This is a genomic window from Streptomyces sp. NPDC007157 (assembly GCF_040634235.1).
Taxonomy (GTDB): domain Bacteria; phylum Actinomycetota; class Actinomycetes; order Streptomycetales; family Streptomycetaceae; genus Streptomyces.
The window spans coordinates 57,672-115,342 of the sequence record NZ_JBEYFE010000003.1; the positions used below are offsets into that span (position 1 = coordinate 57,672).

Here is a 57,671-nt window from a genome sequence, read left to right on the forward strand (position 1 = left end):
GCTCGTTCAGCAGCCGGTAGCGCGGGTCGCCGGACAGGGATTTCTCGCCCACGTCCGGCTCCCCCAGCGTCGGCAGGATCCCGATCATGATCAGGTGGGCGCCCACCGTCGCGGCGCGGTCCTCGGCGTGGTTGAGGGCGTCGCGGATCGTCTGCTCCCAGGCGCCGGGGCCGCCGGAGGTCAGCTCCCGGGGCGGGATGTCGATCTCCAGGTTGAAGCGGCCGAGCTCGCTCGACCAGGCGGGGTCGGCGATCGCCCGCAGCACCTCGGTGTTCCGCATCGCCGGCAGTCCGTCGTCGTCCACCAGGTTGAGCTCGATCTCCATGCCGACCTGGGGGCGCTCGCTCTCGAAGCCCGACCCGCGCAGCATCTGCGCCAGTACGTCGAGGTTGGTGTGCATCTTCTCGCGGTACCGGCGCCGGTCCTCCCGTGTGAACACCCGGGCCGGCACATCACGTCCCATCGGGCCCTCCCGGGTCCCCTCGGCGGATGTCTGCCGTCCCAGCGTCGCACCTCCCGGGCGTACCGGACACTCGCCGAGCCGCCGGCTCACGGGGTGCGCCCGGCGTGGATGCGCAGAGTGACCGGCCGAACCTCGCCGGATTGAACTTCGTGGGTCGGGGTGCCACGGAGTCACGGGTACGGGCGCGGCTGGGGCAGTGGCCGCCGAGGAAGGTCCCCTCGCCGGTGGAGGGGGCGTCCCCGCTCCCACCGGCCGCACCCGGACACCGTCCGCCCGGTCTCGCACCGGCGTCCGTTGCACGGCGCGCCTGCCGTCCGCGCCCCTCCTCGACAGGCTCCGGCCACCCGGCCGTCCGCGTCAGTCGCGGTCCGGGCGGACGGCGAGTTCGGTCTCCACCAGCCGGTTCAGGTGCCGGCGGGCGTCCTGGGTGCTGAGCGGCGGCGTCTGGCGCAGCCGCTGGAGGGCGAGGCCGTCGGCGAGGGCGGCGAAGCGGACGGTGAACCCGTCGAGGTCGTCGGCGGCGAACTCCCCGTCCGCGACGCCCCGTTCGACCAGGGCACGGATCTGCAGGTGCCACGCTTCGTAGCGCTGGGCCTGGCCGCGGGTGAACGTCTCGTCGGTGTCCGGGTCGCCGGCGTTCCAGTAGTCGAACCACATTCGCCAGTGCCGGTCGGTGTCCTCGGTGAAGAGGGCGTCGACGAGGAGCCGTAGCGCCTCGGCACCGCTGTCCGCCTGCTCGGCGGCCTCGCTGAGCGCCGCGTAGTAGCGCTCGATGTGCAGGACCATGGCCTCGGACAGGATCTCCTGGACGCTGCCGAAGTGATAGGTGACCGTCCCGACGGAGACCCCGGCGGCGGCCGCCACGTCCCGGACGCCCACCGAGGCGTAGCCGCGCTCCGCGATCAGCGGGACGGCCGCCTCGACGATCAGCCGGCGGCGGACCTCGGTGGGCTGGCGGGTGCGGTCGGCGGCGGCGACGGCACGGCGCGGGGTCTTCGCGGCGCGCTGCGGCTTGGCGGCGGTCATCCCGACGTCCTCGCGCTGGTGTGGTGCCAGGAGCGCTTGGCCACTGTCTCTCCGTTCGCCCGTGCCTCGATACGGCTGTCCATGACGAAGTCCGCGGCCGTGGCCCGCAGCTCCGTACGCGTCATGATCTCAGCGTCGTAGTCGTCACCGCGCCGCAGCCGGATCCGCCACTGGGACACGGCACTCGCGGAGAGCGGGTCGGCGGCGCGGATACGGTACGTCTCGCGTGCGCTCTCCTCGTAGCGGAGCCCGTCGGGATACGTCCGTGATCCGCCGTAGTTGGGGTCGACCTCCAGGGTCCACTCCCCGGCCGCCACGTCGTGCGTGACGAGCCGTTCGGGCCGCGGCTCGGCGGGCCGGTCGTAGGTGACCGGCAGCGCCGGCGCCTGTTCCGGCTCCTCGAAGACGATCGGCGGTTCCTCGGCGGCCGCCCGCACGGGCAGGTGTACGGCGCTGTCGGCGGGGACGACCCGCAGCTCGCCGCGCTCACCGTGCGGCCACACCCACGGCCAGTACGCGTCGGAGACGGCGACCCGGACCCGGTGGCCGGGCGGGAAGGCGTAGCCGATACCGGTGAGTTCGACCTCGACGTCCTCGTAGGTCCCCGGGGTCCACTCGACCGCCTTGTCGCGGCCGTGCCTGCTCAGCAGGTTGAGCACCCCGCGGGTGACCAGGGTCGAGGAGCCGTCGGGAGCCACGTCGCACAGCCGGACGATGACGTGGGCGCGTGGGGTGGCACTGTCCAGGCGCAGCCCGACGCGCGGCCGGCCGAGGATCTCGACGCGCTCGGCGAGGGGTTCGGAGTCGAAGCACACCGAACGGCCGTCCTCCTCGCGCTGGTCGGGCGGCAGGTCGCTCGCGTTGCCGAAGGGGAAGAACCGGCCGGCGTCCAGGCCGGTGTGGACTGGGGAACGGACCAGGACCGGGGTACGGGAGTCGGGAGCGAGGGCGCGCTCGCTCCATGTCACCTGCGGGGAGGGCCAGTCGGTCTCACCCACCCAGCGGCCCGGCAGCACGTCGTACGAAGTGGCGGGCGGAACCGGGTCGTTGATCCAGGCGCGCAGCAGCGGTTCGCGCAGTACCCCCGTGTCGGTGTCCTTGAGGTGCTGGTCCCACCAGCGCAGGGTCTCCTGGAGGAAACCGATCGCCGGGCCCGGCGGCAGCCCGCGGTCCGGGTACTGGTGGGACCAGGGGCCGATCAGGCCGCGCACCCGGTCGGCCGGGAGGTGCTCGACCAGGCGCAGCACGGTGTCGCGGTAGGGGTCGTGCCAGCCGCCGACCGCGAGGACGGCGGCGTCGATGGCGGTGTAGTCCTCGCAGACGCTGCCGTGCCGCCAGTAGGCGTCACGCTCCTGGTGGTCGAGCCAGGTGTGCAGGAAGGGCTGGAGAGTGTCGAGGCGTTCGCGCCACATGGGCAGCCAGCGGTCGGTGCCGACGCTCGCCGGGTCCGGGGGGCGGGAGGCGAAGGCGAGCATGGTGCCGGCCCAGGCGAGCATGTCGATGCCGAGGACGGCGCCGCCGGTGTAGTGGACGTCGTTGTCGTAGCGGTCGTCGGTGGAGCAGACGGTGACGACCGCCTTGAGCGGCTCGGGGGCGAGAGCCGCTATCTGAAGGGCGTTGAAGCCGCCCCAGGAGATGCCGAACATGCCGACCTTGCCGGTGCACCAGGGCTGCGCAGCAAGCCAGTTGACGACGTCGACGCCGTCCGCGAGTTCCTGGGCGTCGTACTCGTCGCCGGGGGTGCCCTCGCTGTCGCCGTGGCCTCGGATGTCGACCCGTACGGAGGCGTAGCCGTGGCCTGCGTACCAGGGGTGGCGCTGGGCGTCGCGGGGCGCGGTCCAGTCGCTCTTGCGGTACGGGAGGTATTCGAGCAGCGCGGGCACCGGGTCGGACCCGGCGTCCGCGGGCCGCCAGATGCGCGCGTGCAGCCGGGTCGCGCCGTCCCTGGTGGGGATCCAGACGTCCTCGCGGACGACCTGGCGCTCGAACTGGTCGCGGTACTTCACGAAACTCCTTCGGCCACAGGGGCGTTGACGGGCTGCCAGCGGCGGACCCGATGGCCGTCGCCGAGGTCCGTCCAGGTCTCGTCCGGCTCGGCGGCGTCCGCCCAGTCGGGGGCGTCGTCGGTCAGGGGCGGTGCGTCGGGGTCGGGTTCGAGGGCGGCCGCCATCAGCCGGCGGGTGTAGGGGTGGCCGGGCGCGTCGAAGACGGCTTCGGTGGGGCCTTCCTCGACGACGACTCCGTGCCGCAGTACGACGACGCGGTCGGCGATGCCGCGCACCACGGCGAGGTCGTGGCTGATGAACAGGCAGGCCAGGTCGCGTTCGCGGCGCAGGTCGTCGAGGAGGCGCAGCACCTCGGCCTGGACGGAGACGTCCAGGGCGGTGGTGATCTCGTCGGCGATCAGGACGTCCGGTTCTCCGGCCAACGCCCGTGCGATGCCGATGCGCTGGCGCTGTCCGCCGGAGAGCTGGGCGGGCAGCCGGTCGGCCAGGGCCGGGTCGAGGCGTACGTCGGCGATGAGCCGGCAGGCCTGTTCGGCGGTCTCGGTGCGGCCGGTCGCGGTGCCGAAGAGGCGCAGCGGGCGGCGCACGGCGTCGCCGACGGAGCGGCGGGGGTTGAGGGAGGTGTCCGCGTTCTGGAAGACCAGCTGCACCCGGCGTCGCAGCGACAGCGGCCGCTGGGGCGCGGGGCGGGCCAGGTCCCCGGCCTCGTGGGTCATGGTGCCGCCGGAGGGGGTGCGCAGGCCCGCCAGGGTCCAGGCCAGGGTGGACTTGCCGCTGCCCGACTCGCCGACGAGGGCGAGGACTTCGCCGCGGCGGACGTCGAAGGAGACCCCGTGCACGGCGCGGGTGCTGCCGTAGTCGATGGTGACGTCGCTCGCGGCGACCGCGACCGGTGAGCCGTCCGGGACCGCGGACTTGGCGCGGACCGTCCGTTCCCCCGCCTCGTCCACGACCGCGAGACCGGCGTCGTCCAGCCGCGGCACGCTCGCCAGCAGCCGCTTCGTGTACGGGTCCTGGGGCGCGGCGAACAGCCGCCGGGTGGCCGCCGACTCCACCACCCGGCCGGTGTTGAGGACGCACACGTCGTCGGCCAGGTGGGCGACGACGCCGAGGTCGTGGCTCACCAGGACGGCGGCCAGGCCGAGTTCGTCGCGAAGGGCGGCGATCAGCTCCAGGACGCTGCGCTGGGTGATGACGTCCAGGCCGGTGGTCGGCTCGTCGAGGACCAGGACCTTGGGGCGGGCGGCGACGGCCATGGCGATGGCGACGCGCTGCTGCTGGCCGCCGGACAGTTCGTGCGGGTAGCGGCGGGCGAGTTCGGCGGGGCGGGGCAGCCGGACCTGTTCGAGCAGGTCGACGACCGGTATGTGGCCACCGGCCTCCTCGATCTGCCGCCCGATCCGCATGGTCGGGGTCAGCGCCTGCCCGGCGTTCTGGGCGACCATGGCGACGGTCCCGCCGCGCAGCCGCCGCAACCGCGGTGCGGGCAGCGCGAACACGTCCTGTCCGTCGACGTGGACGCTGCCGCCGGTGATCCGGGAGCCGTGCCGCAGATGGCCGAGGAGGGTGGCGGCGACCGTGGACTTGCCGCTGCCGGACTCGCCGACGAGGGCGAGTGTCCGGCCCGGCGCCACCTCGAGGGACACCTCGTGCACGACCGGGACGTCGCGGCCGCCCGAACGGTAGGCGACGGAGAGGGAGTCGACGGAGACGACAGAGGTGGTGGGGTCGGTGGAGACGACAGAGGTCATCAGGAACCCTCCCTGATCCGGTCCACGCCCCACGCCTTGGACAGGCCGTCGGCCGCGAGGTTGAGCCCGACCACGAGGGTGGCCAGGGCGATGATCGGTGCGAGGCTCGCCATCGGGACGACGGTGATGGCGGTGCGGTTCTCGGCGACCATCAACCCCCAGTCGGGGGTCGGCGGGTCGGCGCCGAAGCCGAGGAAGGACAGCGAGGAGATCAGCAGCACCACCCAGGAGGCGCGCATCGCGAACTCCACGCAGACCACGTCGGTGATGTTCGGCAGGACCTCGCGGCGCAGGATCGCCCAGGTGCTCTCGCCGCGGGCGCGGGCGGCGGTGACGTAGTCCATCGGGACGACGGCCAGCGCGGCGCCGCGCACCACGCGGACGACCTGGGGGACGTAGACGACGGCGACGGCGAGGACGATCACGGCGGGCCCGGTGCCGAGCGCGGTGACGACGACGAGCAGGGCGAGGATCGACGGCACGGACAGGATCGCGTCGAGGACCCGGCCGAGCAGGTCGTCGAACCAGCCGCCGCGCAGGGCGGCCGCGCAGCCGATCACCGTGCCGAGGGCGACGGTGATCAGGGTGGCGGCGACGGAGACGCCGAGCGCGTACCGGCCGCCGAACAGCACCCGGGCGAAGACGTCCCGGCCGTACTGGTCGGTGCCCGCCCAGTGCGCCCAGCTGGGGCCGAGCAGGGCGTGCGAGGCGTCGTTGGCGATCGGGTCGTAGGAGGTGAGGAGCGGGGCGAGCAGCGCGACCAGGATGTGCACGGCGACGACGGCCAGGCCCACCAGGGCGGTGCGCGAGGAGCGCAGGCTTCGCCAGGCGCGGGCGGCGGCGTGCGGGGCCGCCGGAGCGGTGGCCGGGGCGGCCGGGGTGGTGTCGAGCGCGGTCATCGGGTCCTCCCTCGGGTGCGGAGCCTGGGGTTGAGGGCCATGGCGCCGAGGTCGGCGGCGAGGTTGCAGACGACGTAGATCACGGCGCTGACGAGGGCGATGGCCTGGATGACGGGCAGGTCGCGGTTCTGCACCGAGGAGAGCATCAGCTTTCCGATGCCGGGGTAGTTGAAGACGTTCTCCACGACCGCGACCCCACCGGCGAGCCAGGCGACGTTGAGGGCGATCACGTGCAGGGTGGGCAGCAGCGCGCTGGGCAGGGCGTGCCGGGTGACGACCCGCCAGGTGGACAGGCCCTTGAGCCGGGCGGTGGTGACGTACTCGCCGGCCAGCACGTCGATGACGGAGGTACGGGCCATCCGCACGATGTAGGCGGCCATGACGACGGCGAGCGCGAGCGCGGGCAGCCACACGGCGGGCAGGAGCCGGCCGACGCTCGCCTCGGGGCCGTAGAGGACGACCGCGGGGAACCAGGGCAGCGCGACGGAGAAGCACAGCACCAGCACGGTGGCGACCACGAACTCGGGGACGCTCATGCCGACCAGGCTGACGGTGGAGATGAGGTGGTCGGGCCAGCGGTCCCGGTACAGGCCGGCCAGGACGCCCAGGACGAGAGAGCCGGTCACCGCGAACAGGATCGTGACGAGGGCGATGAGCGCGGAGTTGCCGAGGTACTGGGCGACTTCGCCGCCGACGCCCTTCCCGGAGACGAGCGAGGTACCGAAGTCGCCGTGCAGGGCACCCCCGACCCAGTCGAGGTAGCGCTCCCAGGCGGGCCGGTCCAGGCCCAGCTGGTCGCGGAGGGCGGCCACGGCGTCCGGGGTGGCGTCCTTGCCGAGGATCTGGGTGGCCACGTCGCCGGGCAGCGCCTGGACGGCGAGGAAGACGAGGACCGAGGAGAGAAACAGCGTACCGACGGCCGAGGCCAGCCGGCGCAGGATGAACGACAGCATGCTCAGGCCCCCTTCACGCCGATGTTGAGGTAGTCGAACTCGAAGCCGTGCTCGGCGTAGCCGCGGACCTTGCGGGAGATGCCGACCAGCCGGTCGGCGAACATCGGGGTCATCGCCCCGCCCCGCTCGATCACCAGCCGCTGCGCCTCGCCGTACAGTTCACGGCGCTCGGTGTCGTCGGTCTCGGCGCGGGCCCGGTCCAGGACGGCGTCGAACTCCTTGTCGGACCAGGCGGTCTCGTTGTAGGAGGAGCCGCTGCGGAAGATCTGGGTGAAGAGCTGGTCGACGGGCCGCCCGGTGAACCAGTAGGTCGCCATCAGCGGCTTCTTCATCCAGATCTGCGTGTAGTAGGAGTCCGCGGCGGCCGTCCTGACCCGGACCCGGATGCCGGCGCGCCTGGCGGAGTCCTGGTAGGCGAGGGCCATCGGCGTGAACAGCGGGTCGTAGGAGGAGGTGTAGAGGTCGACGGTCAGGCCGTCGTGCCCGGCCTGCTCGAGGAGGTGGCGGGCCCGCTCGGGGTCGTGCGCGGGGTGCGCGGGGATGTGGGCGGGGTCGGTGGGCGGCACGGGGTTGTCCCAGCCGGCGCTGCCCGCGCCCTGGAGGGCGACCTTCACGACGTGCTCCGGGTCGTAGGCGAGCTTCATCGCCTGCCGGACCCGTACGTCGGTGAAGGGCTTCTCGGTGGTGAGCATCGGCAGCACGTACCACTGCGCGTCCTTCACCCGGGCGATGGTGGCCCGGTCGGAGGCGGCGACCACCCGGGCGGTGGCGAAGTCGAGGTTGGTCTGGGACAGCAGGTCCACCTGGCCGGCGAGCAGGGCGTTGGAGCGGGCGGACATGTCGGCGACCGAGTAGAAGGAGATCGCGTCGAGGACCGGGCGGCCGGCCCAGTGGTCCTTGTTCGCGGTGACCCGGCCGGGACCCGCGGGGGCGAAGGACTCCAGCTTGAAGGGACCGGTGCCGATGCCGGTGCGGCCGATGCCCTTGGCGCTGCCGTCCGGGACGACATAGCAGTTGTAGTGCGTCAGCAGGCTGGGGAACTCGGCGTTCGGGGTCTTCAGCGGGACGACGAGGGTGTGGGCGTCGGGGGTGCGCAGGGTGCCGGGGTCGACGAGCGGGGCGAGAACGGCGGCCTGGGGTGAGGCGGTCGCCTTGGCGAGGATGTGCCGCAGCGTGTACGCGGCGTCGGCGGAGGTGAAGGCGCGTCCGTCGTGGAAGGTGACGCCCTTGCGCAGCCGGAAGGTCCAGGTACGGGCCTTGGTGTCGGACTCCCATGACTCGGCGAGGTCGGGGGCGAGTTCGCCGTCCGCGCCGACGCGGACCAGCCGGTTGTAGAGGGCGCCGAGGTACTCGTACGCCGACAGGGAACTGGCGGGATCGAGGGTCTCGGCGTCGGAGGCCGGGGGGCGCGCGATGCGCAGGGTGCCGCCGGCGTCGGGGGTGCCCTTCAGGGCGGCAGCCGTCAGGTCGGGGGCGGCGGCTGCCCCCGTACAGCCGGTGAGCAGCCAGGACGCGCCGAGCGAGGCCGCGCCGGCCGCGCCCGCGGCGAGCACCGAGCGGCGCCCCGGCAGGTGGATGTCGGACATGTACCGACCGTCTCTCTCGCTATTCGTTCGGCGGAACGATTGAGTGAAGTGCGTGAACGATAACCAGATGACGACTTCCAGCCAACCCTTCGGACGCGGAAATTAACCTGCGAAACGGATCGGTAACGGGCGCGGGTGAGGCGCGGCGTGCGCGGACGACACGGTCACCGCGTGCCCCTGATCCCGCCCGGGCGACCCGATGCGGACGAGGGGCTTCGCGCGGGCCGTCGCCGAGATGCCGCCGGACGACGGGCTCGCAGGCCGCGGAGCGCCACGGTGCCGTACTCGCCCCGCCGGGCGGCGACTTCGCCCTCCGCCGCCCGGGGCGGTGGGAGTCGTGTTGAATACGGCTCCATGAGCGAGAGCGAGCGTGCGGCGAGCCGGACGGCGGTCCTGGTCTGCCAGGGACGGGCGGTGGCGGACGGGAAGATGGCCGTGGGCCGGTTCGCGGATCCGGTGGCGGTACGGCTGCTGCGCGTCGAGGAGCGCGCGCCCGTGGACGAGGTGCGCGCGGGCACGGTGCCGGAGGGCTGGCAGGCGCGCGTCGCGTACGAGGGTGTGCGGGCCTGTGCCGATGTGGTCGTACCGCGGACGGTCGCGATCGACGAGGCGCTGCGCGCCCGTCCGACCGGTCAGCTCGTGATCCTCGGCGCCGGTCTTGACACCCGCGCGTGGCGGCTGCCCGAGCTGGCCCGGACGGATGTGTGGGAGGTCGACCATCCGGCCTCCCAGCAGGACAAGCGCGCCCGCCTCGCCGACATCCCCGAGTTGCCGGCCGCCGCCCGTTCCGCACGGTTCACGCCGGTCGATCTCGCGGTCGATGATCTCGGCGCGGCCCTGGACGCGGCCGGGCACGACCCGTCGGCGCCGACGACATGGCTGTGGGAGGGCGTCGTGCCCTACCTCACGCGCGACGAGGTCCGGGCGACGGTCGCCGCGCTCGCCGCCCGGTCGGCCCCGGACAGCGTGCTCGTCGTCAACTACCAGGCGCCGTCGGCGCGGGCGTCCATGGGCCGGCTGCTGGCACGCGCGCTCGGCAGTTCCATGACCTCGGGCGAGCCGTGGCGCTCACTGTGGCGGCCGCGGCACCTGGCCGCGCTGCTGGCGGAGTACGGCCTGCGGGTGGTGTCGGACGACGATCTCCTCACGCTCGCACACACCTTGGGCAGCCCGGCGCAGCGGCGGTCGTCCCTGCGGTCCGGTCACGTGGCCGTCGCGGAGTACCACCGCGGGTGAGCCCCCCGGTGGCGGGCCGACGGGCCCTGCCGTCGCGCGGAGGACGTCCGACGGCGTTGCGGTTCCGTGGTCGACGGACTCGAACACCGTCGGCCTGCCGGGGCGTTCGCGGGAACGGACACGAAGGGCCTCTGCGTCGCCGGCCCGCAACGGGACCGGCCGGCGGCGCCCCGTCCCTCGGTCTCCCCCCGTCCCCCGTCCCCTGGGCGACGGAACAGCGGGCCCGCTTCCCCGCTTCCCCACTTCGCCGGAGAGCACGTCACGTGATGTCCGTCCGGCGCGCCCGACGGCGGAACCGGTGCGAGACCTTCGCGGGTCGGCCCGCGTGCGCATCTCCCGTACGAATCCTGTTTCCCCGTTGCATGCTTTCCCCGTGTCAGATGGCGGGCGGCCGTGCACGCGGCGGGTGCGATCCCGTGCGTCCACTGCCTTCTGGCCCCCAGTCCGCACGTTCCGGGTGCCGTCCGGGCTGACAACGTTGTCCCCGACGGGCCCGGTCGTGCCGTGTATCGCGACGTTGGAGAGGTTCCGTGCCTGTCAGACCCGATGCCCCCTTGCCCCGCATGCTGCCTTCGAGAACCGCCCGTCGACATCGCCGGCGACCGCGCGCCACGATCGCGGTCCTCCTCGCCGGGGCGCTCGGTCTCGCCGCGCTGGCGGGCGGCGGTACGGCCGCGGCCACGCCGGTCGTGACCAAGTCCGCGGGGGCCGCGGGGACATCCGGCGGCACTGACTACACGAAGCTCGTCGACCCGTTCGTGTCGACGGCCGCCGACGACGGCAACGACCTGCCGGGCGCCGAGGCACCCCACAGCCTGGCCAAGGTCAACCCGCTGACCACGCCGAACCGCAACCACACCGGGTACGACCACGACGAGGACCACATCGCCGGGTTCACCGCGACGAACCTCGACGGCGTCGGCGGCTCGGGAGGCGGCGGCGACCTGCTCGTCGTGCCGACCTCCGTGCAGTACGACGGGCGTCCTGCCCCGAGCACGTACGCCCACGCCTACCGCCACGACGACGAGACCGCGACGCCCGGCTACTACCAGGTGGGTCTCGGGGCGGTCTCCGGGACCGGGTCGTCGGTGACGCAGGACTCCGGGACCATCGACGCGCAGATGACCGCGACGACGCGCACGGCGCTCGAACGCTACAGCTTCCCGGCCGGGTCGAACCCCGAACTCGTCCTGGACCTCGCGAACAACTTCACCAGCCGCACCCGCGCGACGATGAAGGCGACGACGCTCCCGGACGGCACCACCTCGATCACCGGGCTCATCGCCGGGTCGTTCAACGGCGCCTCGTACAAGCTGTACTACGACGCCACCACCAACGTCCCCGTGACCTCCCTGAAGAGCTGGGGCAACGACGGCAGACTGAGCGACGCGACCACCCAGGACGGGTCCGACACGGGCGCCGTGCTCGGCTTCGACAAATCCGCCGGGAACGACGTCGAACTGCGCATCACGCTGTCACCGATCAGCGCCGACCAGGCCGCGACCGACCAGCGCGACGAGGTGGGCGGTCTGACCTTCGACCAGGCCCGGGCACGGACGACGGCGGACTGGAACAGCACCCTCGGCGCCGTCGCCGTGAAGGCCTCCGCGACGTCCGACCCCGGGTCGACGCTCACCAAGGAGTTCTACACGCACCTGTACCGCATGTACGCGTTGCCGGTGAACGCCACCAGCACCAGCGGGACGTACCGCGGCGTGGACGGAGCGGTGCACCAGGCGAACGGCTTCACCTACTACGACGGCTGGTCCACCTGGGACGACTTCCGCAAGTACTCCGTCGAGGCCTACATCGACCCGGCCACCTACCGGGACCTGGTGCAGTCGCTCGTCGAGCTCTTCGCCGACGCGCACACCTCGGGCAAGAGCCTAGGCAGCCTCACCCACTCGGTGCCGACCGTGCGCTGGGAGCGCTCGGCCGTGGTGGTCGCCGACGCGCTGTCGAAGGGCTACAAGAACTTCGACCGGCTCGACGAGGCGTACCCGGCGCTGCTGTCGTACACCGGTTACTACACGGGCGCGCAGCTGCGGCAGGGGTACGTCTCGGGTGATCCCGGTACGACCGTCCAGCGCGGCTACGACCAGTGGGCGCTGTCCGTCATCGCCGACGCGCTCGGCAAGAAGGCCGACGCGAAGAAGCTGCGCACCCAGTCGACCATGGCGATCGACAACCTCGTGAAGTCCGGTGCCTGGAAGGCGGCCGACGGCACCGAGGTCGGTCTGCTCACCCCGCGGGCCACGGGCGGCGACTGGCAGAGCGCCGACTACGAGAAGTTCGAGGCGGCCGGCCTCTACCAGGGCACGCTCTGGCAGTACCACTGGTACGACGCCTACGACATGGGCGGCCTCATCAAGGCCATGGGCGGCGACAAGGCCGGCAAGGCCGCCGTCGAGCACATGTTCGGCGAGGACTCCGGCGCCGACGACGGCTCGACCATGCTGCACTCCAACGCCAACGAGATCGACCTCCAAGCCCCCTACCTCTTCAACTACGTCGGCGAGCCGAGCCTGACGCAGAAGTGGGTGCGGGCCATCTACACCGGCACGACCTGGAACCGCTACATCGCGACCGGCTCCACGAACGAGGCCCCGAGCTCCGGCGGCCAGTTCACCCCGCCGGTCAGGACCCAGGTCTACAGGCTCTCCCCGAACGGCTTCCTGCCGACCATGGACAACGACGCCGGCACCATGTCGACCATGTTCGTCGGCGCCGCCCTCGGCCTGTTCCCGGTGACCGCCGGCTCCAGCCAGTTCCAGATCGGCAGCCCCTTCTTCGACTCCACGACGATCACCTACGCCAACGGCTCCCGGTTCACGGTGAAGGCCGACGGCGTCTCGCCGAGCAACTACTACGTGCGGAACGCGACCCTCAACGGCAAGCGGTTCAACAACACGTGGCTCGACTACTCCCAGATCGTCTCCGGCGGCACGCTGGACTTCACCATGGGCTCCAAGCCCTCCCAGTGGGGCGCCCACACCGAGCCCGCGTACTCGCTGGACACCGACTCGGGCGACACGGGTGACGGCGGCACGGGCACGGGCAACGGCGGCACCGTCGTCTCCGCCCGCCCGGGCACTGTCGACACGGCCGCGGACGGCACCGTCGACGGCGGCGTCAAGCTCACGCTGTCCGGACCGGCGTCCTTCGCCGCCCGCAAGGGCACCAGCCTGACCAGGACCGGCGCGGCGAGCATGACCGGCCTGCCGGACGGAGTCACGGCGGACCTCCGGGTCAGCGGCTCGCGCACGGCGACCCTGTCGCTCAGCGGCACCACGAAGGTCGACGCACGCTTCGGCATCACCTTCCGCGACGCGGCCTTCGCCCACGGAGTGCCGGCCTCGACCGTGAGCGGCACCGGGATATCCGTGACCGACCCGCTGCTGGTCTCCGCCGCCGCGGTGCACCGCAAGGCCCTCGGCGCGCTCGTCGACCAGGCGTCCCTGGTGCGCAGCGGCAACTACTCCGACGGCTCCTGGAGTCTGTTCCGCTCGGCGCTCGAACGCGCGCGGACCGTCCTCGCGGACACCGCCTCCGCGACCGGCACGATCATGGCCGCGCACGACGCGCTGGGGACCGCCGTCGACGCGCTCACCATCGACGAGGGCGGCTTCGCCGTCCTGCAGGCCGAGGCCCCCGACGAGAAGGAGGGCCCGAGCCTCGTGAGCGAGGCTTACTACTCGGACGGCGACCTCGGCGGTGTCACCGAGGGTGCGTGGGAGCGGTTCGCCAAGCTGGACTTCGGTGGCGTCGCCCCGCGCAGCGTCTCGGTCCGCTACGCCAACTCGCAGGCCACGAACGCGAAGCCGAGCAGCGTCGACATCCACGCCGGCGCCGCCGACGGCCCGGTCGTGGCCACCGTCTCACTCCCCGGAACCGGCGGCTGGCAGTACTACACCACGGTGCAGGCGGCCGTCACCGACCCGGACGCCCTGCTCGGCGCGAAGAGCGCGACGTTCGTCTTCCACGCCCCGTCCGGCCAGCAGTGGGTGTCGAACTTCGACCGCTACCAGTTCTCGCCGAACGAGGTGTCGTCGTCGCCCTCGACCACGCTCGCCACGCTGACCGCGGTGAACAGCACCACGACCGGCGGCGGTTCGCTCCCGCTCAGCCTCGGCAACGGCATCTTTGAGAACGTGACGAACGGCGCGTGGGCCGAGTGGCAGGACACGAACCTCCAGGGCGGCGCCGACACCGTCACCGTCAGCTATGACAAGCCCCAGTCGCGGGCGGCGTCGGACTCGCACATCGAACTGCACCTCGGTGCCAAGGACGGCCCGAAGAAGGTCGACATCCCCCTCGACTACACCGGCTCCGGCTGGGGAACCGTCGCCACCACGACCGTGCGGCTCGACCCGGCGGACTTCACCGGCGTCCAGGACGTGTACGCGGACTTCGTCTCCGGCACGCAGACCTCGGCCCAGCCCTACGTCGGCAATGTCTACTCGCTGACGCTGGCTCAGGACGCCGACGCCCCTGTGGGCTTCGACGCCACCGCGTTCCGCTCCCACAGCGGCGGCGGCCTCAAGAGCGAGCCGGTCGGCTGGACCGGCGCGGGCTCCGCCACCGACCTCGGCGGCACCTACAACGGCGCCTGGCTCGACTACGGGGACATCGACTTCGGCAGCTCCCCGAAGAGCACCGTCACGATCACCTACGTCAACAACTCGGCCCGCTGCGGCACCGGTTCCGCCGTCCATCTCTACCTGGACTCCTTCGACGCGGCAGGCCCCGGCACGCCGTACGCGACCGTGCCGCTGCCGGTGACGGGAGCCGCGTGGTCGTCAGGAGGAACGACGAGCCTGACGCTGCCCAAGGCGATCACCGGCACGCACACCGTCCACCTGCGGCTGACCACGACTGCGGACTCCTCGCACCCGTACGTCGCGAACCTGGGGCGGATCACCTTCGCCCACGTCGACACGCCCGCCGCCACGGACAAGTCAGCCCTGCGGAAGGCGATCGACCGGTACGCGGGGCTCTCCGACGACGCGGAGCGGTACGACACCGTCGACTTCGGGGTGTACCTGCGCGAACTCGCCGCGGCACGCGCCCTGGTGGACGCCGACGACGCGACGCAGCTCGAGGTCGACGGGCAGACCCGCAGCCTCACCCTGGCCGCGGGCCAGCTGATCCCCCTGCCCAGACTGGAACTGGAGGACCTGGTCGCGACCGCGTCGGCCCTCGACGACAACCGCTACACGGACGCGTCGTGGCAGGCGTTCACCGGGGCACTCGCCGCGGCGAGGACCGCCGTCGCGGACGACACGGCCACGGACGAGACCCTCACCGCCCGGTACCAGGCCCTCGACCACGCGCAGTCCGCGCTCACCACGAAGCCCAGAACGGTGCCGTCCGCCCCCGACGCGGTGTCGGCGACAGCGTCCGGCACCAGCGTGACGGTCGCCTGGTCCGCCCCCGAGAACGACGGCGGCTCCCCGGTCACCGGCTACCGAGTCACCCTCGACGACGGCCACCAGGTCCAGGTCGACGATCGGGACAGCCGGAGCACGACGTTCACCTGGCTGCCCTCCGGCAGGTCGTACAAGGCGCGCGTCGCGGCGGTGAACAGGTTCGGCGCCTCGCGCCCGAGCGCCGCCACGGCGCCCGTGGTGACCGACGGCGGCAAGCCGCAGACACCGGCCGTCACGGGCGTGCTCACCGACGGCAAGCAGGTCCGGGTGACCTGGCGGGCGGCCGGCGACGGCGGATTCCCGATCATCGGCTACACCGTGGCCCTCAACGACGGAACCACCGCGCACCTTCCCGCCACGGCGGACACGGCGCTGCTCACCACCACGGGCAAGGCGAAGGCACACACGGCCACCGTCACCGCGGTCACCCTGGCCGGAACCTCGGACGACACCACGGCGGACGCCTCCTCCCCGGCATACGTGTCGTCCCCCTTCCCCGACGACACGCTGAACGCCGCCTACGGGTCGGACAAGTGGCCGACCTCGGACTACTTCAACGACCTGCTCACCGGTATCCACGACCTCGGCTCCGACGTCATCGGCGCCAACACCAAGGTGCCCTACGGGACCGCGCCCACCGCCGAGAACGACCGGATCGCCGTGCGCGTCAACAACGCGGCGACGCAGAAGGAGGTGGACCGGGCCGAGGTCGACGCCACGAACAGCGCCACGGTCACGATGGCCGACGGCCTCGGGTCCCGGCTCGGCCAGATCTACAGCGACGCCCTCGGCAGCGGCCGACTGCCCAAGACCAGCGCCCTGTTCTCCCGTGTCACACAGGGTCTCGACGGAGTCGACGCGGCGAAGAACCACTACGGCTACCCGCGTCCGTACGTGCGGCTCGGGTTCGTCGGCGACGGCGGCGACATCTACGAGTCGCAGGACGGCTCGTACAGCAGCCTCGCCACCAGCGGCTCGTACCCGAGCGGCCACACCTACGGCGGCTACGAGGCGGGCACCGTCCTCGCCACGCTGCTGCCGGAGCTGGCGCCGTCGATCCTCGCCCGCACCTCGGAGTACGGCAACAACCGCATCGTCCTCGGGTTCCACTACCCGCTCGACGTCATGGGCGGCCGCATCACCGGACAGGCCACCGTGGCCCACCGGTGGGCGGACCCCGACTTCGCGAACCTGCTGATGCAGGCCCACACCGAGATCGAGAACGTGCTGCTCGCGCAGTGCGAGACGGAGGGGTACGGCGACACGCTCGCGGCCTGCGCGGGCGCCCCCTACGCCGGTCTGAGCACGACGCAGGACGTCGATCTGTACACCCAGCGCCTGACCTACGGGTTCTCCCAGGTCGGCAAGGGCGGGCGGACGCTCAAGACGCCGGCCGACGCGGCGGCGCTACTGATCACGGCCTTCCCTGACCTCACCGCCGAACAGCGCACCCAGGTCCTGGAGCAGACCGCGACGGACTCCGGATACCCGCTCGACCTCACCGCTGACGGCAACGCGAGCTGGGAGCGGATCAACCTGGCGGCGGCGATGGCGGCACACGTGGTCGTGGGCGCCGACGGATCGGTCACGGTGACGAACTTCTCGGACGCCACCAAGGCCGCCGACGCCGACGCCGACGCGATCACCGTGGGCGGCGTCCGGATCGACGGGTTCGATCCGGCCGTGTCCACCTACGTGGTCGACCGGCCGAGGAGCACGAGGATCCCGGCCGTCTCCGCCGTGCCGGCCCAGTCCGGGGCGCGGGTGAAGGTCACGGACGGCAGTTCGGTCCTCTCGTCGACCGGGTCCCGGCTGACCACCCGCACCATCAAGGTGACCTCGGCCAACGGTTCGGTCACCCGGACCTACACGGTCGGGTTCCAGTCCACGGGCCGCGATCACCGGCCGGCCGCGGCCGGAGGTGACGGCGCCTTCGCGGGCCCCGCCGGGTGGTCCGCTGGGTGGTCCGCTTCCGGCACGTCGGGCGGTGCCGGGCTCTGGTCACGGGGGACGGAGTGGGCGCGGACGCGCGGAATGCCCTGGGACCGGGGCACGAGCTGACCACCGGACCTGCCGTGCCCTTCGGGGGCACGGCAGGTTCCCGCTGTGCCGGGGCCGCTACGAGACGTCGGGGGTGTTCATGGCCCAGCGGATCGTGCGGGTGAGCAGATGGCCGGCCGGGCGCACCGTGACGTCCTCGACGAGCGCGAGACGGGGCAGCCGCAGCAGTGACCGCGCCCAGGAGGGCAGCAGTGTCACGGCGTTGGCGGCGAGTATGCCGTACAGGGGACGGACCGGCAGGGGCAGCGGGGGTTCCAGGAGCAGGAAGCGTGCCGCGGACCGGGCCTCGGGCGTGGCCCTGAGCTCCGGCCGGTAGCCGGCCAGCCGCGCGGCCAGCTGCCGGCGGTCACGCGGCGGATCGATCACGCCGAGTGCCTCGGCGACCCGCGCGGTGTCGGCGACGTAGGCGTCGTAGCCGGCCCGGTCCAGCGGACGGGAGCCGTAGCGTTCGTGAGCGCGCAGGAAGCACTCCGTCTCGGCCGCGTGCACCCACCCGAGCAGGTGCGGATCGGCTGCGTGGTACGGCTCGCCGTCCGGTGTCGTCCCGCGCACCTTCTCGTGGATGCCCCGCACCGCGGCAACGGCCGCCTGGGCGTCGTCCGCCACGCCGTAGGTCGTCACCGCCAGGAAGGCGCTGGTGCGCTGGAGCCGTCCCCACGGGTCGCCGCGGTATCCGGAGTGCGCGGCGACGGCGGCCATGGCGAGGGGATGCAGGGACTGCAGGAGAAGGGCGCCCAGTCCGCCGACGAACATGGAGGCGTCCCCGTGGACGACGCGGATCGGACGGCCGGGGGTGAACCAGCGGGGGCCGGGTGTGCCGTGGATACGGGCGCGGGTGGCCGGTCCGTCGGGGCCCGCCACCCGGCGGAAGAGCATCGCGCCCAGCGACGCACGGACGTCCGGCACCATGGCTGCCCCCTTTCTGGCCTCTCGCATCGTGTCACCGGCCGGCCGGTCCCGTCACCCCCGATGGTTGCGTGGTCCGACTCGGCTCGCCCGGCCGTTCAGCGGGGCTCGAACGCCCTGACCTGCACGCGCATCAGCACGATGCTCGCGCGTACTTGCACGATCCTCGCGGCGATGGGAGTGGGGTGCCAGAGGGGTGGTGCAATGGGCGTATGCCTCTCGAAGAGTTCCGCAGCCTGCTGGACCGGCACGCCCGGCCGGACTGGACCACCGCCGTCGAGGGCGTCCTCATCTCGAAGATCGACCGGCCGGATCCGCCGGTGCCCGCCATGTCCGGTACCGTGCTCGCGGTCATCGCCCAGGGCGCCAAACGCCTCGCCCTGGGCGACCGGGTCTACGAGTACGGCGCCGGTCAGTACCTGGTCGCCTCCGTCGACCTGCCCGTCACGGGGCAGTTCATCCAGACCGGTCCCGAGCACCCGGCCCTCGGGTTCGGTCTCACCCTGGAGCCGTCCGCCGTCGCCGAACTGCTGTTGCAGGCCGGCCCCGGCGATCTCCCCCGGGCCGGCGGAGGCGTGCCGTCCGGGATCGCCGTCAGCGACGCTCCGGCCGCGCTGCTCGACGCGGTGGTCCGGCTGCTGCGGCTGCTGGACGAGCCGCGCGACCGGGCCGTGCTCGCGCCGCTGGTCAAACGCGAGATCCTGTGGCGCCTGATCACCGGCGAGCAGGGGGCGACGGTACGCGAACTCGGCCTGGCCGACAGCGGTCTCAGCCATGTCTCCCGGGCCGTGCGCTGGATCCGCGAGCACTACGCGCAGTCCTTCCGCGTCGAGGACGTGGCCCGCATGTCCGGCATGAGCGTCTCCGCCTTCTACCGCAACTTCCAGGCGGTGACGGCGATGAGCCCCATCCAGTTCCAGAAGCAGATCCGGCTCCAGGAGGCCCGGCTGCTGCTGGCCACCCACCCCGGCGACGTGACCGGGGTCGGCCAGCGGGTCGGCTACGACAACGCCTCCCAGTTCAGCCGCGAGTACCGCCGCCAGTTCGGCGCACCCCCGAGCCGGGACGCCGCCCGGCTGCGCGGCACCACCCGGGCACCCGCGAGCATCCTTCCCTGAGCAGACCGGAAGGCCGTAGAGGATCGTGTATGCGGCGTCACCGCGACGGTGTGGCGAGCCGTCGACGGCCTAGCCGCACGTCAGCGTCGGTGTCCCCCAGTCTCCGTGGTCGTTGCCGTTGCCGTCGCCCGCGTCACCGACCTTGAGGTCGATCACCTGGGCGCCGCTGACGTCGACGTCGATCGGCACCGCCGCCTGTCTGCCGCGGACGGTCGGCGTGGTCACCAGGGTCTTGCCGTCGGCGATCACGGAGAACGTCACCGTGCCCCCGCCGCCCGTCTCGTCGTCGACACCGACGTCCGCCGTGAAGCGCGTGCACTGTCCGGCGAGGTAGAGCTGGACGTCGCTGACGGAGTTGGTGCCCAGGCCCTTGGCGTGGCCGACGCCGGCGATGGTGATCGGGCGGCCGTCCCCGGCGGCCTGCTCGCCGACGCTGCTGTCCCGCTCCACCGGCCCCCACCCGTTGGTGGACGTCAGGAACGTCAGGTCGCTCACCGCGCTCTTCCCGGCCGGCGGAGCCGGTGGGATCCCGCCGACGATGCGCTCGTCGGTGCCGGTGGCCTGCCGGCCGTTCTGCCGGTAGCGCACCGTGGCGGTGAGCGCCGAGGCGGACGGCAGCGTCCCGTCCGGTGGCTGGACCTTCCAGGTGAAGGTGGCCGACGTGCCGGGTCGCAGACGGTCGACCGACGTGGGGCTCGTGGCGCTCACGCTCCAGCCGTCGGGCGCGGAGAGCGCGGCCGTCAGCCGGGCGGCGGACGACCGGTCCTTCGGCACCTCCACCGTCGCGCGGGCCGTGAAGGCCTGTCCCGGCTGGGCGGTGTCCGGCACGTCCAGGGTGACATCCGCTCCCGGAGCCTTCGGCATCGCGTAGGTCCGGGCGTCGTAGCGTGGGCTGTCGTTCTGCGCGACGCGCAGGGACGAGGCGTAGCTGCCGTAGTCGGTGAGCGAGACCTTGCCGAGTCCGCCGGTGCTGCCGTCGAGGTTCCACACGGCGATGGCCACGCTGTTGTGGCCGTTGGGGTTGAGGATGCCGTTGGGCACGGGGAACGTGTGCTGAGGGCCGAGGTAGTTGACGTAGTTGCCGACCTGCCAGCCGTTCACGAAGATCGTGGCACGGTACTTGCGGGCCGGGTCGTCGGTGAACGTCAGCCCCAGCGAGGTGTCCTGGCCGTGCGGCAGGTCCAGGCGGACGTCGGTGCGGTACCAGGAGACCCCGGGCCGGGTGTCGGTCGTCGGCAGGGACACCCGGTCCCAGTCGCCGTCCGGGTAGCCCGGCAGGGACCAGCCGGCCCGCTCGCCGTACAGGCCGCCCGTCGAGAGCGGGCCGCGCACGGTGTCCTGGAGGTCCTCGCCGCCGCGTACGCCCTGCAGCCGCCAGGTGACCGAGGTCAGCGGCGCCCCGACGAGGGAGGCGCCGGTCAGGCCGCGCGCGGTCTTGTTGCCGTTGGTGGAGTTGTAGTCCTCCTCGTGTCCCATGTTCACGGTGAGCACGGAGAGGACGTTGTCGCCGTCGGACTTCACGGCGCCGGCCGGGAAGGTGAAGTCGGCGCTGCCCGTGGTGGAGCTGCCCAGGAAGGTGCCGTTGAGCCAGGCGGAGAACGCCTGCGCGCCGCCACCGGAGTCCGAGACCAGGTGGATGCCGGTCTCCTTGCCGGTGGCGCGGAAGCGGCCGCGGTACCAGGTGTTGCCGGTGTGGAATCCGTAGTCGTCCGCGTAGAGCACGGGCAGCGAGTTGGCGCCGGAGACGCTGTTGGTGGTCGTCCTGTCGGCCACCTGCCAGCTGGAGTCGTCGAATCCGGGGGCCGCTTCGGGGGATTCCTCGGCGTGCTTCCAGTTCGTCAGTGCCGGCAGATGGATCGGGGCGGCCACCGGGACGGTGCCGGCCAGGCTCCCCGCGTCGGTCGCCCTGGTGTCCGATGTCCTGCCGTTCCAGGTGACATGGGCGGCGGAGGTGAACACCTCGATGTTCTTGTCGTCGGCGTTGTCGCCGGTGAGCGCGACGGTACGGCCGCCGTTCAGGCTGGTCGCCGTCCGCAGCAGGTGGGTGCCGCGTACGAGCACCGGGCCGGTCGCCGTGTCCTGGCGCCAGAAGGTCTCCGCCGTGGCCTTGTCGCCCACGAGCAGCAGCAGCGGGCGCTTCCCGCCGCCGCTGACGCGGACGCGGACGAGGCCCTTGTGCGTGTAGTTGAGCCGCAGGTCGCCGGTGGCCTCGTCCCAGGTGGTAGTGACCGTGCCGCCGGTCGCGGTCACGGTCGGCTTGGACGCGTAGCGCAGGACGGTCTCGCCGTCACTGCCCTGGTCGCCGTAGAGCACGGCGACGTCCCGGTCTCCGATCGTCGCGCTGGTCATGATCTCCGAGGTCGAGTACTGCAACTGCGAGTCCCCGACCCGGTAGTTCGCCACGATCACGTGCGAGTCGCGTCCGTCGAGGGTGATCGCGGTGCCCGGCTGCTGCGGCACCACCGGGTAGGTGGGCTCCGCGACGGCGGCCGTCGGCACGTCGATGGCGTCGATGGCCACGTAGTTGTCCGTGGAGCCCGAGCTGTGGTTCCCGTCGACGACGATCTTCAGGGTATGCGCTCCTGGCGTCAGGCCGCTCTTCTGGAAGAGCACCGCCTGGCTCTCGCCGCCGGAGTCGTCGACGGTCGCCACCTTGGTGCCGTCGAGGTAGACGTCGGCGTTGCCGTGGTTGTTCGTCTTCGATCCGATCCAGCGGATCGCGGTACCGTCGAAGGGGACGGTGACCGAGTCGCCGGCCTTGTCGGAGAACGACTCGGTGTGCTTGTAGTCGCCGCCGGTGTAGCTCTGGTCGGCCACGTGCGACCACGAACCGGTGTACTGCAGCGCGGAGTCGGGGTCGTCCCAGGTGTAGGTGGTGTCCGCGGACGGCTGGGCGTTGAAGTCCAGGGAGATGTGGGTCCTGCCGACGGCCGTGGACGTGGAGTTCCCGTGCCGCAGGACGTGGAACTGCGTCTTGGTGACGGGGTTCATCCGGGCGGTGTCGACGATCGCGGAGTCGTCCGGCGGCGTCGCCCTGATCGCCTCGGTCTCGGTCAGCGGGGCGACCGACTGGGTGAAGTACCCGATCAGTTTGTCCTCGTAGTACTTCGGATCGAGCTGCCGGGTCTCACGGATCGCGGCCCCGTAGTCGTACGACGTGTAGTTCTCGGGCATGCCGAGCCAGCCCCAGTTGGTGCCGCCGTAGGTCATGTAGAAGCTCTGCGCGGTGGCGCCGACGGCGATGTTCTGCTTGTAGAACACGTCGGCGAACCGGTCGTTGATCAGCTGCGCGCACTTGTCGTAGCCCGGTCCGCCCCAGGGGTCGAAGGCGCCGCCCTGGAACTCCGGCGAGTACAGGGGCTTTCCGGCCGGGTGGTCGTAGCTGATGTCGGGGACGCCGTTCCACTTCGAGGGGTTGGAGCAGTCGAAGCCCTGGGGGTAGGAGTCCGGGCCGTCGACGTCCAGGGCGCCGGTACCGGAGTTGAAGGTGCCGTTGTTGTTGCCGGTCAGCGGAACCGTGATGCCGTCGGCGCGGGCCTTGTCCTCCAGGTGCCGCATGTAGGAGCGGCCGGCGGCCGAGCCGTTGTAGTACTCGTTCTCGACCTGGTAGGCGATGACCGACCCGGTGCCGTTGGTCAGTTGATGGCGAGCGATGATCCGGTCGATCTGCGTCAGCCACTCGTCCGCGTACTTCAGGAACCGCGGGTCGTCGCTGCGGTTGTTCCCGGCCTTGGTGGTCAGCCAGCCGGGCAGGCCGCCGCTGTCCACCTCCGCGTTGATGTACGGCGCCGGGCGGGCGATGACGTAGAGGCCGGCCTCCTGGGCCATGTCGAGCAGCTTGTCTACGTCCCGCACCCCGGTGAAGTCGTACACCCCCGGCTTCGGCGAGTGGTAGCCCCAGTCGAAGTACAGGGAGGTGGAGTTGAAGCCGGCGGCCTTCATCTTCTGGAAGATGTCGCGCCACAGGTCCTGGCTCGGGAGCCGGAAGTAGTGGAACTCACCGGACCACAGGTAGGTGCGCCTGCCGTCGACGAGGAACGAGTAGCCGTCGAGGGTCACCGTGTGCGCCCGCGGACCGACGGCAGCCGGGGCGGCGGGGGTCTGCCGGCCGGCGTCCCGGGCCGCGGCGGCGGGCGCGGTCATGCCCACGGCCAGGGCGATGGTCGCGACCGCCGCGAGGAGCGCCCTCCACCACCGACGGCGATCAGGTCTCGCGACCTCTGAACGGATCCCACTACCCCGCACTGCGGCCTCCATCCCCCTGAGCAATCACCATCGAACAGACTCAGGCAAAGCCGAACAGTAAGGGGACACAAGGTTCAACACAATGGGGCGGGAGGACACGGTCGAGGCGGAAACCGGGACCGGTTCACTGCTCGGGGGCGGGTCCTGAGTGAACGCCGCTCCGGGGCTTGGTACGACGCGGGGCCCATCCCGATGCCGCTCAGGCATCGTGTCGCCGTGTCGGGCGGTCGGGGGTGAAGGTCAGCAGGCGGCCGCTTCGGGTTCGAGGTGCCATTGGCCGATGAAGTCCCGGTGCAGGCGGCACAGTTCGGTCCAGGCCTGGTCAAGGGCGACGTGGTTGCGCCTTCCGCGTTCGACGGGGGTCTCGGCGCGGCCGACGGCGATCTGCCGGGCCTCCTGCCGGTCGGTCCTACGTCGATTCGCCACCGTCCGCCGGGCCGGCCGCCAGCCATGCCGAGAGCCAGGGCTCCAGTTCGTACGCGGATATCGGCCCGTTCTGGGCAGGGCCGGGAAGAGTGGCGACGCACTCCGGGGTCCGCGCGTGACAGGACGAGGCGGGCTCTGATTCGCCCGGTATGTGTCCTGGGGCGGTATGCGTGGTGCTCATCGTGCGACGCCCTCCCGATTCCGCTGGGGGCAACAACCACCGGCACCACCAGTGTTGATCGAGCAGGCACGCACGGCATCGCTCGATCCGGTGATTCGCCCGTGTGCGGTCAGGGGCTCCCGTGCGGCACCGGACGGCCAGGGGACTCTCGCCCGACAAGGGCCGACGGCTCGGCCGACGTACCCGAAGACCACGAGCCGACCGTGGATCCGGGGCCGCGCACAGTCAGGCGGCTCCGTCGGACACGGTCCGCCACGGGGACGGCGGCCGAGCCCGCGCGTCCGGTATCACCCATTCAGGGGATCTCTGCCCCCGGGCTCCGCGGTCGGTGGGCCCGGTCGGTCGAGTGCTTCGGCACCGGCACCCCGCTCGATCGCCAGCCGGGTCAGCTCGACCCGTGAGTTGATGCCGAGCTTGGTGAAGATGTGCTTCATATGGGTGTTGACGGTGTGTACGGACACGTAGAGCCGGTCGGCGACGGCCCGGTTGGTGAGGCCCTCGACGACGAGCGGGATGAGTTTCCGCTCCGACTCGGTCAGGTCCTCCCACCCCTGGGGGTCGGCCGTGTGGGTCCGTACCGGGGCGGTACGTACGCCGAGCCGCCTCAGGCGCCCCCTGATCCGCTCCTGGTCGCGCCCGGCCCCCGAGGCCGACGTCAGGCGGCCCGCTTCCTCGAAGTACGGGATCGCCGACGCCGTGTCGCCGGCTTCGGCCGTCAGCTCGGCGAGATCCTCGCAGGCCGCGGCGAGGGCCAACGGTCTGCCGGTGTTCCGGTAGCCGGCGACGGCGGACTCCAGCGCACCGGAGTCGTGGTGGAGCAGGCCGGCCACGTGGGCGCGGACGGCCCCGATGATCTGCCGGCTCTCGTCCTGTACGGCCAGACTGCGCAGGGCCCCCGACACGGCCTGGGCGAGTACCGGGTCCCCGCCGCGGAGCGCGGTGCGCACGATCCCGGGCCAGTGGGACGGGGGCAGTGCCAGCAGGCGCGCCGGTTCCTGGCTCGCGAAGCTCTCCGCGAGTACGGCCGCAGCCGCGCCGTCGTCACCCTCGGCGTCCGCCAGGCAGGCGCGCGCGAGAGAGACCCAGGGGCCGTACCGCTGGGTGTGTGTGCCGGGATCGGTGCCGGCGGCGCCGAGGTGGTCCTTGGCCTTGGCGAGGTCACCGCGTCTGGTCTCCACCAGGGCCAGGACCGCGCGGGCCCGCGGATTCGGCAGGGTGATCTCCAGTTCGTCCGCCACCGCCAGGCTGGCCTCGGCCTCCACGGCCGCGTCGTCCAGAGCGCCCTGTTCGAGGAGCGCGCAGGCGCGGGCGGCGTGCCAGTGGGGCAGTGACCAGCCCAGGCCCAGCGCCTCCGCGTCGCGTTGTCCCTCCCGCAGGGTCCGCGCGGTGTCGGCGAGCCGGTCGGTGACGGTGAGCACGGTGGCCAGCCACAGCGCCGGAATCCGCGGGGGCCGCAGATAGAGCGCGACGGGCAGGGTGCCGGCGCGCCGGGTGGCCTCCTCGGCGAGTTCGAGGGCTCGGGCCAGGTGGCCGCGGTAGAAGAACGTCTGTGACTGGAACACCATGGCGCTGACGACCACGGCCGGATCGTCGCTGCCGTAGGAGGCCTCGACCAGCCCGGTCCCGGTCCGCTCCGCGGCGGCGATGTCTCCCAGGTAGACATGGCCCGTCGCCTTGGTCTTCAGCAGCCGGACCCGCAGGTCGGACGGGAGCCCGGGCAGGTCGAGGGCCTTCTCCAGGTGTGTCATCGCGGCGGCGTCGTCGCCCGCGGCCTGGTGGATCTCGGCGGCCACCAGGCGCAGCCGCGCCTCCTGCGGCGGCTCCAGGCCTTCCGGCAGCGTGGCGTCGACCAGGTCCAGCGCCTCGTGGACCCGGCGGGTGCGCCCCAGGTACTCGGCGGAGTCGGTCAGCAGGGCGATACGGCGCGGGTCGTGCGGGGGCAGCAGGCCGGCGACCCGCTGGGCCAGGTCCGCCGCCGCGTCGGGCGCCGAGGACGACATGTCCCGTACGGCGGTGGCCAGCGTGGTCACGGAGTGGTCGTCGACCGGGCCGCCCGACATCACGACGTGCCAGGCCACCTCCGCGGGGCGTGCTCCGGTGCCGCGCAGGCTGTCCGCCGCCTCCCGATGCAGGGCGGTCCGCACGGCCGGCGGCAGGTTGTCGTGGACCGCCTGCCGGGTGAGGTCGTGGCGGAAGGCCAGGCGTGGGCCGTCGGCCGAGAGCAGACCGGCGTTCAGGACGGTGTCGACGCCCGACAGCAGGCTGCCGACCTGTCTGCCCATCATCCGGGCGGCCGTGCCGAGGTCGAATTCACGGCCGAGGACGGAGCCGATCTGCACCAGGTGCACGGCGTCTTCGGGAAGCCGGTCCAACCGTGCGGCGACACTGCGCCGGAAGCTGACGGGTATGCCGTCGCGCAGCAGGCCGGCCTCGCCCGCCTCCGTCCTGGCGATGTCGGTGTCGGCGAAGCCGCGTACCAGTTCGATGGCGAGAAAGGGGTTGCCCCCGACACCGCGCAGCAGTCTGGCGAGTCCGGGTGACGGCGTCGCCCCGAGGACGTCGGCCGCGATGTGCTGCAGTTCGCGCTGCGGCAGGGGGCCCAGGGTCAGCCATCGGGCGCCGAGGCGTTCGAGGTCCTCCCGGACCCTGGCCACGATCGGCCGCTCGGCGTCCGACCGTACCGCCAGAACCCACAGAATCCGTGCGGCGGCGAGTCGCCCGGGCAGGGTGCGCAGTACGAAGAGCGTGGCGGGATCGGCCCACTGGGCGTCGTCCACGAGCACGGCCACCGGCGCGCGCTGGGCCCGCTCCTCCAGGGCGTCCGCGATGCTGTCCAGAAGCAGGAGCCGCTGGTCGTCGGCGGCGGCGAGGGCTCGGTGGGAGCCGTCGCAGGGCTGCAGGGCGGACTGCAGGGCGGCTCCCGCCGCGTACTGGTCGAGTTCGTCGGCCCGTACCGAGACCACGTCGAACCCGGACCGCCGTGCCGTCCCGTTCAGCTCCGCGAGGAACCGGCTCTTGCCGACGCCGGCCGCGCCCTCCACGACGACGCAGGCACCCCGTCCGCCGCGCACCACGTCCAGTGCCTCACGGGCCGCCGTGATCTCGCGGTCCCGTCCCCGCAGGCGCAGCCCGGTCACGGCCCGGTTCCCGCGCCCACCGGCGTCGTCGCCGGCGGGATCTGTGCTGTGCATGCGGCAAGCATGGCGCACGGTCACATCGGCTCTCAACGCAAGTCCCGGGGTGACCATCGCTTTCACCCGGGTGAATGCCCCTTCCGGGCCGTCGGCTCACCCTGTCCGGACCCATGCTGCGTGCCATCCGGATCTCTTGCCCCTGGAGAGGAGTACGACGTGCGTACAGGCAAGGAATACCTGGCAGCGCTGAACGACGGCCGCACGGTGTGGGTGGGCGACGAGCTCGTCGACAACGTGGCCACGCACCCGAAGACCCGGGCGTACGCCCGGAGCCTCGCGGCCTTCTACGACCTTCACCACCGCCCGGACCTCCAGGACATCATGACGTTCGTGGACGAGGACGGCGTACGGCGGTCCATGACCTGGTTCCAGCACCGCTCCGCCGACGACCTGCGGCGCAAGCGGGAGTACCTGGAGACGGTGCAGCGCGAGTTGGGCGGCGGGGCCGTACCGCGCACACCGGACGTGAACAACTACGTCCTGCTGACCTATGTCGACGACCCGGAGCCCTGGAGCAGCCAGTCCGTCGGGACGGACGGCCGGGACCTCACCGTGGGGCTCCTCGACTTCTGGAACGAGGTGCGCGACGGCGACCTCAACGCGACACCGGCCTTCGTCGACCCGCAGGCGGACCGCTCGCGCGACTCCGCTCAGGCCGATTCCCCCGCCCTCAGGGTGGTCGCCACCTCGGACGAGGGCATCACCGTGCGGGGTGTCAAGGCGATCAGCACCGGCGCGGCCTTCGGCGACTGGATCCACATCGGGGTCTTCTACCGGCCCGGCATCGTCGCGGAGCAGATCATCTACGGGGCGGTGAAGCCCAACACCCCCGGGGTCACCGTCATCTGCCGCGAGAGCAACGTCCGGGACGGCGAGGAGGTGGAGCACCCGCTCGCCTCGCAGGGCGACGAACTGGACAGCATCATCGTGTTCGAGGATGTACTCATCCCCTGGAACCGCGTCTTCCACATCGGCAACCCCCAGCACGCGTCGCTGTACCCGCAGCGCGTCTTCGATTGGCTGCACTACCACTCGCTGGTGCGGGCGATGGTCAAGGCCGAGCTGATGCTCGGTCTGGCCCTGCTGGTCACCGAGCACATCGGCACCTACCAGTTGCCACCGGTACAGGCCCGGATAGCCAGGTTCGCCGGTTTCCACCAGTCACTCAAGGCGCATGTGGTGGGTTCGGAGGCCCAGGGGTTCTACACGCCCGGCGGGATCTTCAAGCCAAACGTCCTGATGTTCGACTTCGGGCGGGCGTACTACATCGAGCACATCACCGACATGGTGCACGAACTCATCGACCTGGCCGGCCGGGCCGCGCTCATCTACCCCACCGAGGGGCAGTGGCGGCAGCCCGAACTCAGGCCGTGGCTGGAGGCCCTGCAGACGGGACCGGTCGGCAGGCCGCACGACCGGCTGAAGATCAGCCGCGTGATCCGCGACATGTTCCTGTCCGACTGGGGCGACCGCATCGGCGTCTTCGAGAACTTCAACGGCACGCCCCTGCTGGCCATCCGCACGCTCACCATGAAGCGCGCCGAGATGTCCCCGGGCGGCGCCATGGCGGACCTCGCGCGCAAGGTCTGCGGCATCGAGAGGGTGAGCGACGAGGAGGAGGAGTCCGCGTACCGGGCCCAGGCGAACTACGCCCGGCGCCAGGACGCCTCACGTCAGGACGCCTAGAGCCCGGGCGCGGGGGCACCGGCCGGTGCCCGGCCCGGTGGTCACACCCCTACCGAGGTGTGGTCGCCGCGGCCGTGCACAGCGGCAGCACCGGAAGGAGCCGCCACTCCGGTGAGCAGGGGCGACATCGCCGGTCCGGTGAACACACCCGTGTGCACCTCGACCGCCTGCCGCCGGGGCCGGCACCCACCAGTGGGTTGCGGCTCCGGCGGGCGGTGCGGCGATCAGGCCGCCACGGGCCTGCCCGACGGTGCGGATGAGGGCCTGATCAGCGAGTCGATGACGAAGGCGGCCCGGTCCTGCCCGACCAGCACGACCCGCCCGCCACCCCCTTGGTCCGCCGCCCGGGTGCAGGGGCCAGGACCCGGGTCACAGCACACCGCGTTCCCGGGCCCTGGTGACCGCCTCGTTCCTGTCGTGTGCGTCGAGCTTGCGGAAGATCGCGCGCACCTGGGTCTTGACGGTGTTGTGGGACACGTACAGCTCGGAGGCGATCTCACGCAGGGTCAGCGAGCCGCACAGCGCACGCAGCACTCGGCGCTCTCCCAGGGACAGGTCCTGGGGCCGGGGACCGACGGGTACGACCGACGGGTCCCCGCCGACCCGGCCGAGCAGGTCCGTCAGGATGCCGGGCGACTCGCATCTGGCCGCCGCCCGCCCGGCCGCCTCCCGGGCCCCGCGCGCCGCGTTCGTGTCGTGCCGTGCGCCCTCCAGCCGCGACCGCGTGAAGTGCCACAGCGCGCGCACATGGGGTTCGCTCTCCGTCCGGGACGAGTCGGCCAGTGCCGATTCCGCATCGGCCAGCACCTGTTCGGCCTCGTCGAGGCGTGCCTCCCTCAGGAGCAGGCCGGCCCGGCCGACGTAGGCGGGCACCGAGACGAAGTGCCGGTCCAGACCGGCCGTCGCGATCTCATGGACCGCCTCGTCGCTCAGGACGTGTGCCAGTTCGTGACGCCCGGCCAGCAGTGCGCACAGGGTCCGCAGACCCAGCGCGCGGACGAGTGCCAGGCCGTGTCCGGCGGCGTGCGCGTCACGGGTCGCCTCGCCGAGCAGTTCTTCCGCCTCCTCGTACCGGCCGGTCCACAGGAGAGCGGTGCCACGGGCCGTACCGGCCAGGGCGCGCCAGGAGGTCAGCGGCAGGGTGCCGGTGACGGCGGACTCGCCGAGCCGGTCGGCGGTCAGGACCTCCCCCTTCAGACAGCAGGCCACGGCCCGGGCGACGGCGGCCGCGTCACCGACCGTGCCGCCCTCGCCGACGGTCTGGGCTCCCGTCTGCCTGAGCAGGGCCACGTCCAGCCAGCGGCAGGCCGTAACGGGTGCGCCTGCCGCCAGGGCCGTCATGGCCGCCACGACACACAGGCGCGCGTCGGCGGCCACCGTGCGACGCGGCAGCAGGTCCAGCCACTGCGAGACGCGCGCATCGTGGCCCGCCGAGATCTCCTTCTCCCACCCGTCGAGGACCGACGCGACGGCCGCCGGCTCATCTCCGCCCAGCATCCAGTGCCGTACGGCCTCGGTCGTCCGTCCCTGCCGTGCGTACCACTGGGCCGCCGACCGGTGCAGGGCCGCGACGGTGTCCGATCCCTCGGACGCGAGGACGTCGGACAGCAGTGCGGCCAGTGCCCGGTGACGGCGGTACGTGGCCGCCTCGGCGCCGACGGGCACCAGCAGCTGGACGGTTCGGGCGAGCTCGCGCAGCAGGACGCCCGCCCGGTCGCCGGCGAGGGCCTGGCACGGTCCGGCACCGAGTTCGTCGAGCACACTGGTGCGGAGCAGGAACCGGCGCTGTTCGGTGGTGAGCCGGTCGAGGACCTCGGTGGCCAGGTAGTCGGTGACCGCTTGTCTGCCGCGGGCCGGCTGCCCCTCGACGCCGGCCTCGCTCCCGGCGCGGGCCAGGGCACGCCCCATGATGCACAGCCCGGCGGGCCAGCCCTCGGTGGCCTCGTACAGTGCGCGCGCGTTCGCCTCCGTGGGAGCGGATCCGAGCAGTGCGGTGAGCACCGCTCGTGCCTCCTCGGGGGTGAAGGCCAGGTCGTGCAGGTCGAGTTCGGCGACCAGGCCGCGGGCGCGCAGAGCCGGAAGGGGACCTCCGGGAAGGTGCCGGGTGGACAGGACGACACGGAAGCCGTGCGGTAGCCGGGTCAGGAAGTCCGCGAGGGTGCGCTGCGCGTCGGCGTCCGTGACGGTCTCCAGGCCGTCGAGGATCAGGGTGAGCGGACCCGCCGCGCCCACCGCCGTCAGCAGCGCGGGCAGCGTCCCGTCGAGCCAGGAGTCGGCCGTCCACTCGCCCTCGTCGAGGCGGACGGGCAGGTCCGCCCGTGCCTGGTGAAGTGCGCGCAGGATGCCCGACCAGAGCCGGTCCGGGGCGTTGTCGTAGGTGTCCAGGCTGAGCCAGGCGCACGCGCCGTGAGCCGCCTGGTCCCGCGACCACTCGGTCAGCAGCACCGTCTTCCCGGCACCGGCCGGCGCGGAGACCACCACCACGGGCTCGGTCGCCGCGTCGAGCCGGCGCAGCAGTCGCGGGCGGGTCAGAAGATGCGGGGGCTGGACCGGAGGATGCAGCTTGAAGGCCGGCACGGAGCTGGTCATGGCACTTCCCCTGGAGTGGGTCGGAACGAGCGGGAGCCCCCGACGGCCGGATCTCGCCTGCGAGAGCCGGGCGTCGGGGGCGTCGGGGGCGTCGGGGGGCCGGTCACGGGAACGGCGGCTGCCGCCGAGGCCTACCGCGAGGCCCTGAGCGCACCGAAGCCGCCGGCGAAGTGGATCAGCGGCCGGCTGTCGACGCGGTGCGTGCAGTAGCGGACGGCTCCGACGAAGATGGTGTGGTCGCCGCCGGGGAGCGCCTCGGCGACATCGCAGACGACGGCCGCGATGGCGTCCTTCAGCACGGGCACGCCGTGGTCGTCGATGGTCTCGACACCGGCGAACTTGTCCGGTTTGGAGACGGCGAAGTTCCGCGCCAGGGCCTCGCCGTCCTCGCCGAGCACGTTGACCGCGAACCGGCCGTGCTCCGCGATCGCGGTCCGCGTGTACAAGTGGTTGCCGATACACACGAGCAGCTGGAGCGGGGCCAGGGAGAGGGCGGACACGGCGCTCGCGGTCATGCCGATGGGTGTGCTTCCGGAGCGTGTGGTGATCACGCTGACACCCGTGACGAGCCGGCCCATCGTGGCTCGGAAGTCGACTGCCGTGTCGAGGATTTCGGTCATCGGAAGCCTCCGTGAAAGTCGGGGGAACGTCGGTGTGTGGCGCGGGGCCCGGGATGGCTCCCGGTCCCGGTGGGTGGGTGGGCCCACCTGTCGCTCGGGCGCGGCCTGACGTGTGCGGCGCCGACGGCGGTGCGGTCAGTCCGCGGGGAGGGGTTCGAGGACGAAGGTGCGGCGCAGCAGGGTGTACGGCACGTCGGTCAGGCCGCGGCAGGGGCCCGTGTCGGCCTCGTACGTGTCGTAGGCCTCCAGCAGTGACTGCTTGACCCCGAACACCGGATCGGCGTCGAGGTACGGGTCGTCGGAGGGGAAGAGCATGGTGGTCACGCGCTGGAACCCCGCGGCCGCGATCAGCAGGTGCACGTGGGCGGGACGCATCAGCGACCTGCCGGTGGCGCTCATGAGTTCGCCGACCGGGCCGTCACCGGGGATCGGGTAGCTGGCTGGGCGGATGGACCGGAAGCCGAAGTGCCCCGTCTCGTCGGTGCGCAGCAGCGCCCGCATGGCCGGGTCGACCCGGCCGGGTACCTCCATGTCGTAGTGGCCGTCCGCGTCGCTGTGCCAGACGTCCACCCCGGCGCCGGGCACCGGTGCTCCCTCGCGGTCCACGACCCGTCCCTCGAAGAACAGCGGGGTGCCGGGCAGGCCGCCGGAGATGTCGGCGGCGTCGGAGTACTGCGGCCGGTCCTCCCTGAAGTAGGGGCCCAGGACGCTGTTCTGGGTGGCTTTGGCGGAGCGTCGGTTGCTCAGGGCGTCGACGAGCATGGTGACGCCCAGCACGTCGGAGAGCAGGATGAACTCCTGGCGCGTCGGCGTGCACGTGTGCCCGGTACGCGTCAGGTAGTCCACTCCCGCTGCCCACTCCTCCTCGGTCAGTTCGACGTCTCGGACGAAGGCGTGCAGGTGCCGGACCAGTGAGTGCAGGATCTCCGCGAGGCGGGGGTCCTTCGTGTCCCGCATGGTCGAGATCACGGCCTCGGTGATGGTGTCGCTGGTCAGATCACGCATGGCGTGCTCCTGTGGTGAGTGGGTGTCCGCTTGCGGAGTCGGTCTGGGCTGTGGGTGCCGCGGTGACGTTCAGGGCCGCCCGCCGGCCCACGCCTGGGTCAGGAAGGCGGTCACCGCCCTCCGGTCCACGGGACGCGGATTCCAGTAGCCGTCCCGCACGACGAGTTCGGCCGCCTGCTCGATCCCCGACTCGGGCATGCCGAGGTCCCGGAGGGCCCTGGGTGCGCCGAGCCGCCCAGCGAGGTCGAACAGGGAGACGGCGGGGGCGTCTCCCGGGAGTGCCCGCGCGATGCGGGCCATGGCTTCGCCGGCGGCCGGGGCGTTGTAGGCGACGACGTGGGGCAGGACGACGGTGTGCGTCTCGGCGTGCGGCAGTCCGAAGGTGCCGCCCAGCACATGGCACACCTTGTGGTGCAGGGCCATGCCCACCGTGCCCAGGCAGGTGCCGGCCAGCCAGGCGCCGTACAGCGCGTCGGCCCGTGCCTCCGCGTCGTCCGGACGTCGCGCGATCAGGGGCAGGGAGCGGGCGAGGGCGTCGAGTGCCTCACCGGCCATCAGGAAGGCGACCGGGTCCTCGTCCTGCGCGTAGAGGGATTCCACGGCGTGGGCCATGGCGTTGATGCCGCTGACCACCGATACCGGCGCCGGAAGTGTGTGCGTCAGGTCGACGTCGTACACGACCGTCCTGGGCCGCACTTCCGCCAGCCGTCTGGTGGTCTTCCTGCGGCCCTCCGTCTCTCCGAGGATCGGTGTCATCTCCGAGCCGGCGTAGGTGGTGGGCAGCGCCAGCTGCGGAAGACCGGTCCGGGCGGTGATCGCCTTGCCCAGGCCGACGGTCGACCCGCCGCCGACGGCGAGCACCGCGTCGGCCGCCACGGACCGGGCGTACGCGACCGCCCTCTCGGTGACCTCGACGGGGGTGTGCGGGGCGGCCTCGGCGAAGGTTCCCGCGGCTGCCGGGCCGAGCAGATCCCGTATCTGTGCCGCCTGGTCCACCTGGTCGGGCGTGCACAGCACGAGCACCCGACGGCATCCGAGGGCCTCGGCCTCTTCAGGAATGCGGCTGCGGGTTCCGCTGCCGAAGACCACCTTGGTGATCTGCCCCCGGTGCACGAATGTCTTCATGATGTTTCCCTCGGTCCTGCCGCGCCATTTCCTGGGTGGATGGAAGCGTGGTCATGGAATTGAGGTGCGTCAACGGAATCCATGGAAGATGACGGGCAGCCCCGGGGGAATACCTTGTTCGCGTGACCTTCACGGCCCCAACACCCCCCGGAGCGCATGCGATATCACTCATCTGCGGTATGGCAGGACCGGGTCGGGGCGCCCGACTGTGGGCGCAGGTGCGGAGCATCGATTCTCATAATCATCGAAGGCTGTCGCCGAGCCCGACCGAATTCCCGTTCATTGCCCTGGCGGAAATCCCCCCCCGTGGGTTCGTATTGTCGAGAGGCAGCGTGAAAAGCGATGGATGAAGTAGGGGCCACAGCCGGAGCCGGTAGCGGCGTCGCGACGGTCGGCGTCGGCGTCGGCGTCGGCGTCGGCGTCGGCGTCGGCCGGGGCGTCACCCCGGTCCTCGAACGCTGACACCCGTGCGACGCCGTCGCCGCCCCGCCCAGCCCCGCCCAGCGGAGCGCGTGTCTTGACAGCGCAGAGACGGGTATCCAGGATGGAAACCATGGAAACTAATTCAGTTTCGAAAGTTTCCGAGAGTGACGAGCAGCGTGCCGAGGCGATCGTGGAGGCCGCCGGCCGGTTGTTCTTCGCGCCGGGCCTCGCGCCCGTGAGCATGGACGCACTCGCTCGTGAGCTCGGCATGAGCAAGAAGACGATCTACCGCCACTTCCCGGACAAGCGCAGCCTGCTGGCCGCGGTGCTGGACCGGCAGTTCGCGGCGGTGGAGGACACCCTGGTGGCTGCGGCCGAGGGCGCGGAAGGGCAGCCGTTCGACGTGCGGGTCCAGCGGTTCCTGGTCGCCGCGGGCACCGAGCTCGGGCGGATCGGCGCGGCTCAGCTCGCCACCGGACGTGGCGGGGACGCGATCCTCCGCCAGTACGTGGAACAACGTGTGGACGCGGTGATCTACCGACGCATCGACGAGCTGTTCCGGTACGGGCATCGGCAGGGGCTGCTCACCGCCCCTCCCGAGCTGTTGTGCGAGATCACCCGCGGCGCGCTGGAGCGGCTGTTCACCTCCCGGCTGCCGCAGGAACTGGAGTGGACCGCGGCGGATCTGCTGCGGGCCACCGTCGACACCGTGCTCTACGGGGCGGTCCGCCCCACCGGCACCGGTACCGAGGCCGAACGACTCGGAGCGGCCATTCCGGCTGCCCGTGACGACGACAAGGAGGTGAGCCCATGACCGCGACAGCCGACAGGGTGGCCCTGGTGACGGGCGCCAGCAGCGGAATCGGCGCGGCCACGGCACGCGTGCTCGCCGAGCGGGGTATGCGCGTGGCGGTCAACTACCTCAGCAACACCAAGGCGGCCGAGGAGATCGTGGCCGACATCGAGGCGGCCGGCGGCCGGGCCATGGCCGTACAGGCCGACGTACGCGAGGTGTCGGCCGTCGAGGACATGGTCGAGCGGGTACGGGCGGCCTGGGACGGCGTGGACGTGCTGGTGCACAACGCACTCATCCCCTATGCCGTCAAGTCGTTCCAGGACATCACCTGGGACGAGCTGGGCGGCAAGCTCGACGCCGAGATGCACGCGGCCTTCGCGGTCACCAAGGCGGTGCTGCCCACCATGACCGCGCAGGGCTGGGGACGCATCGTCTATCTCGGTACCGGCCTCAGCCGCCGGCCCCGGGAGGGCATGATCGCGCTGGGGACGTCCAAGGCCGCGCTGGAGCAGTTCGCCAGGTACCTCGCCCAGGAACTGGGCCCGCAGGGCATCACGGTCAACATCGTCTCGCCCGGACCGGTCGAGTCCCGTATCGCCGCGGACGTGTTCGACGACGCGACGAAGCAACGGCAGGTGGCCGCCACTCCCCTGGGCCGCCTGGCACACCCGGCCGACGTCGCCCAGGCGGTCGCCTTCTACACCGGCGAGGACAACGCCTTCATGACCGGCACCACCGCCGCGGTCAACGGCGGAATGGCCATGTACTGACGCCGCCCCGCCCTTCCCCGCACGCGGGACCACGCCGTCACGGTCCGGTCGACCGCCGGACGGCATCCGACACACCGTCACCTGAGCACCGGGCAGCACGACGCCTGTGACCGTCACGCGCGCCTGCCTGCGACACGATCAAGGAAGCAGCGTACTCATGTACACGATCGATCTCGCCTACGTCGGGCGGGGCCTGCACGAGGAACTGGCCGCCTACATCGCCGACCAGGAGGACTACTACGCCGACGAGGGCGTCCATGTCGCGCTGCGCGACGGCTGCACCTGGGACGAGGAGCGGCTGCGCCGCGGCGCCACCATCGGGCTCGGGCGGGCCCTGCTGTCCCGGCTGACCGACGGCACCCCGTGGGTCGCACTCAACGTCAACACCCACCGTCCGCTGTTCTGGTTTCTCGCCCGTCCCGAACTGACCTCGCCGGCCGACCTGGCCGGCCGGCGGCTGGCGGTGCACGCCCCGCACACCGCCCCCGGGTGCTTCACCCGGATCGTGCTGCGCAAGGCCGGTCTCGACCCGGACCGTGACATCCGGACGATCGTCCGGGCGCCCGGGGACTACGGCATGGACCTGCGCCGGCTGCGGGACGGCGAGATCGACGCGGCGCTGGTCGGCAGCACCATGGCGCCGGAGGCGGTGGCCGCCGAGTACGGCTGGCGGGTGCTGGCCTGGATGGGCGACCACTTCCGGATCCCCACCGTGGGCCTGGCCGTCGACACCACCTACACCGACCCGGACGACCCGGCGGTCCAGGCCGTCCTGCGCGCGCACCGACGGGCCCTGAAGGTGATCCGCGAAGACCCCGACACCACCGTGCGGCACATGCGGACGTTCCTGGGCGGACACACCCCGGACGAGGTCCGGGCGCACTACGACACCTTCATCGCACCGCACTTCACCACCGACGGCCAGGCCGACCTCGCGATCGGCGAGGCCGCGATCACCGCTGTCGCCGCCGAACTCGGCGTGCCCGCCACCTTCACCGCGGCCGACTTCTACCGCACCGCCCCCTAGCCTCGGGCTTTCACGAGTGGTGCCGTCCACCACTTGATCAGAAACGCCAGAAACACCCCACAACGGCAACGAGCCGGGGCGGTGCTTCTGGTCGAGACCGTCCGCAAGTTGGGCCTGGAAACGGCGATATCGGCAGCACCGGCGCCGTGGCGCAAGCCGCGGACGGTGCACGACCCGGGCGTGGACGCCGGCCTACGACGCGGACGGCGCCGAGCGGCCAGGCGCCTGGGTCGCGGAGATCACCGACATGCCCGACCTGAGCACCTGACCGAAAGGCATGCGGCTGGTCGTCCGCAAGGAACGGCCGCACCCCGGCAACCCGCACCATCGCACCGGCGCAGTGGAACCCGGCGCCCACCCGACGCGACAGCCGGGCCCTCAACGCGTCTTGGCACAGAAAAAGCCGCACCCCACAAACACGGAGTCCCCGTCAGCAAACCGACGGGGACTCTTGGGCCCATGTCCTGATGTGCGGCCGTCGTGGCACATTCACCCCTCCGACTTGGCTGCCGTACCCAACTACCTTGGTGGTGTGACGCGCCGGAAGGATTTTCCGCGCCGAGTCGGGCGCGTCCACCATGGGCCGAATGCGATGAGGAAAGAAGGCGATCCGCGTCGTGGCATTGCGATCCCGCACCGGACAGCCGGTGTCGAATGGGCTGGAATTCGGCCTCAACGAATGGGTTGTCGACGAACAGTACGAGCGGTACCTGCGAGACCCGGGCTCTGTCGACCGGGCGTGGCGGGACCTCTTCGCCCTCCCCGGCCCCGCGACGGAGGGACGGGCACCCGAGGAGACGGCCACCGTAAGCGATCATGCGGAGGAGACAGCCGTCAAGGCCGTCCGCGTCGCGGCACTGATCCACGCGTACCGCGTACGCGGACACCTGATGGCCGACACGAACCCGCTCACGAACCAGAATGAGGTCACTCCCCCGGAGCTCGACGTCAAGACGTTCGGGCTCGGCGAGGACGACCTGGACCGGACGTTCGTCGTGGACGACTTCGCCGGGCGGGACACGATGACGCTGCGTGACGTGCTGGACGTACTACGGGAGTCCTACTGCCGGACCGTCGGCGTCCAGTACATGCACATCCAGAGCTCCGAGGAACGCTGTTGGGTCCAGCAGCGGATCGAATCGCCCCAGCGACCGCCGGACCGCGCCGAACAACTGCAGATCCTCTACCGGCTGGGCGCGGCGGAAGCCTTCGAAAGGTTTCTGCACACCAAATACGTGGGCCAGAAACGGTATTCGCTCGAAGGCGGCGAGTCGGTGATCGTCCTGCTGGACGCCCTGCTGCACCGTGCCATCGCTCACGGAGCGAGAGAGGCCGTCATCGGCATGGCGCACCGTGGCCGGCTCAACGTGCTGGCCAACATCGTCGGGAAGTCCTACCGGGAGATCTTCCACGAGTTCGAGGATGCCGTGGACATCCGCTCGGTCCAGGGATCCGGTGACGTGAAGTACCACCTCGGGGCGGAGGGGACCTATCGCGCCCTCAACGGCAGCACGGTCGGCGTCTCCGTCGTGGCGAACCCCTCGCACCTGGAGGTCGTGGGCCCGGTGGCCCAGGGAGTGGTCCGCGCCAGGCAGGAAGTCGCCCCGGACGGCGGCGGCACCTTCGCGGTCCTCCCCGTCGCCGTCCACGGAGATGCCGCCTTCGCCGGTCAGGGCGTGGTCGGCGAGACGCTGAACATGTCGCTGCTGCCCGGGTATCACACCGGCGGGACGGTTCACGTCGTCATCAACAACCAGCTCGGCTTCACGACCACACCGGCCCACGGCCGTTCGAGCGCGTACGCCACCGATGTGGCACGGACCGTCGAGGCCCCGATCCTGCACGTGAACGGAGACGATCCCGAGGCCGTCGTCCGGGTCGCCCGGTTCGCCTTCGACTACCGCCAGGCCTTCCACAAGGACGTCGTCATCGATCTGATCTGCTACCGGCGCCACGGCCACAGCGAGGTCGACGACCCGTCCATCACGCAGCCGGAGATGTACGACCGTATCGACGCCAGGCCCTCGGTGCGCAAGCTGTACGCCGACGCGCTGGTCCACCGGGGCGACATCGGCGCACCCCAGGCGGAAGGTGCCCTGCGGGACTACCGGGAGCGTCTTGAGCGTGCCTTCGCCGAGACCCACCCGTCGCCGGCGCCCGGCCGGCCGCCGGAGCGCGTCACGGCCGAGGACACGGGGCACGCGGCCGCCGCACCGGCCACCGCGATCACGGAGGCGACCGCCCGGCACATCGTCGCGTCCCAGACCGACCTGCCGCGGGGCTTCACCGTGCACCCGCGTGTGCTGCCGCAGTTGCGCAGGCGTGCCACGATGCTGGACGCGGGAACCATCGACTGGGCCACCGCGGAGACCCTCGCCTTCGGCTCCCTGCTGCTGGACGGGGTTCCGGTGCGGCTGGCCGGGCAGGACTCCCGCCGCGGCACGTTCGGGCAGCGGCACGCCGTGCTCACCGACCGGCGCACCGGCGTGGAGTACACACCGCTCAACTCGCTCGGCGCGCAGGCCGCGACCTTCACGCCGTACGACTCGATGCTGTCCGAACTGGCCGCGCTGGGCTTCGAGTACGGCTACTCGCTGGCACGGCCCGAAGCCCTGGTGCTGTGGGAGGCCCAGTTCGGCGACTTCGCCGACGGTGCCCAGACCGTCGTGGACGAGTACATCGCGTCGTCGGAGCAGAAGTGGGGGCAGCGTTCCGGGGTGACCCTGCTGCTGCCGCACGGCCTGGAGGGGCAGGGACCGGACCACTCCTCCGGCAGGATCGAGCGTTTCCTCCAACTGTGCGCGCAAGGGAACATGAGCGTGGCCGTGCCCACCCTGCCCGGCAACTACTTCCATCTGCTCAGGCAGCAGGCGCTCGCTGCCCCGCAGCACCGAAGGCCGCTGGTGGTGTTCACCCCGAAGTCGATGCTGCGGTCGAAGGCGGCCGTCTCCCCGCTGACGGAGTTCACCGCGGGCGGGTTCCGTGCGGTCCTGCCGGACGAGACGGCCGACGCGGCCCGGGTCAGGCGTGTGCTGATCTGTTCGGGCAAGGTCTTCTACGACTTGGACGCCTACCGGCGGGAGGCCGGCCTGTCGGACACCGCGATCGTCCGTGTGGAGCGGCTCTACCCGTTCCCGGAGCGGGAACTCGCCGCGGAACTCGCCCGCTTCCCCGCCGACGCGGAGGTGCGGTGGGTGCAGGAGGAGGCGGAGAACCAGGGAGCCTGGCTCTTCGTGAGCTCCTCCGTACGGCGCCTGACGGACCGTCCCCTCGGTTGCGTCAGCCGGCCGCCGGCGTCGGCCGCGGCCGTCGGCTCCGCCCGGCGGCATGCCGACGAGCAAGCGGACCTGGTGGCATCCGCTCTCCGCTGACCAGGGCAGACGGACCGGGTTCCCGCGCCACGGCGCGCGACCCGTTGCCGCGGGGCCCCTCGACGACACGCGAGGGGGCCCGCTCGCCCGGCCCGGGCAGCGGCGCCGTACCGAGCCCCGGGTCGGAGGCCGTCCGGGTGCGGACGACACGGCGCGGTGGCCTCAGTGGCCCGCTGTCGGGTGGTCGCGCAGCGACGCGGCCGCCTCGGCGGCCTCGGCGGTCACCCGGGCGGCGGCGCGGGCGGCTCGTCCGGTCATGCGCCAGGCGATCATGCGCAGTGCCGTGGGCGGCGCCGGCGGAAAGACGCCGAGTTGTCCGAGCATGGTGATGTCGTCGCGGACGGCCTCGTGCCGGATCACCTTGCCGTCGCGCAGGCCGAGCACATGGATCTGCTCGAAGTCGATCTCGCGCCCGGTGGGAGGTATCGCCTGGTCGAGCACGCCGTCACGGTAGCGGACGAAGGGGCCCGTGTGGCGGCCCTGCATGCGCAGTCGCACCCAGACCTCGTCGTCGTTGAGCGCGGTACCGAGGACCGGGAAGCGCAGGTCGCTGAAGGCGGAGCGCATCCAGGCGCCCGAGGCGAGGACTCCGGCCGGGCCGGGCAGCGCGCAGGCCGCGGGTGCCACGGCGGCTTCGCGGTTGTGGAACTCCTCGTGGACCACGTCGGCGGCGAGTGCCGGGGCACCCGCCGCGAGGACCCGGAAGAGTCCGTGGGCCAGTTCTGTGGGCTCCATACCCATGGTGCGGCTGCCTCTCGTCGGTGGTGTGGTCGTGGTGACGGCGTGGGCCCGGCCTCCAGCGGGCGTGCTGCAGCACCCCGGCCGTGGGGCCGCCCGAAGGCACCCGGGCTCCGCCGATCGCAATTGAGGTTACCGTACGCCTAATGAATTCATCGCGATAGAGTGCGATCATGCAGCCGAAGCGTTCCTACGTCTCCCCGCTGCGCGAACAGGCCGCCGCACGGACCCGTGAGCTGATCCTGAGCCGGGCGACGGAACTGTTCGCCGAACGCGGCTACGGGCGGGTGACCGTGGCCGACATCGCCGCGGCCGCGGGCGTGGCCGCCAAGACCGTCTTCGCGAGCGTCGGCAGCAAGAGCGACATCCTCAACCGGATCGTCGACCAGGGCGTGAACGCCTCCGGCTACGAGCGGGCGATGGAGGCGCTGCTCGCGGAGCGGTCGCCGGAGTCGGTGCTGCGCACGCTGGCCCGCGGCACACGGGCCGGCAACGAGGGCCAGTTCACCGTGCACGAGGCGATCCGCAAGGCGCTGCCCGTCCACGAGGACGGCGAGGCCCTGTGGGATCGCGCCACCGCGGACTACCGGGCCGCGCTGCGGACAGCGGCCCGCCATCTGCACACCCTGCCGCCCCCACCCGTCTACTCGGTGGCGGAGACGGCCGACCTGCTCTGGCACTGGTTCGGCCCCACCGGCTGGCAGTCCCTCGTGGCCGAGAGCGGCTGGACCTGGGACCGCGCGGAGGACGTCCTGTACCGCACGGCACACGCCGCACTCCTCTCGCGCGATCCGGCCACAGGATCCGGCGACGACCACCCGGCCGAGCCGACGCACTGAGGCGTCGCCTGCCGTTGCATACGTTTTAAGGGCCCGGCGCCCAAGCGGCCGAAGTCGACGGCGGTGGACGACCGTGCACAACCCTTCAGCCCGTCGGCGGGTCCCCTATGCGGCGGCGGGCAGCGGGCCTCCGCGGCCGACCCCGCCCGTGTCGTCCGGCCTCGCAGCGATCCCGGGAGCCCCACCATGCGCCACAGGAGATCCTTCGACAGAAGCCGGTCGCACCGTGTCACCGGCACTGTCGCCGCGACACTGCTGCTGACGATCGGCGCCACGTGCACGGCGACGGCCTCGCCCGCCGACGCCGCGCCCGCGCCCATCACGCACGACGACTTCAATAACGACGGCTACCGCGACCTGGTGGTCTCGGCGCCCGGCGGAACCGTCAGCGGGAAGAAGAGCGCCGGCTACGTCGCTGTCCTGTACGGCTCCGCGACCGGGCTGTCGACCGCACACCGGGCGACGTTCAGTATGAGCACCCCCGGCGTGACGGGCCTCGCCCAGACCGGGGACCGCTTCGGGCAGGCCACGGCCACGGCCGACGTCGACCGGGACGGGTACGACGACCTGATCGTCGGCGCGCCCGGCAAGGACATCGGTACGGCCGTCGACGCGGGCTCGGCCACCGTCCTGTTCGGCTCGCCCACGGGGCTGCACGCCGCAGGCAGCAGATGGCTCCAGGAGATCACCCCGGTGGCGGGCCACCGCTTCGGGGCGGCGCTGGCAGCGGGCTGGTTCAAGGTGGACGACTCGGCGGTGGCCATCCTGTCGAAGGACACCCTGTGGTCCTTCGGCTTCGAGGTCACCTCCACCGGCCGCCGGATGGAATCGGACCACGGTCCGCTGTCCCTGTTCGTTCCCTCGGACTTCCGTCCCACCGCCCTCACCATGGGCGACTACAACAAGGACCGCGCGGACGACCTCGTCATCCTCGGCAACGGGACCTTCGACGCGGCCGGCGTGTACGGCCGGGCCTTCTATGTCTCCGGCGGACGTGGCGGGTGGGCGGACCACTACGAACTGACCGGCGGCGGCCAGGTCGGCGCCTCGGGGGACGTGAACAAGGACGGCTACGCCGACGTCGTGGTGGGTACACCCGACGACCGGGACTCCCAGGGCAACCTGTCCAGCCCCGGTGGGTTCTTCGTCCACTTCGGCGGGCCGTCCGGGCCGGGCAGCCGGGACGGCGGATACAACCGTCGGTACTGGACGCAGAACTCGCCGGGCGTGCCGGGCGTCAACAAGCCCGGTGACCGCTTCGGCGCGGCCCTGAGCGTCCGGGACGTCGACGGCGACGGCTACGACGAGGTGGCGATCGGCGCGCCGGGCAACGACATCGGCAGTGCCGTCGACGCCGGTACCGTCTGGGTGATGCGCGGCTCGGCGTCCGGCCTGACCACCAAGGGCATCCGGGTGCTGAGCCAGAGCCCGCGCGCGGTCCCCGGTGTTCCCGAGAAGGGCGACCAGTTCGGCGGCGCGGTACGGCTCATCGACGCCGACCGCGACAACAGGGCCGGCCTGATCGCCGGCACCCCCGGTGAGGATGGCGGCAACGGCGGCGTCTGGGTCTTCCCGGCCACCGGCGACGGACTCTCCCTCACCCGCTCATGGTCCTTCGACGGCGGCACCCTGCGAGCTCCCAGCCCCGACGCCCGCTTCGGCGAGACACTGGCCCCGCACGGCCGTTGACGCCCCCCAGGGGGAGGCGGCAAGGCACCGAGGCGGAACCAGCGGTCGGCCCGACCAGCTCGTTCGGCGAGTGTGAGGATCCGCACGTCCGCCGGGATTGCGTCGGACCGGCCCGCACGCAAGAGTGTTCCAACTGTCCGACCCCGCAAGCGAGATGATTCCGTCGGGCGCCACGCGCAGTGGCGCCGGCGAAGAGGATGCGATGCGCGTGAGCCCCATGCCGTTGAGGGGATTCGCGGTGGCCTCGGCCACCGCGGTCACCGCTGTCGGAAGCGTCGTCGGTGTTGCCTCGGGCAGCAGCGCGCAGAACAACGACGCCCAGGCTGCGACAGCGACCGGTGCCACCCTCCTCGCGGACCTGCCTGCCGACCAGCAGGCACAGGTGCAGACCGCGTCCCTGACCCAGCAGGCCGACGCCGTGGCCGTCCAGGCGGACGCGAGCGCCCGCAAGGACGCCGAGCAGGCCGCCCGGGCGGCGGCGGCCAAGACCGCACAGGCCAAGAAGGCCGCCGCCGACAAGGCCGCCAGTGAGCGTGCGGAGGCCAAGACCGAGGCCGTCGATTCCACCGCCAGCTTCCCGGTGCGGAGTTCGTACACCGTGGCGCAGCTCAAGGCGATGGCCGCGGAGATCGTGGGCAGCAGCCAGTTCCAGTGCTTCAGCAACATCGTGGACCACGAGTCCACCTGGAACTACCTCGCCGTCAACCCCTCCTCCGGCGCCTACGGACTCGTCCAGGCCCTGCCCGGCTCCAAGATGGCCACCGTCGCCGCCGACTGGCAGACCAACCCGGCCACCCAGATCAAGTGGGGGCTCAACTACATGAACACCGCCTACGGCAGCCCCTGCCAGGCCTGGGCCTTCTGGCAGGTCCACCACGCGTACTGACGGCGCCGACCCGGTCGGCTCCCGGGACGCGCGCCGCGGGTGAGGCGATGGCGCTGATCAGGTCGTGGTGATGGCGCCGAGGACCCGCGGGATGATGCGTTCGCGGAAGGCGGCAGCCGGGGCGCCGTGAATGATCTCCTGTGCCGTGATTCCCTCATGCATCGCGGTGACCAGCATGGCGATGTCGCGGCAGTCGTCCGGCGTGGCGTCGTGGAGGACGCCGGCGAGGATCTGGGTCATCCCGGCGATGAAGCGTTCCTCGTGGGGCACCAGCTCGGCGGCGACCTCGGGATTGCGCCCGGCGTGGAGGGTGAACTCCATGGACGCGAGGAACCACTGCTCGTCGTCCCGACGATGCGCGACGAGCAGCTCCAGAACACGTACGGCCGGACCCTCACCGCCGGTGTCGTCGTGTGCGGCACGTTCGAGGCCGGCCAGGATGCGGTCGGTCTCGGTGTCGTAGAGCGCGAGGAACAGGTCCTCTTTGCTGCGGTAGTTGGAGTAGAACGCGCCGCGGGTCAGGCCGGCGTGCCCGCAGATGTCGCTGATCGAGGTCGCATGGTAGCCGCGCTCGATGAACAGCGCGCGGGCGCTGGTCATCAGGGCGGCCACTGTGCGCGGCCGGGTCTTGGTCGGCGACTTGGGCATCGTGTACCTGTTCAGACCTTTGTGTAGTCGTCGTAGAAACCTGCGCCGCTCTTCACTCCGAGTCGGCCACTGCCGATGTAATCACGCAACAGCAGGCGAGGTGCCTCGGGGTACTCGGGGTGTTCGGCGGCGTAGTGCTCCTCGATGTCGAGTACGACGTCCAGACCGACCTTGTCCATCAGCCGGAACGGTCCGCCCTTGAGTCCCGTGTTGACGCGGAACATCGCGTCGACGTCCTGCGGGGTGGCGACCCCCTCCGCGACCAGTTCGAGGCACTCGCGCTTCACGGCGGCCCACACCCGGTTGAAGATGAACCCGGTGCTCTCCTTGCGGGCCTCGAACGGGCTCACCCCGAACTCAGGGAGTGAGATGGGCAACGGGCGCGGGCCTGTCCGCATCGGGCACGCGGAGTCGTCGCCGGTCGGGGCCCCACGGCGGGCGCGGCGGTCCGCCGGTGCGGCCGGTGCGGCCGGTGCGGCCGGTGCGGCCGGTGCGGCCGGTGCGGCCGGTCGAGGATCCGCCGTGCAGCCGCCTCCGACTACGGGCATGGCCGACGTACCGCGGGTCGACAAGGAGGGCTTCCTCGAAGCTCCGAAGACCCTGAACGGCATGCCGGAGAACGCTCTCGCCCACCCCAGCCCGATTCCGGGGATCCGGCACGGGAAAGGTGCCCTCGGCCGCCGGGGCTGGGCGGGGCCCATGCCGATCAGATCACACGGACCCCACGCCTACGTCTGCCAGCTCCACGCCCTCGACCAGGCCCCCGAACTGCCGGTCGGCTTCGCCCTCGACGACGCCATCGCCGCCCTCACGGGCCATGCCGTCGGCCGCGTCCGGCTGGACGGAACCTACGAGATCCGCCGGCGCCACTCGGCAGCGAGGTGCCGGGAGAAGAACCTCAGTGCGCTGTCCAGTTCGAATGCCGGGAGGTCCCCGTGTCCGCCGGGGTTGGCGTGCAGCGTCTTCTCGGTCGAGGCGAAGGCGTCGTACAGGGCCAGGCACTGGTCACGGGGCACCCGCTCGTCGTCCCACTGGACCACGAACTCCACCGGAACGGTGATCCGTGCGGCCTCCTCGCTTGAGGCCAGTGCCCCGCCGAGGCCCAACACAGCGGCCCGGACGCGGGGTTCGGCGGCGACGAAGGGTACGCCGAGTCCGCATCCCAGTGAGACTCCCCAGTAGCCCACCGAGCCTTCACCCACCTGATCGAGTTGCCGGACCGCGTCCAACACCGCCTGCCATTCCGGAACGGTCTGGCGGGCCACCAGCGCCTGGAATCCGGCGACCAGCGGCGCGAGTTCCTCGCCGGCCTCCACACGGGCCCGGTTCTCGGTCGCGATCCGGTTGTACTTCTGGTCCAACGGCCGGTCACCATGGCCGGGTACGTCGACCGCCAGCACGGCGAACCCGCACTCGGTCACGAAGCGGCGCGCACGGTCCGTGATGTCGGGGGCCTTCTTGTGCTGACCACCGCCATGTCCCATCACGATGAGAGGACGGGTCCCGGCGGCGCCTTCCGGCGTCCACAGAACACCGGGAACCTCATTCAGGACAAAAAGCTGTTCGCGGACGCCGTCGCAGGACGTTTCGGAGAGGAAGCGCATAGCGTTTCGAGCCCTTCGGGATGCCTTCTGCGGGCACTCCCCAGGCCATGCGAGGGAGGGAGGCCCGACCTGTCACAGTGTCGATCGGTCCCACCTCCTCAGTTCGCAGCACGCGCACGGCGGTGCCGAAGCTATCACGAGGGTGCTCGGTGTCGTCCGCTTCCGTCAGGGGCGGTTCACGCGGAAGTGGAAGCAGCCGTATTCGACGGCGCGGACGTGTACCTGGGCGGTCTCGGGGTCGGCGAAAGCCTCGGCCAGCGCGTCTTCGAGAGCCGCCCGGGGATCGTCGGAAAGCTCCACCATGCGGCCGCCCGTGATGTGGCCCCGGCGGTCATAGCGGCGCAGGACGCGCAGGGCGCCGGGGCGCGCCCACGGGTAGCCGGGGTTCTCGCCGGCCGGGCCACCGCAGTCCTCGGCGTGGATGAAGACCGGCCCCTGTTCGTCGTACGCCCCGGGGTCTACGTCCGTCTCCGCCGCCCACCGGCGCAGCGGGGCGTAGGAGACCAGGGCGATCCGCTCGCCCCTGGTGCTGGACCGCAGGCAGCAGCGCAGGGGCGCGTCGCCCTCGTCGTCCGGGTAGGGGCGTGGCGGGTTCCCGGCGTCGTCACGAACCCGCAGTTCCTTGAGGGTCGCGGGCGCGATGGAGAGGGGCGGGAAAGTGAGAGTCATGGGTTCAGCGTGACGCGGGCCGACCGGGGATGCTGGCGGGATCCGGACGTCGTCTCCCGGCCCGTGGCAGGTGTGGGGCGGACCGGGAGGGAACCGGAGGGTGCTCCGGGGCTCACGAGATGTGCGACGGCGCACTCTTCGAAGCAATCGCACCACCTCGCGCTCCGTTAATGCTTCATCACTCCTGGGCAGATATGCCACGGTCAGCTCCGCGCACCGCGGACCACCCCCGCCGACTCCGGCCACACCCCTGGCGGACCAGGCCGACGCCGGAGACCATGGCGCCCGACTCACACGATCGCGACGTACGAGACGTCGTCCCGGACGACCGGCGCCATCAGATTCGCACGAGCCTCGAACCGCACGGCGTGCGGTCACCCGAACCGCTCTCCCCGCTCGCGGTCCGCCACACGCGGGGCCGGATCCCCTACGAGGAGTTGCCGAAATGTCCCACGATTCCCCCGAGTTACCCTCGGATCGGCCCCCGTACGACCGTCCCTCCCCCGCCTGGTCGACCGGTCAGCTGAAGCTGTCCGGAGTGCGTCCCCCGGACCCGCACTCCGGCGCCCACCGCACCCTGCGCCTGCTGCGGCGCGCCTACCGCTGGCAACGGCGCGTGGCGACCGTCACCGCGCTCGGCTACTTCGCCGCCTTCCTCACCCTGACCGTCAAGGCGCCCTCCCTGATGGCCCGCCCGGGCCCCGGCGGCCTGCCCACCGGGCTGGTCCTGGCCCTCGTGCAGATCCCCGTCACCTGGCTCGCGGTCCTCCTCTACGAAGCCGCCGCGCACCGCTTCGTTGATCCCCTGGCGCGCCACGCCCGCCGCCAGACGCGCATGGCCGTCACGGACCGGGAGCAGGCGCCGTGACCGAGTTCAGCGGCTCCGCGCAGTCCTGGTCCCTCGTCGCGTTCTGCACGGTCGTCGCCCTCACCCTGCTGCTGTGCGTGCTCACCGGCCCGGAGGCGGACGACCTCGCCGAGTTCTACACCGGCTACCGGTCCCTCTCGCCGATACGCAACGGGCTGGCCGTCGCCGGTGACTACATCTCCGCCGCCACCGTCCTCACCATCGGCGGGATCATCGCCCTGTGCGGCTACGACGGAATCGTCCTGGCCCTGAGCGCCCTGCTGTCCTTGTTGTTGCTGATGTTCCTGCTGGCCGAACCCCTCCACAACACCGGCCGCTACACCATGGGCGACGCGCTGGCCCGCCGTCACCCGGCGCGGTCCGTGCGCGTCACGGCATGTCTGGTCACCCTGGCCGCCCTCGTCCCGATGATGGTCGTACAGCTGGCCGGGGTCGGTGAACTCCTCGCGTATGTCCTCGGGTTCAACGATCCCGGCATGAAGAACGGGTGCGTGGCCGGGGCCGGCGTCCTCATGATCACTTATGCGGCGCTGGGCGGGATGCCCGGCACCGCGCTGGTCCAGATCATCAAGACCGTGGTGCTGCTCGGCTCCGGGCTGGTCGTGAGCGTCCTGATCCTGCGCGTGTTCGGCTGGCAGCCCCAGGCACTGTTCCACGCGGCGGCCCGGCGGAGCGGGGCGGGGCCCGCCTATCTCAGGTGGGGTCTGCAGTACTCCAGCAGCCCGCATCCCGCGCTGGACATGGCCAGCACCCAGTGCGCGATCGTGCTCGGCGGTGCCAGCCTGCCGCATGTCACCATGCGGATGTACACCGCCGGCACCCCGCGTCAGGTACGCCGTGCGATGTCCTGGGCGGTCTCCTCGGTGACCCTGTTCATCCTGATGCTCACGCTGATCTGCACGGGTGCGGCCGCACTCGTCGGTCACGACCGCATCGCCGCCGCCGACGCGCACGGCACGACCGCCTATCTCCTGGGCGCCCGCGCCGCGTTCGGAACCAGTCTGTCCCGGCCGGAGAGCCTGCTCTTCGCCACCGTCACCACCGCCGTCTTCCTCACCCTCCTCGCCTCCGTCGCCAGCATGACGCTCGCCTGCGCCAACACCCTCGCCCACGACCTGACCGCGTCCCGCGCCCATCCCCCGGCTCCGGCCCGGGAATTGGCCCTCGCCCGGTTCAGCGCCCTGGCCGTGGGCATCCCCACCATCCTCCTGGCCGTCCTCGCCCAGCACCGCAGTCTTCAGCCGCTGGCCACCGTCTCCTTCACCCTCGGCGCCTCGGCCATCGCCCCCGCGCTCCTCTACACCCTCTTCTGGCGCCGCTACACGCGCCCGGCGCTCCTGGCAACCCTCATCGTGGGCACCCTGAGCGTCCTGGCCCTGGCCCCCGGCACCACCCTGGTCTCCGGGACACCGCTGTCCGCGTTCCCCGAGGCCGACTTCGCCTGGTTCCCCTACAACACGACCGCCCTCGTCTCGGTACCGGCGGGCTTCCTGGCCGGCTGGCTCACCACCGTCCTGTCCGGGCGGCGGGCCACCGCCCGTGAACGCAGCCGCTACGAGTCCCACGAGCACCACCTCCTCACCGGCCCGCCGCCACACCACTCGCCCCGGTAGTGCCGGGCCCGCCGGACACGGCGGGAAGGGGCGCCCCCGCCGGGGACGCCCCTTCCCTTCACCGCCCTTCGGAACCTACTCGACGTTGATCTTGAAGGTGCTGGTCGTGTTCTTGATGTCCTGGGCGTTGCCGCTCATCCGCAGGTTGCGGAAGGTGGCCTCGCCGACGGCCGGGCCCTGGCCGGGCTCGGGCAGTTCGTTGGCCCAGATACCGAAGCCGGACTTGGCGTCGAAGGCGTCGCCGCTCTTCTTGGAGTTGGTGATGGAGATGTCGGTGAAGATGGTGTCCTTCACCGGGAACTGCGGCTGGCCGCCGACGTAGTTGGTCTGGAACATCACGCCTCCGTAGGTGGAGTCGTCGATGTCGATGTCGTTGACCCTGATGCCCTGGAAGACCTTCGAGGCGGAGAACGCCCAGATGGCGGGGAAGACCTGGGAGCCCCAGAAGTGGCCGCCGGTTCTGTCCAGGGAGACGTTCTCGATCGTCGTGGGATCGGTGCCGAAGCCGTTCATCGGGTAGCCGAAGTCCAGCGAGGAGATCGTGATACCGGAGTAGACGAGGGTGTCGGCGACCCGGATGTTGCGGAAGGTGTTGTCGTAGCCGCCGTAGACCGCGATGCCCGCCGCCCGCCAGGTGAGGGTGGACGTCAGGTTCTCGTAGAGGTTGTTCTTCTCGTCGGCGCCGCCGGCGTCGATGGCCGAGAAGAGCGCGAAGCTGTCGTCGCCCGTGGCGCGGGCGTCGTTGTTGACCACGTGGTTGTCCGTGGAGCCGTTGGTCATGTTGATGCCGTCGGCGAACGTGTCCCGGATGCGGGAGTTCTCGATGGTCATGTTGTCGGTGTTGGCGCCCCAGTAGAGGCACACCATGTGCTCGGCCCAGATGTTGTCGATGGTGATGTTCGAGACGTTGGAGAAGTCGAACACCTTGCCCGGGCCGTCGATCCGGGACGTGTAGTTGCCGAAGTAGGCGAAGCCGGAGAAGGTCGAACCGTTGGCGCTGGCCTCGGCGCGGAAGCCCACGTCGGTGTTCTCCTGCGAGGAGGGGGCGTGGAAGCGGGTGAACCACGGCCCGGCTCCGACGACCTTGACGGCCTTGCCGTAGACCTGGAACTTGCTGGAGGTCTCGTAGTCGCCGGTGGGCAGGTAGACGCCGACGAGCTTGCCGGTGGTGTCCATGCGGACCTTGTCGAGGGCGTTCTGGACGTCCTGCTGCGTGAAGCCGGCCGGGACGGTGTAGGCGGCCGGGTCCGGGTTCGGGATCTCCGTCGCCTGTTCGAGGTTGATGAAGTCGATGGCGTAGGTGGAGGTGTTGGCCGCGTCCTTCTGGAGGCGGATCTTGGAGCCGGCCGGCACGGTCTTGCCGAGCAGCAGGTTGGCCTCGTCGTAGATGTGGCGCTGGGCACCGGAGCCGGGCGAGTTGCCGGGCGAGGTCTCGTTGCCGTAGAGCCAGGCGTACTTCGAGGTGAGGTCGATCGCCTTGAGGAACTGGCCGTCGACGTAGACGTTCAGGGTGGTGTCGGTGCCGTCCGGGATGGAGAAGCGGGTGACCAGGGTGTTGGTCGCCGCACGGGTGGTCCACTCGACGTACTGGCCGGTGCTGTTGAGCGTCACCGCCTTGCGGCCGCTCGCCTCGCCGGCGATGTCGCCGATGGTCCGGTTCGGACCGACGACCGTGGCGCCGCCGCCGACCGTGCCGTCCTCGGCCTCGTACATGTCGTAGGGCATGTCCGCGCCGCGGCCGACGAACAGGGGCTGCGTGGTGGTGTTGTTGGTGCGCTTGACCGGCAGTTCGTTGGTGTCGTCGGCGATGACCGTCTTGACGGTGTACTTGCCGTTGACGGCCGTCCACGAGCCGAGGGCGATCGGTGCGGTCGTCTGGCCGGAGGCGATCGTGCCGGTGTAGGAGCCGCTGAGCGTCTTGACCGTGGCGCCGTTGGCGTCCTGGACCGTCAGGGTGACGCCGTGGGCGCCGGCTGCCGAGGCCACCGTGCCCTGGTTCTTGATGGCGACGGTGAAGGCGACCGCGTCACCCGCCGAGGCGCTGGACGGCGTCCAGGCGACCGGCGCGGCGACCAGGTCGGAACTGGAGACCGGCTTGACGACCAGGGCGTCGGAGCGAGTGAAGACGTTGTTCGCCTCATTCTGCTCGATGACCTTGTTCGACGGGTCCACCTCGGCGCCGACCGGATAACTGCCCGCGTCCCGGCTGCCGATGCTCGCGGTGACCGTCGTCGACCCGCCGGCCGCGAGGGCCGGGACGTCCGCCGTGGCGGCCTTGGTGCCGCCGAGCGTGAAGTTCAGGTCGGTGGCCTTGGACGCCTTGCTGCCGCTGTTGGTGACGGTCGCCGTCAGGCTGATGGCGTCCGACTCGACCGGGGCGGCCGGCGAGTTGGTGATGCCGGTGACCTTGAGGTCCGGGTTGGCGGCCGGGGTGCCGATCACCTGCACCTCGGCGACCTGCGCGCCCGGGGCACCGGTGTTGGACGCGAACTTGAGCTGGATGTCGGCGGCGGCGCCGGAGACCGGGATGGTCACCGTGTTGCCGGTGGACGGGTTGAACGTGTAGTCCTTCGCCGCGGCGAGGCTGGTGAACGCCGTGGCGTCCTGGTCGCGGCCGAGCACCTGGATGTTCTGGGTGCGGGTGGACCATGCGGGGTCCGGGTTGAGCTTGACGACGACCTGGCCGAGGTCGGCGTTGGCCCCCAGCTTGGTGGTGAGGGTGGCCGGGTAGGCACCGCCCGCGCTCTCCCAGTAGGTGCCGATCTGGCCGTCGTTGGCGTTGGCGGCGACGTAGGTGAAGGTGTACGAGGAGGCCTCGATGGGCTTGCCCTGGGCGAGGTCGGAACCGGCGCCGGATCCGGGCCGGGTGACGCTGTTGCTCGCCACCGACACGTTCCCGGCCGCGTCCTTCGCCTTCACGTAGTAGGTGACCGTGGCCGTCGCCGACGGGGTGTCGGTGTACGTCGTGACGTCACCCGCCACGGACTTGACGAGCTGGTCGTTGGCGTAGACGTCGTAGCCGGTGACCTGGACGTTGTCGCTCGACGCCTGCCAGGTGAGCTTCACGTCGCTGCCGGACTGGGTGTAGGCGAGGCTGCCGGGCGCCGTGGGGGCCTGGGTGTCGCCGCTCGCTCCCTTGCGGGTGACGCTGTTGCTGTTGGCGGAGACGTTGCCCGCCGCGTCCTTGGCCCGCACGAAGTAGGTGATGTCGCTGCCGGCCGGCTGGGTGTCGGTGTAGGTCAGGACGTTCCCGGCGACGCTCGCCCGCAACTGGCCGTTGGCGTAGACGTCGTAGCCGGTGACGGCCGTGTCGTCGGTGGCCGCGCTCCAGGTCAGCTTGATCTGACCGGTGGCGGGCTCGGTGTAGCTCAGGTTGGACGGCGCGGTGGGCGCCTGGGTGTCGCCGGTGGCCGGTCCGTACACCTCCAGCTCGGACGCCTGCCCGGCGGGCCAGCCGCTGTTGGCGGTGAACAGCGCGCGCACGTACCGCGTGGTGGTCGCGTCGAACGTGATGGTCGCCGACTGGTCGTTCGAGCTGTCGAAGGTGTACGCCTTCGACGCCGTCAGGTCCGTGAAGTTCTGGTTGTCGGTCGAGCCCTGGATCTTGAGCGTCTGGCTGCGGCTCGGCCAGCCGCTGGGCAGCCGCAGCGTCACCTGGTTGACCTTGACCGACGAGCCGAGGTCGACCTGGAGCCACTGCGGGAAGGCGTTGTTCGTGCTCTCCCAGTAGGTGTTGCGGTTGCCGTCTCCGGCGTTGGCCGCGCCGTAGACGTCGGCGTGGCCGCTCTCGCTGAAGGGCTTGCCCTGGGCGAGGTTGGGGGTCGAGGCGGCGGCCGTGAGGACCTGCATCTCGGCGAGCTGCGCGGTGCCGGCGACCGAGTTGGCGCTGAAGTCGGCCCGTACGTACCGGGCGAGGGTGGCCGGGAAGGAGACCTTCACCGTGTTGCCGTCGCCGGGGCTGAAGACGTACTGCGCCGACGACTTGAGCGTGGCGAAGCTCTTGCCGTCGGCGCTGCCCTGAAGTGCCAGCGTCTGCTTGCGGGTCTGCCACTGCTCGGGCAGCCGCAGCACGACCTGGCGGACCCGCTCGGTCCGTCCGAGGTCGGTCTGGACCCACTGGGCGGACTTCTTTCCGGCCTGCCAGTAGGTATCGGTGTCGCCGTCGGTGACGTTGGCGGCCGCGTGTGCGGCGCGGGCGCTGCCCGCCTTGGTCCTGGCGTCCGCGGCGGCGTTGGGCCCGCCGGCCGCGTGCGCGCCGACGGCGGGCAGGCCCAGAACCATCACGGCGGAGGCGAGCACAGCGGTCGCTGCGCGCCGTCTCCAGGATCTCGGCTTGTGTCGAGTCATGCGGGGTCGCTTTCTGCGGAGGCTCGCACGCCGGAGGGGCGGGCGAGGGCGGCTCGTTCCTGGCGGAGTGGTGCAGAAAGGTGCGGGGCCGAACGGGTCTCTGCGGTCTCTCTGTGGAGCGATGACACGATGGCACTGTGCGCAGAATATTGCGTTGTTTCATCGAAATATTGCAGAGAGCTGTGAGCCGGTCCACAGGCAGGACGGCACAAGTTTCACCAGAAACGCTCATGACTCGGCGGTCCAGGCACCCTGAAGGCAGCCAAAGAGCAAGCTTCCAGGTGCACTTCACGCGACCGGACACCCCGGTCCGCCACTCGCGTGTGCGCTGTGCGCTTGCGTCACCGGACCGCAAGCGAACGCAAGTAGCGCAAGAATTTGCACGATCGCGCGACGCGCGCCTACAACTGCGACGTGCACGTCTCCCGTCGGAGCACCAAGCGGCTGGTCCTCGCCGGCTGGAGCGCGGATCAGCGACGGCTCTCTCGGACTGTGCACAGAGCGCAGTCCGGGTCGACTGCGGGACGGTCGGCCACGCGGGCTGCTCGGGTGGCCGCCCGGACGAAGTGGCGCCACCGCCCGCCCTGCTCGCCGAGAAACCCGGCAAGTTGTCGACCTCGCAGGTCAACGGTCGTATTCCGACGTGCCCTTGGCCACCCGTCGTGCACCGGGAAGTCTCAGAGTGCCGTCTGTTCCCCGGCCGGCGGCCACCCTTCGTTCACGTGTCCGTCGCCGCGGACCGGCTTGCTGTGGGGCGAAGTTATATAGACAACTTTGCTCACCCGGGCGTCGTCGCGACGGCGTCCGGGGCGGAGAGGACCCAACACCGTGCAATCCCTCTCACAGGTCGCCGCGGCCGGCAGCAGCATCGGCTCGGGGACGGCCACCGGCGACTCGATCGAGCTGACGACACCCCATCCGCACGAGGGCGACAAGGTCTCCTTCCACTGGACGACCGCCGCGCCCGACCCGAAGAACTGGATCGGCGTCTACGACGGTGACCGGCAGCCCGGTCACGGCTCTTCCCTCAGCTGGGAGTACACCCCCGGCACCGCCGGCGACATCACGCTCGACACCTCCGGGCTCGGCGCCGGGACATACACGGCCTATCTGTTGGCCAAGGACGGTTACGGCATCCTCGCCCAGACGGCGCCGTTCACCTTCGCGGTCCGTCCCGTGGTCCCCCGTCCGCACGCGGTCGTGGACGCCGTGACCACCGCCGCGCAGACCGCGGGCACGTCCTTCTCGGTATCCCTGGGCGGCCTGTGGATCAGACCTGAGGGCAATGCCCCGGGCAGCGCGTCCTTCCGGCGGGTGTCCGGCGACGCCTGGCTGTCGGTGGCGGCGGACGGCACCGTCAGTGGCAAGGCCCCTTCTCTCGGGCAGCGCACGCCCGGCCGCGTGGTGGTCTCCGTCACCGACAGCGCCGTGGGCAGCGACACCGTGACCGTCCAGGTACCGGTACGCGGCTCCCGGGACCGGCTCCGGCTCAAGGTCGCCACGCTGAACCTCTGGGACGGCGGCAGCCACGTCGACGGGTTCCTGGAGAAGCAGTCGCGGCTGGTGCTCACCCAGGGCCTGGACGTCGTAGCGCTCCAGGAATGCGGTGCCGAGGGGGCTACCGACCTCGCCGCGGCGCTCGGCTGGCACGCGCAGCAGGCCGGTGGCCTCGGCATCATCAGCCGTTATCCGCTCACCGATGTCGTCGCCCCGACCGCCGCGCTGCCGGCCGCCGCGGTGACGCTGCGCCTGCCCGGCGACCGCGCGGTGCGGGTGTGGGCGGCCCAGCTGGACGAGGCGGACTACGGCCCCTACACGGTGCCCGCGGGCCGGACCGCCGCGCAGGTCGAGGCGGCGGAGAAGGAGACGGTTCGCTACGCGCAGGCCAGGGCGCTGGTGGCCGCGATGCGACCGGATCTGGCGTCCCGCACCCCCGTCGTCCTGGCGGCCGGTCTCGCCTCGCCCTCGCACCACGACTGGACGGACCGGACCTCGTCCGCCCACCAAGGTGCCGGCCGGGTGCGCTGGCCGGTCACCGAAGTCCTGGAGCAGGCCGGTCTCGTCGACGCCTTCCGCGAGGTCCACCCGAACCCGGCGAAGGCCCCCGGCACCACCTGGTCCCCCGTCAGGCCCCAGCACGAGGGCGGCGGTGCGGAACCGCAGGACCGGATCGACCAGATCCAGTACGCGGGACGGCTGCGGGTGCTGGAGGCCCACAGCCTGTTCACCGGCTGGCCGCGGCCGGTGCCGGACACGGCCGCCAACGGCTGGCCCTCCGACCACGCGGCCGCCGTCGTCACGTTCTCCCTGTCCCGCCGCGGCTGACCCGAGCGACCCGAAGGACTTCATCCCATGACCGAGATCAGCCGCCGCACCTTCATCGGCACCACCGCCGCCACGGCCGCCGTCGCCGCCACCGCCGGGCTTCCCGGCAGCGCGGAGGCGGCGGGGCGCGACACGTACGGCAGCATCGCCGACGTCAGACACGTGGTGATCCTGATGCAGGAGAACCGCAGCTTCGACCACTACTTCGGCACCCTGAACGGCGTCCGGGGCTTCGGCGACCGGCAGGCCGGCGTCCTGCCCAACGGCGACCCGGTGTTCCGCCAGCCCGACAGCGGCCGTAAGGAGGGCTATCTGCTGCCCTTCCGCATGGACACCACCAAGTACAACGCGCAGAACGCCGGCGGCCTCCCGCACGACTGGGACACCGGGCACACCGCCGTCGACGGCGGCGCCATGGACAAGTGGGTGTCCGCCAAGGGCGAGCGGACCATGGGCTACTTCACCCGCGACGACATCCCCTACCAGTACGCGCTGGCCGACGCCTTCACCCTCTGCGACGGTTACCACTGCTCGCTCAACGGCCCCACCGACC

At 71.5% G+C, this 57,671-nt stretch carries 35 protein-coding genes and 2 pseudogenes (2 of these 37 cut by a window edge); 16 read left to right on the forward strand and 21 right to left on the reverse strand.

The annotated features are described in order from the left end of the window. The 7 genes from ABZ642_RS05910 to ABZ642_RS05940 all read right to left on the reverse strand — a co-directional run. On the reverse strand, nt 1-463 hold the beginning of the coding sequence (locus ABZ642_RS05910) for a glutamate--cysteine ligase (protein WP_360477766.1). Its footprint begins 1,016 nt before the window's first position; 463 of the gene's 1,479 nt are visible here — the first part of the coding sequence; its start codon is at nt 461-463; the stop codon falls past the left edge of the window. Nucleotides 464-820: 357 nt separating this feature from the next. Further along, on the reverse strand, nt 821-1,489 hold the full coding sequence (locus ABZ642_RS05915) for a TetR family transcriptional regulator C-terminal domain-containing protein (RefSeq protein WP_360477769.1): 669 nt from the start codon (nt 1,487-1,489) through the stop codon (nt 821-823). Further along, complete coding sequence (locus ABZ642_RS05920; RefSeq protein ID WP_360477772.1) at nt 1,486-3,495, reverse strand: CocE/NonD family hydrolase; 2,010 nt, start codon at nt 3,493-3,495, stop codon at nt 1,486-1,488. Before ABZ642_RS05920 ends, ABZ642_RS05915 begins: the two co-directional genes overlap by 4 nt. Continuing rightward, nucleotides 3,492-5,246, reverse strand: a complete 1,755-nt coding sequence (locus ABZ642_RS05925) for an ABC transporter ATP-binding protein (RefSeq protein WP_360477775.1) — start codon at nt 5,244-5,246, stop codon at nt 3,492-3,494. Before ABZ642_RS05925 ends, ABZ642_RS05920 begins: the two co-directional genes overlap by 4 nt. Further along, nucleotides 5,246-6,145, reverse strand: coding sequence for an ABC transporter permease (locus tag ABZ642_RS05930; RefSeq protein WP_360477778.1), 900 nt, complete (start codon nt 6,143-6,145; stop codon nt 5,246-5,248). The genes ABZ642_RS05925 and ABZ642_RS05930 overlap by 1 nt, the downstream gene beginning before the upstream one ends. Then, entirely contained in the window at nt 6,142-7,098 is a 957-nt protein-coding gene (locus tag ABZ642_RS05935) for an ABC transporter permease (protein WP_360477781.1), read from the reverse strand. Before ABZ642_RS05935 ends, ABZ642_RS05930 begins: the two co-directional genes overlap by 4 nt. Before the next feature lie 2 nt (nt 7,099-7,100). After that, nucleotides 7,101-8,684 (reverse strand): ABC transporter substrate-binding protein, encoded by a 1,584-nt coding sequence (locus tag ABZ642_RS05940; protein ID WP_360477784.1) that lies wholly within the window; start codon nt 8,682-8,684, stop codon nt 7,101-7,103. Between the two features lie 354 nt (nt 8,685-9,038). On the opposite strand from ABZ642_RS05940, the gene ABZ642_RS05945 reads away from it, so the two are divergent. Together ABZ642_RS05945 and ABZ642_RS05950 are read left to right on the forward strand one after the other, a co-directional pair. After that, nucleotides 9,039-9,920, forward strand: a complete 882-nt coding sequence (locus ABZ642_RS05945; protein WP_360477787.1) for a class I SAM-dependent methyltransferase — start codon at nt 9,039-9,041, stop codon at nt 9,918-9,920. Between the two features lie 563 nt (nt 9,921-10,483). Beyond that, nucleotides 10,484-17,410: a glycoside hydrolase domain-containing protein gene (locus ABZ642_RS05950; RefSeq protein WP_360477790.1), complete on the forward strand. Its 6,927-nt coding sequence runs from the start codon at nt 10,484-10,486 to the stop codon at nt 17,408-17,410. Between the two features lie 57 nt (nt 17,411-17,467). Here ABZ642_RS05950 and ABZ642_RS05955 read toward each other — a convergent pair whose 3' ends face one another. Beyond that, nucleotides 17,468-18,319 carry an oxygenase MpaB family protein gene (locus ABZ642_RS05955; protein WP_360477793.1) on the reverse strand — a complete coding sequence of 284 codons (852 nt, stop codon included), beginning with the start codon at nt 18,317-18,319 and terminating at the stop codon, nt 17,468-17,470. A 209-nt stretch (nt 18,320-18,528) separates the two neighbouring features. Here ABZ642_RS05955 and ABZ642_RS05960 point away from each other — a divergent pair, with 209 nt between their 5' ends. Further along, complete coding sequence (locus ABZ642_RS05960) at nt 18,529-19,434, forward strand: AraC family transcriptional regulator (RefSeq protein ID WP_360477796.1); 906 nt, start codon at nt 18,529-18,531, stop codon at nt 19,432-19,434. A 69-nt stretch (nt 19,435-19,503) separates the two neighbouring features. On the opposite strand, the gene ABZ642_RS05965 is transcribed toward ABZ642_RS05960, so the two are convergent. From ABZ642_RS05965 to ABZ642_RS05975, 3 genes are all read right to left on the reverse strand, one after another. Beyond that, complete coding sequence (locus ABZ642_RS05965; RefSeq protein WP_360478872.1) at nt 19,504-23,577, reverse strand: beta-galactosidase; 4,074 nt, start codon at nt 23,575-23,577, stop codon at nt 19,504-19,506. A 342-nt stretch (nt 23,578-23,919) separates the two neighbouring features. After that, the gene (locus ABZ642_RS05970; protein ID WP_360477799.1) at nt 23,920-24,105 is read right to left on the reverse strand and encodes a hypothetical protein; all 186 of its coding nucleotides are present in this window, start codon (nt 24,103-24,105) and stop codon (nt 23,920-23,922) included. A gap of 468 nt (nt 24,106-24,573) precedes the next feature. After that, nucleotides 24,574-27,477 (reverse strand): AAA family ATPase, encoded by a 2,904-nt coding sequence (locus ABZ642_RS05975; protein ID WP_360477802.1) that lies wholly within the window; start codon nt 27,475-27,477, stop codon nt 24,574-24,576. 159 nt (nt 27,478-27,636) lie between these two features. Here ABZ642_RS05975 and ABZ642_RS05980 point away from each other — a divergent pair, with 159 nt between their 5' ends. Further along, nucleotides 27,637-29,166, forward strand: coding sequence for a 4-hydroxyphenylacetate 3-hydroxylase N-terminal domain-containing protein (locus ABZ642_RS05980; protein ID WP_360477805.1), 1,530 nt, complete (start codon nt 27,637-27,639; stop codon nt 29,164-29,166). 369 nt (nt 29,167-29,535) lie between these two features. On the opposite strand, the gene ABZ642_RS05985 is transcribed toward ABZ642_RS05980, so the two are convergent. The 4 genes from ABZ642_RS05985 to ABZ642_RS06000 all read right to left on the reverse strand — a co-directional run bounded on the left by ABZ642_RS05985 (nt 29,536) and on the right by ABZ642_RS06000 (nt 34,505). Next, nucleotides 29,536-31,755 carry a LuxR C-terminal-related transcriptional regulator gene (locus tag ABZ642_RS05985; RefSeq protein ID WP_360477808.1) on the reverse strand — a complete coding sequence of 740 codons (2,220 nt, stop codon included), beginning with the start codon at nt 31,753-31,755 and terminating at the stop codon, nt 29,536-29,538. Between the two features lie 131 nt (nt 31,756-31,886). Then, complete coding sequence (locus ABZ642_RS05990; RefSeq protein ID WP_360477810.1) at nt 31,887-32,375, reverse strand: flavin reductase family protein; 489 nt, start codon at nt 32,373-32,375, stop codon at nt 31,887-31,889. Nucleotides 32,376-32,510: 135 nt separating this feature from the next. Continuing rightward, entirely contained in the window at nt 32,511-33,380 is an 870-nt protein-coding gene (locus tag ABZ642_RS05995) for a dioxygenase (RefSeq protein ID WP_360477813.1), read from the reverse strand. A gap of 69 nt (nt 33,381-33,449) precedes the next feature. Then, a complete protein-coding gene (locus tag ABZ642_RS06000; RefSeq protein ID WP_360477816.1) occupies nt 33,450-34,505 on the reverse strand; it encodes a maleylacetate reductase in 1,056 nt (351 codons plus the stop codon). Nucleotides 34,506-35,049: 544 nt separating this feature from the next. Here ABZ642_RS06000 and ABZ642_RS06005 point away from each other — a divergent pair. The 4 genes and pseudogenes from ABZ642_RS06005 to ABZ642_RS06020 form a co-directional block, all read left to right on the forward strand. After that, the gene (locus ABZ642_RS06005; protein WP_360477819.1) at nt 35,050-35,742 is read left to right on the forward strand and encodes a TetR/AcrR family transcriptional regulator; all 693 of its coding nucleotides are present in this window, start codon (nt 35,050-35,052) and stop codon (nt 35,740-35,742) included. Next, nucleotides 35,739-36,494: an SDR family oxidoreductase gene (locus ABZ642_RS06010; protein WP_360477822.1), complete on the forward strand. Its 756-nt coding sequence runs from the start codon at nt 35,739-35,741 to the stop codon at nt 36,492-36,494. The genes ABZ642_RS06005 and ABZ642_RS06010 overlap by 4 nt, the downstream gene beginning before the upstream one ends. A gap of 157 nt (nt 36,495-36,651) precedes the next feature. Then, nucleotides 36,652-37,521: an ABC transporter substrate-binding protein gene (locus ABZ642_RS06015; RefSeq protein ID WP_360477825.1), complete on the forward strand. Its 870-nt coding sequence runs from the start codon at nt 36,652-36,654 to the stop codon at nt 37,519-37,521. Nucleotides 37,522-38,189: 668 nt separating this feature from the next. Next, nucleotides 38,190-40,892 (forward strand): annotated as a pseudogene (locus tag ABZ642_RS06020) (multifunctional oxoglutarate decarboxylase/oxoglutarate dehydrogenase thiamine pyrophosphate-binding subunit/dihydrolipoyllysine-residue succinyltransferase subunit); the annotation flags it as partial. A gap of 162 nt (nt 40,893-41,054) precedes the next feature. Here ABZ642_RS06020 and ABZ642_RS06025 read toward each other — a convergent pair. Further along, entirely contained in the window at nt 41,055-41,627 is a 573-nt protein-coding gene (locus tag ABZ642_RS06025) for an ester cyclase (protein WP_360477828.1), read from the reverse strand. Nucleotides 41,628-41,803: 176 nt separating this feature from the next. On the opposite strand from ABZ642_RS06025, the gene ABZ642_RS06030 reads away from it, so the two are divergent. From ABZ642_RS06030 to ABZ642_RS06040, 3 genes are all read left to right on the forward strand, one after another. Next, entirely contained in the window at nt 41,804-42,469 is a 666-nt protein-coding gene (locus tag ABZ642_RS06030) for a TetR family transcriptional regulator (protein WP_360477831.1), read from the forward strand. 186 nt (nt 42,470-42,655) lie between these two features. After that, complete coding sequence (locus ABZ642_RS06035) at nt 42,656-44,158, forward strand: hypothetical protein (protein ID WP_360477834.1); 1,503 nt, start codon at nt 42,656-42,658, stop codon at nt 44,156-44,158. Nucleotides 44,159-44,366: 208 nt separating this feature from the next. After that, the gene (locus ABZ642_RS06040; protein WP_360478875.1) at nt 44,367-45,044 is read left to right on the forward strand and encodes a lytic transglycosylase domain-containing protein; all 678 of its coding nucleotides are present in this window, start codon (nt 44,367-44,369) and stop codon (nt 45,042-45,044) included. 57 nt (nt 45,045-45,101) lie between these two features. On the opposite strand, the gene ABZ642_RS06045 is transcribed toward ABZ642_RS06040, so the two are convergent. Continuing rightward, complete coding sequence (locus tag ABZ642_RS06045) at nt 45,102-45,692, reverse strand: TetR/AcrR family transcriptional regulator (RefSeq protein WP_360477837.1); 591 nt, start codon at nt 45,690-45,692, stop codon at nt 45,102-45,104. A gap of 11 nt (nt 45,693-45,703) precedes the next feature. Further along, nucleotides 45,704-46,042: a 3-hydroxyacyl-CoA dehydrogenase family protein gene (locus ABZ642_RS06050; protein WP_360477839.1), complete on the reverse strand. Its 339-nt coding sequence runs from the start codon at nt 46,040-46,042 to the stop codon at nt 45,704-45,706. A 259-nt stretch (nt 46,043-46,301) separates the two neighbouring features. Between ABZ642_RS06050 and ABZ642_RS06055 the strand changes: the two are divergent. Beyond that, a pseudogene (locus ABZ642_RS06055) lies at nt 46,302-46,484 on the forward strand (hypothetical protein); the annotation flags it as partial. A 56-nt stretch (nt 46,485-46,540) separates the two neighbouring features. Here ABZ642_RS06055 and ABZ642_RS06060 read toward each other — a convergent pair. Beyond that, on the reverse strand, nt 46,541-47,296 hold the full coding sequence (locus ABZ642_RS06060; protein ID WP_360477843.1) for a dienelactone hydrolase family protein: 756 nt from the start codon (nt 47,294-47,296) through the stop codon (nt 46,541-46,543). A gap of 165 nt (nt 47,297-47,461) precedes the next feature. Continuing rightward, nucleotides 47,462-47,965, reverse strand: coding sequence for a DUF1203 domain-containing protein (locus ABZ642_RS06065; protein WP_360477846.1), 504 nt, complete (start codon nt 47,963-47,965; stop codon nt 47,462-47,464). Nucleotides 47,966-48,410: 445 nt separating this feature from the next. Between ABZ642_RS06065 and ABZ642_RS06070 the strand changes: the two genes are divergently transcribed. Both ABZ642_RS06070 and ABZ642_RS06075 read left to right on the forward strand, forming a co-directional pair. Continuing rightward, on the forward strand, nt 48,411-48,833 hold the full coding sequence (locus ABZ642_RS06070; protein WP_360477849.1) for a DUF485 domain-containing protein: 423 nt from the start codon (nt 48,411-48,413) through the stop codon (nt 48,831-48,833). Further along, on the forward strand, nt 48,830-50,446 hold the full coding sequence (locus tag ABZ642_RS06075; protein WP_360477852.1) for a cation acetate symporter: 1,617 nt from the start codon (nt 48,830-48,832) through the stop codon (nt 50,444-50,446). Before ABZ642_RS06070 ends, ABZ642_RS06075 begins: the two co-directional genes overlap by 4 nt. Nucleotides 50,447-50,521: 75 nt before the next feature. On the opposite strand, the gene ABZ642_RS06080 is transcribed toward ABZ642_RS06075, so the two are convergent. Next, a complete protein-coding gene (locus ABZ642_RS06080) occupies nt 50,522-54,793 on the reverse strand; it encodes a discoidin domain-containing protein (RefSeq protein WP_360477855.1) in 4,272 nt (1,423 codons plus the stop codon). Nucleotides 54,794-55,621: 828 nt separating this feature from the next. Here ABZ642_RS06080 and ABZ642_RS06085 point away from each other — a divergent pair. Together ABZ642_RS06085 and ABZ642_RS06090 are read left to right on the forward strand one after the other, a co-directional pair. After that, nucleotides 55,622-57,118, forward strand: a complete 1,497-nt coding sequence (locus tag ABZ642_RS06085) for an endonuclease/exonuclease/phosphatase family protein (RefSeq protein WP_360477858.1) — start codon at nt 55,622-55,624, stop codon at nt 57,116-57,118. 27 nt (nt 57,119-57,145) lie between these two features. Further along, nucleotides 57,146-57,671, forward strand: the start of a protein-coding gene (locus ABZ642_RS06090) for a phosphocholine-specific phospholipase C (RefSeq protein WP_360477861.1). 1,448 nt of this gene lie beyond the right edge of the window; only the first 526 of its 1,974 coding nucleotides appear in the window; its start codon is at nt 57,146-57,148; the stop codon falls past the right edge of the window.

Bases quoted from the DNA above. Each gene is read 5' to 3' on its own strand.
- ABZ642_RS05950 (WP_360477790.1), top strand. From the start codon at position 10,484: ATGCTGCCTTCGAGAACCGCCCGTCGACATCGCCGGCGACCGCGCGCC.
- ABZ642_RS05965 (WP_360478872.1), bottom strand. From the start codon at position 23,577: ATGACCGCGCCCGCCGCCGCGGCCCGGGACGCCGGCCGGCAGACCCCC.
- ABZ642_RS06015 (WP_360477825.1), top strand. From the start codon at position 36,652: ATGTACACGATCGATCTCGCCTACGTCGGGCGGGGCCTGCACGAGGAA.
- ABZ642_RS06065 (WP_360477846.1), bottom strand. From the start codon at position 47,965: ATGACTCTCACTTTCCCGCCCCTCTCCATCGCGCCCGCGACCCTCAAG.
- ABZ642_RS06060 (WP_360477843.1), bottom strand. From the start codon at position 47,296: ATGCGCTTCCTCTCCGAAACGTCCTGCGACGGCGTCCGCGAACAGCTT.
- ABZ642_RS06035 (WP_360477834.1), top strand. From the start codon at position 42,656: ATGCGCCACAGGAGATCCTTCGACAGAAGCCGGTCGCACCGTGTCACC.
- ABZ642_RS06080 (WP_360477855.1), bottom strand. From the start codon at position 54,793: ATGACTCGACACAAGCCGAGATCCTGGAGACGGCGCGCAGCGACCGCT.
- ABZ642_RS06000 (WP_360477816.1), bottom strand. From the start codon at position 34,505: ATGAAGACATTCGTGCACCGGGGGCAGATCACCAAGGTGGTCTTCGGC.
- ABZ642_RS05990 (WP_360477810.1), bottom strand. From the start codon at position 32,375: ATGACCGAAATCCTCGACACGGCAGTCGACTTCCGAGCCACGATGGGC.
- ABZ642_RS06045 (WP_360477837.1), bottom strand. From the start codon at position 45,692: ATGCCCAAGTCGCCGACCAAGACCCGGCCGCGCACAGTGGCCGCCCTG.
- ABZ642_RS05940 (WP_360477784.1), bottom strand. From the start codon at position 8,684: ATGTCCGACATCCACCTGCCGGGGCGCCGCTCGGTGCTCGCCGCGGGC.
- ABZ642_RS05960 (WP_360477796.1), top strand. From the start codon at position 18,529: ATGCCTCTCGAAGAGTTCCGCAGCCTGCTGGACCGGCACGCCCGGCCG.
- ABZ642_RS06005 (WP_360477819.1), top strand. From the start codon at position 35,050: ATGGAAACCATGGAAACTAATTCAGTTTCGAAAGTTTCCGAGAGTGAC.
- ABZ642_RS05995 (WP_360477813.1), bottom strand. From the start codon at position 33,380: ATGCGTGATCTGACCAGCGACACCATCACCGAGGCCGTGATCTCGACC.
- ABZ642_RS06070 (WP_360477849.1), top strand. From the start codon at position 48,411: ATGTCCCACGATTCCCCCGAGTTACCCTCGGATCGGCCCCCGTACGAC.
- ABZ642_RS06030 (WP_360477831.1), top strand. From the start codon at position 41,804: ATGCAGCCGAAGCGTTCCTACGTCTCCCCGCTGCGCGAACAGGCCGCC.
- ABZ642_RS05930 (WP_360477778.1), bottom strand. From the start codon at position 6,145: ATGACCGCGCTCGACACCACCCCGGCCGCCCCGGCCACCGCTCCGGCG.
- ABZ642_RS05935 (WP_360477781.1), bottom strand. From the start codon at position 7,098: ATGCTGTCGTTCATCCTGCGCCGGCTGGCCTCGGCCGTCGGTACGCTG.
- ABZ642_RS06025 (WP_360477828.1), bottom strand. From the start codon at position 41,627: ATGGAGCCCACAGAACTGGCCCACGGACTCTTCCGGGTCCTCGCGGCG.
- ABZ642_RS06010 (WP_360477822.1), top strand. From the start codon at position 35,739: ATGACCGCGACAGCCGACAGGGTGGCCCTGGTGACGGGCGCCAGCAGC.
- ABZ642_RS05985 (WP_360477808.1), bottom strand. From the start codon at position 31,755: ATGACCAGCTCCGTGCCGGCCTTCAAGCTGCATCCTCCGGTCCAGCCC.
- ABZ642_RS05945 (WP_360477787.1), top strand. From the start codon at position 9,039: ATGAGCGAGAGCGAGCGTGCGGCGAGCCGGACGGCGGTCCTGGTCTGC.
- ABZ642_RS05915 (WP_360477769.1), bottom strand. From the start codon at position 1,489: ATGACCGCCGCCAAGCCGCAGCGCGCCGCGAAGACCCCGCGCCGTGCC.
- ABZ642_RS05975 (WP_360477802.1), bottom strand. From the start codon at position 27,477: ATGCACAGCACAGATCCCGCCGGCGACGACGCCGGTGGGCGCGGGAAC.
- ABZ642_RS05925 (WP_360477775.1), bottom strand. From the start codon at position 5,246: ATGACCTCTGTCGTCTCCACCGACCCCACCACCTCTGTCGTCTCCGTC.
- ABZ642_RS05955 (WP_360477793.1), bottom strand. From the start codon at position 18,319: ATGGTGCCGGACGTCCGTGCGTCGCTGGGCGCGATGCTCTTCCGCCGG.